Genomic DNA, 57,671 nt, shown 5'->3' with positions numbered 1-57,671 from the left:
GAAATAGTATAAAACATATCTATACTGAATTTTAAATTGAGAATTCAGTATAGGTATAATGTCTTAGAAAGAATTTTATGAAATGATAGCAATAGAAAATTAAAAGCTATCAAAGTGTTCTAAATAGAACATTTTGATAGCTTCTTGTTTATAATGAAATTACTTATAATAAAGTATTTTGATCATTTGTATCATTTGCTGTTGCAGAAATCTCACTGGATACTTCTACATTAGAATTATCTAAGTTATTAATTTCTGTATATGAAGTATTGTTGTTTGTATTGGCAGGTTTCTTTTTAAATATACCTATTATTTTCTTAAAAAGTCCACCTATGCCTAATATGAGTACTATCCATAACTTCTTAAATATAAGTAGTATTTTTGCTAATAATCCTAGCTTTGATGCTGCTGTACCACCTACAATTAGTGCAGCCAAACCAAATTTAGAAACTTTATCTTCACCTTTTACGTAATCTGTATACTTATTACCCTTTTTATAAGAGTAGTTGCTAATTATATTTTGTAAATGAGGTTTAACTTGTTCCATTTTTTCTTTATCTGCAACTAAAGTAACTAAAGTTACTCCTTTTCTACCAAGAATTCTTACATTATAATTTACTATCTTTTCTCCTTGAGAAGTGGCTAAAATAGACCAAACTAAGTTATGTGTTTTAGTATCATAGTGTGGTTTTTCATCCCAACCAATTATATCTAAGGTAGGAGTGCCTTGTGATCTTCTTTTTTTATTATCTTCTTCTGTTCCCTTTTTTATAGATGATAATAATTTATCCGCATCAATTTTTTTGGCATCATTATCATTAACATATCCTATATCGTCAAATTCAAATAAAACATACCAATCTTGTTCTGGATCACTAGAAACAACTATCCCTTGTTCGATTCCACTAATAGAATTGTCCATTTGTTTCATCAAGACTTTAGCATCTTTACCATTAGCGAAAACATATCCATCAGATAAATTTAATTCTGCTAAATTAGTTCCAACATCTACAGTAGTAGGACCTACAATCCAGTTAATATTTATTTCAGAGTTATTATCTGCATATGCAGGCTGAGAGATAAATATAACTGAAAGTAAAACTAGTAATAAATAAGATAATTTCTTATACATAAAGTTACCTCCATTAATATATTAAATATATGAAAAATTTTGCAAAAATAACAATTTGCTTGTACATTTTAGCATAATTATGTATATTGCGTCAATATTTCCTACTAAAATTTTAATTATATTGAATCATTGATTATATATGAGATGATATTTATAAGTATTATATATGTCTTTGGGGTTTGACAAACATATGTTCTGGTGATATTATGTAGAAAAATTACTAAATAATAGGGAAACAAATATTAATTGATGATATACTCAAAAGTATTTCTAATCTTGGAATAAGTGAGCATGTAATTTGTGAAATAAAAAAGCTAGATGAATTAAGATTTTATCCAAGAATTTTAAGATTTTATAAAAATAAGAAAGGTAGTATTATAAGCATATGAAAAACAATTAAAATTACTATGCTTGCTGACCTAAGATATTCTTGGAATTTGATGTATAAAATTAAACATGAGGAGAATCTGTATAATGAATTCTAATAAAAGTATAGAACAGTTAGTACACAGTTTTATGAGCGAAGAATTAGAAAAATGTCATATAATCAAAGATGCTCTAATTGAAGCAGTTGCTTCAAAAGAGATAGCCTCAAAGGTAGTTCTTTTACTAAAAGATTGCCTAATAACTTGTCAATCAGAACAAGAAATTGGAAACAAAGGTTTTTATAAGGAGGTAAGTAATCCTGAACTTGTTGTGATAATTTTAGAAATACTTCATAAGTGTTTTAAAACTGGTGCAGATCTTGCTCCAGTAATTGTACATATAGCACATATTCTTTATATAGATAAAAGAGAAAGTGATAAATCTAAAATTGAATTATATATTCAATTTTGTGCTGCAGCAATTTTAGATTTAGTAATTAGTTCAGAAATTTCTTTCTCACAAGAAGTGATAGGCCTAATCCTTGCAGATGTTTATAGAAGTGACAAGTTAACGGAAGAATACATGTGTGATATTTACTGTAAGCTGGCAGAACAAGGAGTGAATATATCAAGTAAAATTAAATCTCTCCTAACAACATTACACAATGAAGGAACCCTTGTCCTTATGAAAAATTCACTGTTGGCCCTTTGGGCAGCTGTACGAGGTGGGTGTTTTGACACTAAGATACCGAACAGTGACAATACCTACAATTTATGGTTATGGCATTTAGTAACTAAATGTGTATGGAAGTTAAAGCCAAAGTATGAGGAAGTAATTAAATTGGGTGCTGTGGGGTGTCTTATTGAAACAGCAATAAGATATCCTCAAACTAGATTTCTTATTCTAGAATGTATGGAAAAGTGGGGTATACGTGAACCAAAACGTCCTAGAACTGTTTTTAAACGAGATTTAGTTCAGTTATTTTCATACTGTCGAGAAAATCCAGGAATTACATGTTTGCCTAGTAATATACAAATAGGCAAGAGGGGTATTATGTATACATAATAATTTTAATAAATATTTAATTTAATAGAAAGAGAAAAAATACGATTTCAATGAAATTCTTATTAAATACTTTTGACTTGAATGATTATTTTGAAAAACTTAACAAGATAGGTTTTATAAATAAAAGCTCAAGAAATTGTTATGAATTTGAGGTTCTAAAAAAAATTGGACAAGGAAAAATAAAAAGATATTCTTTTAAAAATGGACTAGATGTATCTATGATTAATATGAAATTGAATCAGGAACTAAATTATAATTTTGAATATTTGAGTACTTTTTATGAAGTGCTCTTTTTTTATGACATAATTAAGAATTATATATTGATAAAAAGGGATAAATATGTAATAATTATTATCAATACGAACAAATGTTTGCTAATGTATATTGTAATTGAAAAACATTAACTTAAAATAGTGCGGAGGAAAAAATTGATGTATGATATTTATGAGGTATTAAAGCAGGAGTAGGTGGAGAAAAAAAGATATTAATTATAAAGATGAACTAATTTTAGGAGGAAACAAGATGGCACTAGAAAAGGTTAAAACTAATGAATTTACAGAGATATTAAAGAAATATAATTATGGATATAGAAAAAAAGCTGAGGAAACTGATACAGTAATAGAAGAGATAAAGGCTTATCTTTTAGAAGAAAAGTCCCTAGATGAAGTTTTTGATTTTGTAAGAGATAACTTGAAGGGAGAAAGAATGACTTCTAGTTTAATGGATTATTACTTTTTCCAAGCTGGTAGAGTTGAAAAATTTATAATTAAAATAATAAAGGCATATAAAGAAGATAATTTTCAAAAGAGATTATTTAATCTTTTAATAAAGTTAAATCCCTATAGAACTATAGAGTTAATCACCTATGGCTATGATAGAAGTGGCTGTGATTTAAAATCTATAGAAAATTATGAAAAAATAAGAAGTGATTTAAAGAACAAGTTTAAATTTAATGAAACTCAGATATTGTCTTGGGCTTTAGGATATTCTTATGGACATTATACTTGTGGGCCATTGAGAAAGCAAATTTATGAAAGAGTAATAGAAGAAGTTAATGAGAAAAAGAATTTATTAAAAGAAGCTGTAGAATATATAGAAACCGGGTATAGAATAAGTCTCTATGGAATATGCTATGAGATCACAAAGGATGAGTATTTTAATGATAAGGTAAGAGAGTATTTTTACAATGAATTTAATACCTTTCTAGATAAAAACTTCAAATATGAAAATGAGGAAGCAAAAGTTCTTATAAAAAAATATACTAAGGGAGAAGTACATTTTGAAGAAATTAAGCCTTTATTAAAAGAGGAATATAGAATAGAGCATAGTCTTAGAATAGATGGTGAACTCATATATTTCTGGGCTTTGGAAGAAGAAGAGAGAAAGAAATACTTTAACATATTCTTTGAATTGGATAATGTAGGAATTATAAATAGCATATGGTCTCATCTTAAGAGAAGTAGAAAGAAAAGTGAAAAGAAAACCATGGAAAATTTTTTAGAAGAAGTTGTTGAAGCAGGTATAGAAATATCTAAAATTGTAGAGTTTTTAGGTATTGGTGCAGTTGAGTATTGTACAGAATATTATAATTCGAATGTAGATGAATATAAAACAGGTATAAGATATCTAACTAAGAATGAATACAATGTTTTAGAATATATTAAAGACTTTTCAGCAGATAGTAAGTTATTTATTATTAATTCCCTATTTGAAAGTAAGAAATACAAAGAAGAACATATAAAAATAGCATTAGAATATTTAAAGGATAAGTCAAAAAAAATAAGAGAGGCTTTGGTACGTCATTTATCTAAATTAGAACTTTCACAAATTGTATATTTTATAGAAGATTTTAAAAAGCTTTTAGAAAATAAAAAAGCAGATGTAAGACTTGCTGTCACTGAAATTTTAGTTAATTATAAGGAAGAAAAGTTAGTACAAGATGTATTACAAAACTTATTTAAAAAAGAAACTGATCCTAAGATAAGAAGTCTTTTAATAGAAACTTTAAACATAGAGGTTAGAACACTTTATTTAGATGAAGAAGGAAAATTTGATTTATTAGCCTATATAAAGGGCTTGTCTAAAAACTTAAAGAAAAAGAAATTATCACTTCCATATAAAGAATTTACACAAATAAGATATAAACATAATGAAAAGGTTATGGGAGATGAAATAATAGAATATTTCTTGCTATCTTATATGACAAGTGATGAATTAAAAATAAATAATGATGCATTACTTATTAGTGAGTACATGAATGAAGAGGATTTAAATGGATTTTCAAATAATGTATTAGATTACTTTATAAGCAATGGATTTAATAATAAAGAAAAGTGGATGATATTACTGGCTTCCATTCATGGAGATTATAACATAATTAAAAAATTAAACACACTTATAACAGAGCTTGCATCAAAATCTAAGCAAAAAATAGCTTCTTATATAGTAAAAGCTCTAGCTTTAAATGGAAGTGGAGAAGCTTTAATATTAGTAGATTCTATAGGTAGAAAGTTTAAATATAAAAGTGTAAAAGATAGTGCAAAAGAAGCCTTTAAACTTGTGGCAAGTGAATTAGGCTATTCTTTAGGAGAGCTTCAGGATAAAATAGTACCGGATTTAGGATTTAAAAATATAAGCTGCAAAGAATATGATTATGGCAGCAGAAAATTCAAGGTTTATTTAAATGATAATTTAGCATTAGAGATAGAAAAGGACGATGGAAAGATACTTAAGAATCTTCCTAAAGGTACTAAAGATGACAATGAAGAAATGGTAAAGAAAGCAAAAGATAACCTTAAGATTTTGAAGAAGGAATTAAAGGATATAGTAAAGGCTCAAATCGAAAGAATGGAAGCTTCTTTAAGTGATTTTAGAATTTGGAATGTAGAGTCTTGGAGAGAATTATTTATGAAAAATCCTATAATGCATAGATTAGGAAAAAGGATAATTTGGGGATTATATGAAGATGGTGAATTAAAGACTTCATTTATTTATGATGATGATTTTTATAATGTAAATGACGATGTTATAGAATTAGATGAAAAATACAAAATATCAATAGTTCACCCACTAGAATTAAGTGAAGAGGAAAAGGCCTCATGGAAGGAAATATTTGAAGATAATGAAATAGAAGAATTTTTTCCGCAAATAAATAGAAATGTATTTATTTGTGAAGATGAAAATATAAAATTTATAGAAGACTTTAAAAACACCAAGGTAAACGATGCCACATTAGTCAATAGAATAATGAAAAAAGGTTGGTATAGAGGTTCTGTAACGGATGGTGGTGGATACCATGAGTTTTATAAAGAAAATGAGGAATTAAACATAGGGGTTGAAGTTACACTTGATGAATATATAAATACTTATGATTTAGGGTATGAAGAAGTAGCGATAAAAACAGTGGAGTTCTATAAGGCTGGAACCATTGAAAGAGGTTCTTATGAATATGATGAAATAGATAGCAATAGAAGAATACTTCCTATAAATGTACCAGAGAGATATTATAGTGAAATGATTTATGATATTTATGAGATTTTAAGTAAATAAAAGGATAATAGGAAGAGTGAAAGAGAGGAATAGTAATGAACGCAAAGATAATTAAACCTCCTGCAGAGGAACTATATAAGAAGGAATTACTAGCACTTGAAAAACATGATAAAGGACCTAAGCCTTTAAATTGGAGATTGTCTCCAAAGGCTGTGAGAACATTTATTTTAGGAAGTGATGAGCCTTTAGAAATAGAGGGAGAAGAGATTTATATAAAGAAAAAGTTTTATGGTGATGATGCTCTTATTGAAAGATGTATAGTAACTTTAGCTGGAAACAGAGGATTGATGCTTGTAGGTGAGCCTGGAACAGCAAAAACTATGCTCAGCGAGCTTTTAACTGCAGCTATTTGCGGGATAAGCACTAATACAATTCAAGGAACAGCAGGTACTACAGAGGATATGATTAAGTATTCTTGGAACTATGCTATGCTTTTAGCAAAAGGACCTAGCAAAGAAGCTTTAGTTCCATCACCTTTATACACAGGAATGGAAAATGGAATTATAACAAGACTCGAAGAAATTACTCGTTGTCCTTCAGAAGTTCAAGACAGTTTAATAAGTATGTTAAGTGATAAAGTTTTGAATATTCCAGAGCTTGGTAAAGATGGAGTTGTTTTTGCTTCACCAGGATTTAATGTTATAGCTACAGCTAATATCAGAGATAAAGGTGTAAACGAAATGAGTAGTGCATTAAAAAGAAGATTTAATTTTGAAACGGTTTTTCCAATAAAGGATTTATCTTTAGAGGTTGAAATAATTGAAAATGAATCTAGAAAACTTTTAAAACAAGCAGATATTGATATGGAAATAGATAGAGATGCCGTGAAAATTTTAGCATCTACATTCCATGAACTTAGAGAAGGAATTACAGTGGAAGGACATAGATTAGATAAGCCTGAAGCAGTTATGAGTACAGCAGAGGCTGTTTCTGTTTATTTCCAGAGTGCTATGAGTGCCTATTATTATGATGGTGGAGATATAAGTATGGATAGAGTAGTTCAAAACATACTTGGTGCTGTTATAAAAGAAAGTAGAGAGGATTTAAATAAACTAAAGAATTACTTTACTATTGTAGCAAAACAAAGAAGTACAAAGGAGGGAGGGCTATGGACAAACTATTATTCAGCAAAGAAATGGATAAAATAAATGAATTGTGTAAAAAGACCTTTAATCTACAGGAAAATATAGTTTATTTTCCTGTAAGACATCATAGTCCTGCTTGTTCATTTCATTTAAAAAAGGTTATAGATGAGTATAACCCAGAAATTATATTAATTGAAGGACCAAGTAATGCAAATGATTTAATATCATCACTTGTACATGAAGAAAGTAAAACTCCTTTGAGTATTTATTATACATATTCAGATAGTAAAGAATTATTAGGAGAAAAAGATGATAAATATATGTGTTATTATCCTTTCTTAGATTATTCTCCAGAATTTGTAGCTATTAAAACTGCTAGTGAAAAAGGTATTCCTGCGAAGTTTATAGATCTTCCTTATGAGCAGATTTTAATTAATAGCAGACAAGGAGAAGGTATTAGAGAAAAATTTAAAAAGAAAAATTATAATGATGATTATTTGTTTGCTAGAAGTAAATTTATAAAGAAGTTATGTAAAAAGCAAAATTGCAGAAGTTTTAATGAGTTATGGGAAAAATTATATGAAATAGATGGTATAAATATTAGTAAAGAGGCATTTGTAAAAAATCTTTTAGCATATTGTTATCTTTCAAGAGTGGATTATACAGAGGAAATGCTTGAACAAGAGGGATGCATTGCAAGAGAAAAATATATGAATATGCAAATAGAAAAACATTCTCAAAAATATAGTAGGATTTTAGTTGTTACAGGTGGATTTCATACTTTTGGATTAGTGCAGCTTAAAGGAATGGATACAAAGCTTAGACTTAAAAGAATAAAGAAAGAGGATACAGGAGCTTATGCAATGGCGTATTCTTTTGAAGAATGTGATCAATTGAATGGATATGCAAGTGGAATGCCGTATATAGCTTTTTATAGTGAAATTTGGAATAATATTTATGATAAGAAAAAAAATCCTTATGAAGATACTGTTGTGCATTTTATAGCCAAGTGTGGAAGAGAGCTTAGAAAAAAAGGTGAAGGAATATCTACTGCTGATTCAATTGAAGCATTAAATATGGCAAGAGGACTTGCTGCATTAAGAGATAAAGTAGAGTGTGGTGCCTATGAATTGTTGGATGGTGTTAGAAGTTCATTTATAAAGGGAGAAATGAATATTTCTAATAATGCATCTTTAGATACTTTAAATAAACTTATGACTGGAGATAAAGTTGGAATTTTAAGTGATGTTGCTAATATGCCTCCTATAGTTTTGGATTTTAGAGATAAGTGTAAAAGTCTTAAAATAAATTTAAATACAACAGTAAAACAGCAAAAGATTTTAAATATTTATAAAATCAAGTCTCATAGAGAAATAAGCAGAATTTTTCATATGATGAGATTTTTAGAAACAGAGTTTTGTGTAAGAACTAAGGGGCCTGATTTTGCCGCATCAAAAAATACAAATTTAATAAGAGAAATTTGGGAATATAGATGGAATCCTAATGTGGAAACAAAGTTAATAGAGTATTCTGTTTATGGAGGAAGTTTAAAAGAGGCTGTGCGTGAGATTATAGCAAAAAGAATGAAGGATATAGGAGCTCATAGTGAACAAGCAGCAGAATTAATGATTAATGCGGCAGTTATGGGATTAGAAGAACTTGTAGATAAGCTATTATTACAGATGGAAATAATAATTCAAAAGGATGGAGAATTCTATTCTCTTTCAGAAGCTTGCAGCAAATTATATTTTCTTTATAGAGAAAAATATTTAATGGATATATCAAATACAGAGAAGATTGAGATTCTTTTGAAAAAGTGCTATGAGAAATCAGCTTCTTTAATTTCAGGATTATACAATATACCTAAAGATGATGAAAATGACATAATTCAAAAATTAAAAGAACTTTATAATATTTCTATGGATAATAGTTTAGATTTAAATGATGAAATATACAGTGAGCAGCTTAAACTTTTAATAAGTAGAAAAGAGTGCAATACTGCATTAGAAGGAGCTGCTGTAGGTATTTTAATAGGAGTAAATGAGTTAGAGATTGAAGAGGGAATAAAAAGAGCTAAATCATATCTGTATGCTTCAGGAGAAGAATTATTTAAAGCTGCAGCATATTTAAAAGGATTATTTAGTACTTCAAGAGATTTAATAATGTGCAGTAGTGGATTAATAGATGGAATAGATCATATGCTGAAAGAAATTGATTATGAAGAATTCTTAAAAATAATACCAGAAATGCGTATGGCATTTAGCTTTTTTATTCCTAGTGAAATTAATGAAATAGGTAATAAAGTAGGGCAGTTATATGATAAAGATTTATATGAAATTTTAGAAAAAAAACCTGTAAGTGAAGAAGATATAATTCTTGCTAGGGACTTAGATAAATTTGCAGTAGAGCAGCTTAAAGAATGGGGGATTATTAATAGCTGAGAGTGGGATGTTGAAGGGAAGTGAAGTTTTGGAGAGGGATTTGGAGACTTTAAATCGTTGGAGGCTTGTACTAGGAAAGTTTTCAGAGGATAGTTTTGGTTTTGGTGAAGGTGGATTTAAGTATACAGAAGTTGATGATGTTTTAGATTTCTTGTATGGAAGAGAGTACGGAGAAGAACAGGGAGTTAGAACTGATAGAGGAAAAAATAGAGCAGCAGGAAATGGAAATTCTATTTTAACTGTTCCAAGATGGATTACTAAGATAAGAGAGTTGTTTCCGAGGCAAACTATAGAGATATTAGAAAAGCATGCCCTTGATAAGTATGGTTTGGTTGAGCTTTTAAATGATAAAGAGGTACTTTCAAAATTAGAGCCTAATGTTGATCTTTTGAAAAGTATTATTCAAATGAAACATATGATGAAGGGTGAAGTACTGGAGACAGCAAAGAGTATAGTAAAAAAGGTTGCAAAAGAAATAGAAAAGCAGCTTGAGAGTGATATAAAAACTAGTATAATGGGTAAAATAGACAAAAATAATAGAGGACATATTAAATCAATTAGAAATATAGATTTTAAGAGAACTATTAATAAAAATTTAAAAAACTTTGATATTGAAAGAAATCAGTTGATAGTAGATCAGGTTTACTTTAATAGAAGGGTTAAATCATATAATAAATGGAATGTTATAATAGCTGTGGATGAGAGTGGAAGTATGCTAGATTCTATTATACATAGTGCTGTTATGGCAGGGATTTTTGCTAAGCTGCCCATGCTTAAAACCAACTTAATTATATTTGATACTCAGGTTGTTGATTTGTCAGATCATATAGATGATCCAGTTACAACTCTTATGAGTGTTCAACTTGGAGGTGGAACATATATAGCAAAGGCACTTCAATACTGTGAAAGTTTGATTCAAAATCCTTATAGAACTATGGTTGTAATGGTTACGGATTTATATGAATGTGGAGATATTAGAAATATGTATAGAAGGGCAAAGAATATTATTGATACAGGTGCTAAACTAATAATATTAACTGCATTAGATTCACAGTCAGTACCATCATATGATAAAAATGCAGCAAAAACTCTTAGAAATATGGGGGCAGAGGTTGCAGCATTAACACCGGAGGGATTATCTAAATGGATAGCAAGTGTAATTTCATAGAAAGGTTTAAGAATTTTATAATTTCTTGTGATGAACTTTATCTTATTGATGCTGCTAATAAGGGGCTTTATAAGAGAGCACTAAAGGAAATAGATAAGGGTGCTCAAGTAGAAGTTCAGTTTAAAGATGATAAAGTGATTTGTAAACTGTCAGATGGAACTATATGTGACCTTAAAGATGATATGGTAAATTATAAATGTAGTTGTCCATCTAGAACTGTATGCAAGCATATATTGATAAGTATACTTTATATTAAGAAGAATATTAATATTATGTTTGAAAAACAGGATTTGGTACAAAAATATAGTAATACAGCTAAAAATATAGACAAGCAGTTTAAGTCAGAGAATATTGAAGAGGGATTTAGAGAAGAAAATAATAAAGTTAGAGACTTTTCTTGGGTTATAGATTACAATATTGAAGATATTAAGAAAAAGATTTCTAATAAAGCATTTAAAGATATTGTATTTAGATTGAATTTTGGAATAGAGGTTGAAGTAAAAGAAGAGAATTTTTTAGTAGTTGAATTTAAAGATTTAGGAATTAGGGTTCGCTTTACAGAAAATCCATCTATAGATAAAACTATTTGCACATGTAAAGAAAAAGGTTTTTGTATACATAGAGCAGAAGCAATAATTTATTATAAATTATATAAAAAGACTTTAGATATAAATGCTCTTAATGAAGCTATAGATATAAAAATTTCAAAGGAAGCTTTGAATGAAGTAAAGAATTTGATTGAAGAAATTACTATATTGGGTTTAGCTAAACTTCCTAAAAGTATAGTTGATAGAATTGAAACTACAGCAGTAGTTTGTCATAGTTGTGATTTGCCAAGACTTGAAAAGCTTTTAAGAAGTTTAAGTAATCAGCTTATAATGTATTTTAATAAAAATGCTGCATTTTCTAGACAAACAGTTAGAAGGTTAATTACTCAAATATATATAATTGCACAGGCAATCGAAAAAACTTCTTCTAAAATATTGTGTCAAAACTTAATTGGTGAACATAAGACAGCATATACAGAAATAAATCCTATTGAACTTGTAGGTATGGGAGCAGGTGCGTGGAAATCAGCTTCGGGATATGAAGGGATAACATATTATTTTTTTAATGAAAAAAGAAAGCTTTGGATGACATATACATCAATGAAACCTAATTATTATGAAGGAATGAGTATAAATATAAACGGTATGTATAAAGGAAGATGTCCTTGGAATATAGAAGCTTCAATGGAAAATATATCAAAGGTTAAATGTAAGCTATATAATTGCAAATTAAATAAGAACTTTAGAATCTCATCTTCTGAGGAGATAAGGGGAGACATTATATGCAAAACAGATATAAGTTCAGTAGATTTTGGAGATAAGTTATATGATAATTGGCGGTTGTTAATTGAAAATAATAAAGAGAATTTTAAATATAAGCTTACTGAAGAAAATGAGAATTTTAATATAGTATTACTTAAAATAGATTCATGGGATAAAAGCAGTTTTGATAATGTAAATCAAGTATTTAAATTGCCTATTTATGATATAGAGAATAATGAAATTAATATTGTTTTAAGATTTAATAAAGATACTAAATATTTAATTAGAGGATTGGAAAGAGTTGGAAAAGAAGGCGAACTTGGAGATTTGATTTTAGGCAAGATTTATAGAGTTGAAGGAGAATATGTTATTAATCCTATTACTATATACTATGAAGATGGAAACATAGTTAATTTAACTTTGGATTAATATGTATACTATAAAAGTTAAATATTAATGTAAATAAAATGATAGGAGTCTTTATATGGATTTTGAAAATACTGCTAATGTGAATCTTTTAATAGAAGATTTAGAAAATATTTTAGATGAGATGTTTTTAAGGGGTTTAGGATGTGCTTATAACAATATTATTGAAGATATAAATATTGTGTCAAAAAAATGCAAAGATATAGGTTTATTTTTTGCAACAGAAAAATTGGATAATATAAAAAAAGAGCTTAGTAAAAAGCAACACAGCATGAATTTTAATTATTCTAAAGTAGTTGAGGAATATTATGCTTTGAGTGTGTATGTTAATGTTATTAAATAAAAAGTACCAAAGAGATATCTGTTTATATCCCTTTGGTACTTTTAGTTTTTCAAGCTTAGAATATTATATGAGCCATAAGTGTAATGACTGGTAAGGTGATAAGTGTACGTTGAATAAATATTATTACTAAGTCCTTTAAAGAAACAGGGATTTTTGATCCTAACAATAGTCCACCTACTTCAGACATGTAAATTAGCTGTGTAACAGAAGTACATGCTATTACAAATCTTGTTAATTCACTTTTGATTGTAGCTCCGATAACAGATGGTAGAAACATATCTGCAAATCCAACGATAAGTGTTTGAGAAGCTTCTTTTGCTTCAGGTATATGAAGAAGCTTTAATAAAGGTATAAAAGGTATCCCCATCCATTTAAATATAGGAGTATATTCAGCTAAAATAAGAGCAAGAGTTCCCATAGCCATAACTACAGGTGCTACTCCTAGCCACATATCAAGTATGTTCTGAATTCCTTGTTTTATAAAGCCACTTAAGCTATTATTTTTGCTAGCTTTTTCTACTGCTTTTGTTACTCCCCATGTAAAAGAAGTATAGTTTTCAGGAATTGCTTCAGAATCTTCTCTTTTATTATCATTAAAATATGTGTCAGGCTTTCTTGAAAGCGGTGGAATACGTGGAGTTATTATAGCTGCTGCTAATCCAGCTAGAGTTATAGTTAAGTAAAAAGGAACGAAAAGATGTCCAAGATTTACTTGAGAAATAACTACAAGGCTGAATGTTATTGAAACGGCAGAGAACGTTGTGCCAATAACTGCAGCTTCTCTTTTAGTGTAATAACCTTCTTCATACTGTTTGCTTGTAAGCATTACACCAATTGTTCCATCTCCAAGCCATGACGCTATACAATCTATTGAAGAACGTCCAGGTAAAGAGAAAATAGGACGCATAATTTTTGTAAGTATTGCACCGAAAAATTCTAATAAACCAAAGTCCAGTAATAGAGGTAATAGCATACCTGCGAAAAGAAATACAGAAAATAAAATAGGAAGCAGGTCATTTAATAAAAGACCACCTGTATTTTCTGACCATATCCATTCAGGACCTATCTTGAAAAAAGTAAGAATTGCAAATATGGTTCCAAGAATTCTAGCAGAAAACCATAAGGGAGACACATTAAACAATGTATTTAAAAACTTATTATTCAAAAAGGTTTTAGGCTTGAAAACTTTAGTTGCAATTGTGCCTAAAAAAGTAATACATATGATAATTGTCATAATTCCCGGCAATATATTTGAAAGATGATTTTGTACAAATTTTGAAAGTATTGCAATAGGGATAGTAACTTCTCCATTGTAGAAAATAGGAGTCATAAAAAATAAAATTCCCAACAATGACGGTATTATAAACTGAAATAAGTTTTTTAACGAATAATTAATTTTCATTTGTTTTTCCATATTTATTCTCCTTTATGTTATAAATATTCATGAAGCAATATTCATTATAATGTATAAATATAAGTTTATCAAGAGATTAAAATTTGAAATAAAAGGATTTTTATTGCGATTAAAGAAGCAGTAAATTATAATAGAAGCAGTATGTGTTACATAAAGGAGGACAACAATGGAGTTTAAGAAAGTTTTAGAAAGAATTAATTTTTTATATCATAAGAGCCAGAATGAAGGGCTTACAGAAGAAGAGAAAAAAGAGCAGCAAGAACTTAGAAGATATTACATTGATGTTATAAAAGGTAATTTTAAAATGCATTTAGATAAAATTGAGAAAGTTGATACAAAAACAAGCAAATATAAAAATTAGAAAATGAGCATCTACACAGAAGTAGATGCTCATTAGTTTGTTTTCAAAAAATATAAAGAACATAACAATCTACCTTGCACCACTATAGATAGCTTATTACCTCACCATAATCTTCCGACCATGACAAAGCAGGTCACAACCTATAATGATGGTTCGTTCGACCATACAGAATATCTACCCAACCCTATGCAACCTCTCGGCTACATAGAACCGATTAACTTAAAAAGTCTACCAACACCCTGTATGATCTTCGCTCGACCTTATAGAATAAGTTAGAACCCTATTGCAATCAATAATTCAAAAATTCCGACTGCAATAAAGCTTTTCCTCACCCTATAAAATCTTCCCTCCGACTGCATACGAGCCAGGTTTTAATCTGACCCGTATGCAATCTTTGGCCGACATATATACACCCCGTTTTAAGGAGCATATATATGCCTTGGCTCAACCGTTATGTTCCTTACACTAGTAATGTGTGCAAATATTCTAAAAAAATTCATGATGAAAATATGTAATTTTTTCTATTTCAATTTTGATATTAATGTATTTAAATAAGTATAAATTTAAAAGTGAGAAAAATGTAAGCTTTATAAGCACAATTGTAATATAATCCCAATAAACATTTTGATAAGGCTAAAAAGACAAAAGATTGTACTCGATGCCATGGCTAAAAATGGATTTATAAGTAAAGAGCAACAAGTAAAAATTCAAAAGGAAATGATAATAGAATACATTAAATATTAAATACGTTGGGTAGAAAATGTTTATTTTCGATACAACGTATTTTGTTTTTTTAGATGAAAAAATTAGTGCTTTTTATAATAATTTAAGATTGGTTAGTTTTATTTATATTTAGATTTTCAGAATTTATTGAATGTTACACTAAATTTTGGGCAAAAATTTATATGATTGCAAAAGAAATTTATTAGTTTTAGTATGAGTATCTCAAAATAAGTATTTACTATTTAATTAAAGTTAGTGATTATAAAAAATTGCATGTATATTATGATGGGTTATATTAAAAGCTAAAATAAGATGAACAAAGTAAATAATTTATGAAATATAGAAGTTTAAGGGAGTAATAGAAGAAGGGTTTTTAGTAATTTGTTATGTACTATTGTTGGTGTATATAGATAAAAAAGTAGTGAATAATAGGAGGTAGTTTGCATGGTATTTTTAAGTATTTTTTTAATAGTATTTTCACCATATTTGGCATTTTTACCTATGATGGTTACAGGATTTCAGATGTTACAGAAAAATAATTTTACAAAAAATATTTGGAATATAGGATTGATTTTTCTGTTTATTTGGGCATTATTTGTAGGTATTATAAATGCTAGTGTAGTTTCAATAGCAGCCTCCTTTGCAGTTTTAGTTTATTTTTTTATTAGTGTTTATCTTGAAAATAACTACAACGAAGAGGAGAAAATTGAAAAACTTTTAAAAAATATTATATTAATCTCAATAGGATCTGCTTTTATTGGAATTATAGAAAGATTTACACTAGTTCATTACAATCCTACCTGGTGGAAATACTTATTTGGAATTTATCCACTGCTTCCGTTTAGTGAGACTTATAGAATTTCCGGAACTTTTGGTAACCCTAACGTAGCAGGAACATGGTATGCTGCTATGGTCCTTATATGTTTTTATTTCTACCAAAAGTCTTTTAAAATTAAAAAAATATTTTATGCACTTATGGTTATATTATTTATTGGTGTTTTATTGATGACGGGGTCACGCGGAGCTATAATTGGTTTACTGGTAGGATTGATTACATATGCATATTTTATGAAAGATAAAAAGAAGATGTTATTCCTAATTTTCATTTTACTATCAGGCATAATACTAATGTTTGCTTTTCCACAGTATTTTCCAAGAGGGGAAGGACTACTCATTTCAATAAAGGATCGTAGCCTCATTTGGAAAAATTGTTTAAATATGTTTAAATATAAGCCTATCACTGGATGGGGATTGATGGGGATTTATTTTGCAAATGGAGATGTTTATGATTATGTAAGGACAGTTCATGGACATAATATTTGGATTACCATAATAACTACACTAGGTATTGTTGGGTTTAGTATTTTTACATGCATGATATATTATTTATTTAAGGAAACTAGAGTGCTTAGTAATCATCATTGTCCATTAATTCCTTTACTAACAGGGTTAGAAGCTGTTATTCTAGGTCAGGGATTGGTTGATTTTACAATTATAAGTCCTCAAGCAGGTATCATATTTTTTGGTTGTTCTGCAATTATCAGTGGTCTTGCGTTTCAATATAAAAATGTACCGGTGAAGGATTATTTTCCAATGCCATTGTTATCAAGGATTAAAAATAAGTAAAGTTATTTTATATAGTAAAAAATTCAAATCAATATATATAAAAGGAATCTGTCTTTTAAGATAGATTCCTATTCCAATAGCATTGCAATCTGAAATTACACTTTGAACAACTTTTTTAATACCTGTTGAACTTTGATTGTTCTTCAAAAAACGAAGATAGTTGATATAAAATATTCGCTCTGTTTTAAATAAATTTTTATTTATTTAAAACTTTTTATCAATTAATAAATCTACTAAATTTGATATTGATTTTTTACAGTCTGGTCCTAATCTATTATCCCCCATATTTCCAGAACAATGTAATAATCCATAGGCAGAATTGCTCTTATCAGGAACAAGATTTGATGGTATTGGAATATTAATCATTCCTAAATGTTGTGCAAATGTATTTATAGCTTTAAGGCAATTTTCTCCTCCAGCTTCAGCAGTTCCGCATGTTGTAAATGAAATTACTCTTTTCCCAAATAATTTAGCATCAGCCCATAAAGGAGAAAAAGAATCCATAAAACTCTTCATTTCAGCAGACACATTCCCAAAATAAGTTGGAGAACCTAAAAATATATAGTCGCTTTCTAAAATTTTATCTAAATTTATAATAGGTACTTTTAAAATTTCACTTAAATGCTCATTAGCTACTGGAATATTCTTTGCAATTTCTTTTAAATCATCATCTTTTACTCTATAGATGCAAACATCTACTTCTTTGTCAGAAAAATTTTTATATATTTGTTTTGCCATAAGATAAGTATTACCACAAACGCTATGAAAAACAATTGATACTTTCATCTAAATCTCTCCTTTAATAAAGTTTTTTCATATTTTCAGACTACAGTGAAACACTTGCTTCTTGTATAATTATACCATATAATATATACCAAATATAAACAATTAATTAAAATATATCTAATGTAAAAATACTAAGCTAAAGTAGCAATTGTAAATTAAATATTATTTAACGTTATATATTAATTAAAAATAAAAAGTATGAATTGATGTATAAAATGAATAAAAAAGCCAAAAAAGAACAAACTATATTTTACTTATGAGAATAACATAGTGCTAGATTAAAGATAGTTAATGAATTTTCAGAAATGTGAAGGTGGGCAAAATGAAAAAAATAAAAATTGTAATTGTTGATGACTCTCCTTTTTCAATAAGTATACTTAAAGATATATTAGTGGAAAAAGGTTTTGATGTAGTTGGAGATGCAAGTTCTTTAGAAGAGACTATTGAGGTAGTTAAAGCCCAAAAACCAGATTTAGTAACTATGGATATGACGATTCCTGGAACAGATGGTTTAGAATGTACAAGAGCGATTCACTCAATAGATAAAAATATAAAGGTAGTAGTTGTTAGTTCAATGATGGATGAGGAAATAGTAAAAAAGGCTAAAGAAAACAAGGTGGCAGGATATATTCAAAAACCAGTAGATTCAGATGAACTTATTACTGTAATAGAAAGAATAATGGCTACTGAAGAGTTGTTTTATGAATTAGAACAAATATATTTTAAGGTGTTTAAAGAAGCTCTTTCAGATAATATTAATAGATTAACCAAAACAATACCTTGTTATGCTAATGAAATTAAATACAATCATACAGAAAGTTCAAGGGGAATTTCAGCTGTAGTAGGAATTATAGGAAAATATTCAGGTACAATGATTATTGATTTATCTTATGAAGCTGCTAAAGATATGGCAGAAGTAGCTTTGAAAAGAGAAGTTGAAAATATGGAAGAATGTTTAGCTATGATTGGGGAATTTGCAAATATTGTAGCTGGAAATGCTTGTTCTATATTAAACCACAAAAATAAAATTTTGGGATTACGTGTAGCGCCACCTACATTATTTCATGGGACTTCATTAAATATATCAAAGACTATGCTAAAAACAATATCAGTAGTAGCAAATACAGAGTTTGGAGAGATGTATTTAAATGTAGGATTTAAAAGAGGTGAAGAAGAGTGGATGTAAAATTAGTAAATCCTTTTATTGAGTCTTTTTTAACTGTAATGCCTCAACTTGGATTTAGTGATATAAAGAAACATGGAGTTAGTATAAAAGATAAAAAACTTAAAAGTATTGGTGTAATGATAATTTTAGGTATTGTGGGAAATATAAAGGGTAATGTGGTATATGGGATGAATATAGAAAGTGCAAAAAAAATTGCTTCTAAAATGATGATGGGGATGCCTGTTAATGAATTAGATGATATGGCACAAAGTGCTATTTCGGAACTTTCAAATATGGTAACAGCAAATGCTAGTATGAATTTTTCTAATATTGGAATAAATACTAATATATCAACACCTACATTAATGTATGGTAAAGATTTTGAAGTGAAAATGAATGCTGATAAAGTTTTGTGTGTTGGAATTCTTGTTGATAATATTCCAATAGAAATAAATATTGCTTTTGATAAAATAATTCAATGATATATTTAATTGAATCTTTTAAGGCATCTACTGATGAAGTAGGTGTCTGTTTTATTTCCCCTTTTTCGAGATTTCATACAAAATATGTAAATTTTTAAATGCAGTTTTTGCTGAGTATTAAAAAATAAATTAATTGTTTAATATAGTGTATAATAAGTTTGAAGGGGAAACTATTAAAATATAGGTTTATATTTTTGGGAGGTTATAACAAATGAAACAATTGTACAGATGGGATGACAAAAATAATAGATAGAAGTTAAACTATCTAATAGTACTTTAAAATCTGAACTTGATACTTTAAATGAGAAAAAAGGTTTTACAAGATATGAGAAATTACAATTTATGAATAAAAGTTTAATAGAACTTTCAAAGGAATTAGAAGAGAAAAATAAATTACTTGAAAAATTAGCATCTACAGATAGCTTAACAGGAATTTATAATAGGCGTTTTTTTGTTGAACTTGCAAAAAAGGAATTATATGAAATAAAAAGATATAATAAGACAGATACATTATTAATTCTAGATGTAGATAATTTTAAGCAAATTAATGATGAATATGGGCATATGTATGGAGATAAAGCGCTAAAGGCTTTTTCAAAGGTTTGTAGTAGTGAAATTAGGGGGGGAGACATATTTGGAAGAATAGGTGGAGAAGAATTTGCTATTATATTGACTAATACATCAATAAATAATGCCGTGACTTTTGCAGAAAGATTAAGAAATTTAGTTTCTAAGATAGAAATTGAAGTCCAAAATAAAAAATTTTCACTTACTATTAGTATTGGTATTACAAATATTTTGCCTGATGAAAGTATATATAAAGTAATGTCTATGGCAGATAAGGCTTTATACGAAGCAAAAGGAAAAGGAAGAAATAGAGTAGAAATACTTGAAAGATAAATGTGAATTAGAATAATAAAGCAGAAACTGAGAGAAGTTTCTGCTTTATTTATTTATTCCAGCGGAAATTTTTATTTTATCTTGATGGTTATAATCTATTTCCCCATCCTTATGTCGTGTACTATTAAGAAAATGTATATCAAAATGCCCATCGAAATTATTATCAGTTATATACTGAATGCTATGAGGCATAAAAGACATAGAGGCTGCAATTTTATGTCCATTAACTTCTATTAAAACAGGTCTGCTATTCCATGAAAAACCTGCCCAAATTTCTTTTGCTATAGCTGTATCTGAAGCTGTTAGTGGTTCACAATCAGCGTGATTTGCACCTATAGTTCTTTTAACCATAAAGGTTTTACCTGTATGAAAATCTGTAACTTTAGCAACAGCATCTATAGTAAAAACATATTGAGCTTCTTTCCACCAATCTAAATATTCTCCGTATTGAGGAGCTATTGTAGGTTTTACAGGTATATTGTGAACTGGGATTGTAAGTTCTTGACCTATGCTAAGTACACTATCAGAAGATAGTCCATTAGCTGTTAGTAGTTCTGGCATTGGTATTCCATAATCAACGCTAATTGTCCAAAGATTTTCACCAGATTTAACACTGTGAGTTGCATAAGTTATAGTAGGTTCAGTACCTTCTACATCGCCAATCAATTTTAGTATTTGACCTACATAAAGAGCATCAGTAGTTAAATTATTTATTCGCTTTAGCTCATCTACAGATATATCATATTTTTGAGATATTCTCCAAAGAGTATCACCAGATTTTACTTCATAAGTTGAAGTATCAGAAGTTTTTTCAGTTTCGGGTATAGTTAATTTTTGACCCACATAAATCATATCACTTGATAAGTTATTGGCTTCCTTTATTGCAGCAACAGTTATACCAAAGGTTTGTGCAATTTTACTTAAAGTATCTCCAGAGTTAACCTCATAAATATTAGTATCAACGGTTTTGGTAGGAATTTTTAAAACTTGATTAATGTATAAATCATTAGTAATAAGATTGTTTGTTGATTTAATTTCATCTATAGGAATATCAAATTTTTGGGAAATTAACCACAAGCTATCACCTTTAAGTATGGTGTAATTTGTATATGACGCTTCAGATGTGGTTGCTGGGCTAGTTGCTGCAAAAGCAGTTCCACTAGTAAATGGTACAGCAGCTACTAAAATTGAACCTAACATTACTTTACATACAGAAATTTTGAGATTAGGAAATTTCTTTTTTACATAATTTACTACATAGTTATAGAGTTGTTTTTCTTTATCTTTATTTATATGCCCCAATTCATCTGAGAATTCTGTATTGTGAGGATTTAAATATAATACAACAGTATAATTTCCATTATTATTTTCTAATTTAAAACTACTAATTAAGTCCACTTAAGTTTCTCTCCTTTTTAGAATTATAATCAATAATATAGTTTGCAAAATAAGATAGATTTATAATAAAAGGAAAATGAAAAGTATTACTAGTAATGAGATTAATTATTTCAAGCTAGAATAAATAAAAGAAGCTTAAGGCAAAATATTTTTATGCAATAATTTATTATATGATATAATATCTTTACTTTTAAATAGATTAAAGGAGGAATAAGAAATGAGTGTACATATAGCAGCAAAAGAAGGAGAAATAGCGGAAACAATTTTACTACCTGGAGATCCCTTAAGGGCAAAATTTATTGCAGAAAATTTTTTGGAAGATGCAGTTTGTTACAATGAAGTTCGTGGAATGTATGGTTTTACAGGTACATATAAGGGTAAAAGAGTGTCAGTTCAAGGAACAGGTATGGGTATACCGTCTATATCTATATATGCTAATGAACTTATAGAAAGCTATGGAGTTAAAAATCTAATAAGAATAGGTACTTGTGGTTCTATACAAAAAGATGTGAAAATAAGAGATGTCGTCTTAGCTATGAGTGCATCAACTACTTCTGGTATTAATAAAGTACGTTTTAAAGGAATGGATTTTGCTCCTACAGCTAGCTTTAACTTATTAAAAAAAGCTTATGACATTGCTGAAAGCAAAGGTGTCAATGTTAAAGCTGGAAATGTATTAACTAGTGATTTATTCTATGATGATGACCCTAACTCATGGAAGCAATGGGCAAAATTTGGCGCACTAGCTATAGAAATGGAAACAGCTGGTTTGTATACTCTTGGAGCAAAATATGGTGTAAATACTCTTTCAATTTTAACTGTTAGTGATAGTTTAGTAACTGGGGAAGCAACAACTTCTGAAGAACGTCAGAATACTTTTACAAAGATGATGGAAATTGCTCTTGAATTAGCAGAATAAAAAATGTAATATACAGAAGGCATATAGTTTTAAAACATTCTATGTGCCTTTTTTATTATCCTTTGTGGTGTCTTTTTAAAGTATAGATGAAAAAAGAGATTAGAAAATTAAGGATTTATTGTATATTAAAAGACTAAGTATTATGTTATACTTAAAAATAATATTATTATGAAACTTTATCTAGAAAGGTAACATAAAATGAGCAGTAATCAATATATGATTAATAATTATAAAAATATGGCAAAAAAATTCAAAGAAGAAAAACACTTATTAAAAGCACTGAAATTTTATAAGAAAGCATATAACTGTAAAAACGGCAGTACAGATATGGAGTTGTTGTTAGATATTGCACTACTTTATGATGAACTAGGACATTATACATTAGCAGAAGAGAAGTATCAAGAAATTTTAGCAATAAATCCTAGAGATTGTAGAGCTTATTATGGTCTAGCTGTTTTACATGATAATCAAAAGGAGTATTTAAAAGCTATACATTACTACAAAAAAGCAATTCATATTAATCCGAATTATGATAGAGCATATTTTTATCTGGCTAATGTTTATGATCAAATTGGTAAAAAAGATAAAGCAATTATGTATTATAAGAAAGTAATTGAGTTTAAACCCGAAGATTGTTGGGCTTACATGAATTTAGGTTCAATTTATGAAGAACTAAATCAAAATGATTTAGCTTTAAAAATGATGAAAAGAAGTTTAGAAATTAATCCTAATCATTATATGAATTTGTATAATATGGGGGTAATTCTAAAAAAATCAGGATATAAGGATGAGACTGTATACTACTATAAAAAATCAATTGAAGAAAATCCATATTATCCATCCAGTTTTTTGAATCTAGCTGTTTTTTATAAAGAACAGTTAGATTATAAGAAAGCCATTGATGTCATAAGTGAAGGCATCTATTATAATTCAGAAACAGAGTTTTTGTATTATAATAGAGCTTGTTTTTATGTTCATGAAAATTTATTAGCAGAAGCAATAGATGATCTTATTAGAGCAGTTGAATTATATCCTAATTTTATTGATTATATAAAAAAAGATGAGGAATTAGAACCAATAAAAAAATTTAAGGAATATGAGAGCATATTTAATAGTGATTGAGAATAGTATCAGTTGTTTATTTAAAGTGTATTTGATATTATATAGTAGGGTTATTTTATGAAAATCAAGATAAATTGATATAAATATGAAGGATTTGACAAAAACTATTGCAGTTTTTGAGTATAAAGTATTATAATTAAGTTTATTATTATAAATACATATAAATTATAAAATTGCTTGAAATAACATATATTTATGATACCATAATATAAGAATATATTGTTTTTATGCAATTAGGCTTTATATAAATTTTCAGATTGGAGGAAAAGTAAGACATGAAAAATAATAATGAAAAAACTGAAATGAATAAAAATATATCAGAAGAGTCAAATGTAACATCTAACTTTATACATAATATTATAGATGAATACGTAGAAGCTAATCCTGATAATAAAATTCACACTCGTTTTCCACCAGAACCAAATGGGTATTTACATATAGGCCATGCAAAAGCTATATGCATAGATTTTGGTACGGCTGAAAAATATAATGGTTTATGTAATTTAAGATTTGATGACACCAATCCTACCAAGGAAGATGAGGAATATGTAAATTCTATAAAAGAAGATGTTAAATGGCTTGGATTTGATTGGGAAGATAGATTATTCTATGCATCAGATTACTTTGAGAAGTTCTATGAATATGCTATTAAATTGATTAAAAAGGGTAAAGCATATGTAGATGATTTAACTCCAGATGAAATTAGAGGATATCGTGGTACATTAACTGAACCAGGTAAAAATAGTCCATATCGTGACCGTTCAGTAGAAGAAAATCTTGATTTATTTGAAAGAATGAAAAAGGGAGAATTTGAAGATGGTTCACGTGTATTAAGAGCAAAAATAGATATGGCATCACCAAATCTTAATATGAGAGATCCAGTTATATATAGAATTTTCCATGCTACCCATCATAATACAGGAGATAAATGGTGTATTTATCCTATGTATGATTATGCACATCCGCTTGAAGATGCTATTGAGGGAATTACACATTCTCTTTGTACGTTAGAATTTGAAGCACACAGACCACTTTATGATTGGGTTTTAAAAGAGTGTGAAATAGAAAATCCACCAAGACAAATTGAGTTTGCAAGATTAAATATTACAAATATGATAACAAGTAAGCGTAAACTTAAAGCATTTGTTGATGAAGAAATAGTTGATGGTTGGGATGATCCTCGTATGCCAACTATTTCAGGATTAAGAAGAAGAGGATATACTCCAGAAGCTATTAAAGATTTCTGTGAAAGAATAGGTGTTGCTAAATCTGAGTCTATAGTTGATATAGCATTACTTGAACACTGTTTAAGAGATGATTTGAAATTAAAAGCATCTCGTGTTATGGGAGTATTAAATCCATTAAAAGTTGTTATTACAAACTACCCAGAAGGTGAAGTTGAATACTTAGATGTAGATAACAATCAAGAAAATCCAGAAATGGGTTCAAGAAAAGTTCCATTCTCAAGAGTTATATATATTGAAAAAGAAGATTTTATGGAAAATCCACCTAAGAAATACTTTAGATTATTTCCTGGAAACGAAGTAAGATTAAAAAATGCTTATTTTGTAAAATGTAATGAAGTTATAAAAGATGAAAATGGGGAAGTAGTTGAATTACATTGTACGTATGATCCAGAAACTAAGAGTGGAAGTGGATTTACAGGAAGAAAAGTTAAAGGTACACTTCACTGGGTAAGTGCAGAACATGCAATTGATACTGAAGTTAGATTATATGATTATATAATGATAGAAGATGAAGAGAATGAAGGAGAAATGAAACAAAATCTAAATTCTCTTGAAGTTTTAACTAACTGTAAGTTAGAGCCATCTCTTTCTGAAGCAAAACCAGGAGATAAATTCCAATTCTTAAGACATGGATATTTCTGTGTAGATACTAAGAATGCAACTGAAGATAAATGTGTATTCAACAGAATAGTTTCAATGAAAAGTTCATGGAAAAAGAAAAAATAAAATTATAAATGATAAGCATCACATTTTCTATGTGATGCTTTAATTTTTTTATTTTTCAAAATATAAAGAGGAATAAAGTTAAAAATGTCGAATATAGTAGACAAAATATGAAATATTTCATATAAATAAAAAGAAAAATTTCTTAATTTCAAGCGGAGGAGGACTTTAAAATGAGGAATAAGCTTTCGAAGGAAAGCAAAAAAAGATCATTGAAAAATAAGCTTGCATTTATTTCAATTTTATTATTTGGAGTAATGGTATTTACCAGTATAATTATTACTACTATATTGATTAAAAACAATATGATTGATGTTATCACACAAAAAGGTGTTGAACAAGCTCATGAAATAGCAGCTCAGGCTGAATATGTTTTTAACTTAAAGGGAAATGAAATTGATAATTTACAAAAATTTGTAGAGAAGAAAGCTAAACAAGATAATATAGCTTATGCAGTTATTATTGACACTAATGTTGCAGCTGTAGCACATAGTGATAGACCTAAAATAGGAAAAAGATATGAAAATGATGAGTATACAGCAGATGGAGCTAAAAATGGAAATGTAAAAACTTCAAGATTTTATGCAGATGTTCAAAAAATTCAGACCTATGATATTATGGTTCCAATACATAAAAATGGACAACTGTACGGAGCTTTAGATATTGGTATACCAGAGAGTGGAATTAAAGAGGTTACAAATGGTTTAGTAATGATTCAAGTAATAGTAGCAATTGTTAGCTTTATTTTAATAGGGGGACTTCTTATTATTATATATGGCAGAGTACTAAAGCCTGTAGATAAGTTAGTGAATCTTATACATAAGACAAGTCAGTTAAAACTTAAGCAAGATGAAGAGATTGATAAATTGCTTAATAGAAATGACGAACTAGGAAGAATGGCTACTGCTATAATAAATATGCGTAATACTTTAAAAAGTATAATTGTATCAATAAAAGAGTCATCTGATGTTGTTAATGGTGCATCAGATGATTTAGCAAAAATATCAGATCAAACTTTAGGAGCTACCAATGAAATGGCAGCATCTATTTCAGAAATTGCAAAAGGAACAGAAGTGGAAGCTGTTGATACACAAAGAGGATCAGAGCAAGTAAATGAATTAGCCTTAGAGATAGACAATGTATTGATAAGTACCAAGGCAATAGCAGACCAAACAGTAAAAACAAATAATTTAAGTAATAATGGCTTGGAGATTATTAAAGATTTATCTTATTGGACAGAAAAAAATATAGAAACTTCAAATGAAGTAGAAAGTATAGTTGTTGATATGGATAAAAGTTCATCAGAAATTACAAGTATAGTTGATACTATAAATCAAATTGCTGATCAAACTAAGCTTCTTGCTTTAAATGCTTCTATTGAATCTGCAAGAGCGGGAGAAGCTGGAAAAGGATTTGCAGTGGTAGCTGACGAAATAAGAAAACTTGCAGAGCAAACTGCTGTATCTACTGAGGAAATAAGAGAAAAGATAAGTAATATTCAAGAAAGATCGAGTACAGCTGTTACGGTTATGAAAAATAGTATGGAGATAGTTGATGAAAATACTAAAGCTGTAAATAGAACAGAAGATATATTTAACAAAATATCAAATACATTAGAAGATTTGAAAAATAAAATTGGTGAGGTTATGGCTTATAGTGAAAATATGGAGGATAAGAAAAATAGTATTGTAGATATAATTCAAAATATCTCTGCATTAGCTGAAGAAACTTCTGCTAGTACTGAGGAAATGAATTCAATATCACAAGAACAGCTGACAAATATGGAAGCTTTATCACGTCATGCTGGAGATTTACAGGGATTATCCAATAGTTTACAGGACGAGATAAATAAATTTATATTATAGTATTCGATCAATTAGTATATTCAAAGGGCATATAGTGCGTATAGTGTGGTTCAATAACACTGCACTATATGCTTTTATTTTTTAGAATATAAGTTTATAAAAAGTAAAAAGCAAAAAGAATATGGATAATCTTCTGAAGATAGATAGTAAGAGATTGGAAAAGCTATACTAACTATGATACTATATTTATGGGTATTAAGTGAAAGTTTAAAAATTAATTCATTGAAAGTATAAATTTAACTTGTATACTAAATTTATTAATAAAAACGATTTGAAGATGACAAGTGGAGGTACAAAAATGAAGATAAAAAAGAAAGGAATTGTGTCAATTGTTGTAGCTGTTATTATTGCAGGAACAATAGGAATATTAAATATAAGTAAAAGTAAATATTTATCTGTACAGGCTACTAGGATTTCACAAGGAAATTTAAAGGCATATTTATCTACAACAGGTGTAATTAAATCTCAGGATATGAAAAAATATTATGGTCCTCAAGCAAAGGTTAGCAAAGTAAATATAAAGGTTGGAGATAAAGTTAAAAAAGGTGATATTTTAATTACTTATGCAGTAGAAAATTTAAATACTTTAGTAAAACAAGCTGAACTTCAATATAATAATTCTATACTTCAAAAACGGGATTTGGAGAACCAAAATGCTGAAATTAATAACAAATTAAAGGACAAAAACAATCAAATAGAAGATATAGAGAAGAAAATAGAAGATATAAACAATCAAATTGAAACTTTGAAAAATAGTATTCTACCTTCAGCTTCTATACAGGTTCAAGGATTTGAGTGGCAAAAATCTACTTTGGAACAACAAAAAACTATTTTAGTTCAGCAAAAAAATGCTGTACAACCTATTTCAAATGAAAAATTAAAACAAGCAGATAATGCAGTGAATTTAGCTAAATTAAATTTAAAAGTTGCAAAAGAAAATCTTTCTAAAAGTATAGATAAGATTGTTGCAACAAATGATGGAGTTGTTACAACATTAAATGCTGTAGAAGGATCTGTGGAAAATATGACTCAGCCAGTTGCAGTTGTTCAAAATACTGAAAATTTAAAAGTAGTGCTTTCTGTAGGTAAATATGATGCTAACAATGTAAAACTAAATCAAACAGCTATCATTAAAAGTTCAAAAAAACAATATAAAGGTAAAGTTACTTATATTGCTCCAGCAGCTGAAAAATCAAAAGATCCAACTAGTGGTGATACAACTCTTACAGTAGAGGTAAGTATAATAGATAAAAATCCCGATTTAAAAATAGATTTTGATGTTGATACAGAGATTTTATTGGCTGAAGCGCAAAATGTAATAAAGGTACCTACAGAATGTATTAAAACAGATAAAAGGGGGAAAAATTTTATTTATGTTATAAAAGACAATAAGGTTATTGGAAAAGAAATTCAATTAGGTATCGAATCAGATAATGAAGCTGAAATAATTAAAGGTGCGGCAGTAGGAGAACAAGTCATACTTAATCCAACAGATAAAATTAAAAATGAAACTTTAGTAAATGTTTCATCTGATATAAATAGTATTAAAACAAAAAGATTGTTCTTTTTTAAATAGTTATTATCAATATAGTATTGAACTTAAAATAATATAAAAACTATTTAAAACAATTATGAAAATTATCATTTTATAGGTAATATGGAGGAAAGTAAATATGGATATTACAAATATAATAGAAGTAAAAAACATAATTAAAACCTATACAAATGGTTCTATTAACTTTAAAGCTCTTAATGGGATAGATTTCAAAGCTAATAAAGGAGAATTTACCTCTATAATGGGAGCGTCTGGTTCAGGTAAATCTACTTTTATGAATATATTGGGCTGTCTTGATCGTATGAATGAGGGAGAATATATATTAAACGGCAAAAATGTTTCTGAGCTTACAGATAATGAACTGGCTTTTGTGAGAAATAAAGAAATTGGTTTTGTATTTCAAGCATTTAATCTTTTGCCAAGAATGACTATACTTGAAAATGTGGAACTTCCATTAATTTATGCTGGATTTTCCTCAAAAGTAAGAAGGGAAAAAGCCATAAAAGCTTTAGAAAAAGTAGGACTTGGTGATAGACTACATCATAAGGCTAATGAAATATCAGGAGGTCAAAAGCAAAGGGTTGCTATAGCAAGAGCTATAGTTAATGAACCTACAATTATAATGGCAGATGAGCCTACTGGTAATTTAGATACAAAATCTACTTTTGAAATTATGAGAATATTTCAGAAGTTAAATGATGAAGGGGCTACTATTATTATGGTTACTCATGAGAATGAAGTGGCACAATATACAAAAAGAATTATTAGATTTAAAGATGGAGAAATAATAGAAGACAAAGAAGTACAAAATAGGATTAGACTTTAGTGAAGGAGAGGACTGATGAATTTTTTAGAAAATTTTAAAATGGCATTAGAGAGTATAAAAGCAAATAAAATGCGTTCCTTCCTTACCATGCTTGGAATAATTATAGGCATAAGCTCGGTAATAGCAGTTATCTCCCTCGGAAAAGGAGGACAAACTAGTGTTATTAGTGAGTTCGAAAAAATGGGAGCCAATAATGTAGATATAGATGTAGATAGGGCTAATGCTGAAATAAGTGACTATATAAATCTTAAAGATGTACAAGCTGTAAAAACTAAGGTTAATAGAGTAAAGCACATAAGTCCTTCGATATTACAGAGGGGGATAGCATCTTCAGAAACAAAAAGAAAAACAGCTTATATGACTGGAAGTAATGAAGAATTCGATGAAATTAATAATTATGTTATGTTGTACGGAAGATTTTTTAATGAAAATGAGGTTTTAAAGGGAAAAGCTGTAGCGGTTTTAGATGAAAATTCAGCTAAACAATTATTTGGTAATTCGGATGTGGTAGGAAAAACTATTAAAATAGGATCTGTGGAATCCAGTAAAAAAGTAACTATAGTAGGGGTGAGAGAATCTATTGTAAGACTTAGAAATAGCAATACCATTTCTATAAATATCCCTATAAGCTTTTTTCAAAAACTTTATCCTAAAGCAAATAAAATACCTTCTTTGACTTTAACAGCTATTTCAAAAGAAGAAGTGGAAGAGGTTGGAAATGATGTTTTGAACATTTTAGAGAGCAGACATCATAATAAAGGCAAAGAGATTTATCAAGCTAATAATATGATTGATAAACTTTCCCAAATTAATAGTATTTTAGATATTTTTACAGGCTTTATTGTGTCAGTTGCAGCTATATCTATTTTTGTTGGTGGTATAGGAGTTATGAACATAATGCTTGTATCTGTTACTGAAAGAACAAGAGAAATAGGAATAAGAAAAGCTTTAGGAGCGACAACTAAAACTATACTTATTCAATTTTTAACTGAGGCTATAATAATATCCTTAATTGGAGGTATTATAGGTATAATATTTGGTGTATTAGCTTCACAAATAATAGGAATGATAATGGATATAATTCCAGTAATCTCTCCAATAGTTGTTATAGGTGTAATCATGTTTTCTTCTGCAATAGGAATATTTTTTGGAATTTATCCAGCAAAAAAAGCTGCAAATTTGAATCCTATTGATGCATTAAGGTATGAATAAATATAAAAAAGTAGAAATTGTAGTCTGAAGAGCTATAATTTCTATTTTTTTATACATTATTAATAATTTTAAGAATCAAATAAACATTTTACTAAATTTCCATTAATAACTGGATGGTTTTAATGTAAAATGTTATTAAGAAAAAATAAAATATGTAAAAATATGCTGAAATGTTTAAAAACATGAAATAATTTGATATAATTAGCATAAATTGAATATATAATAAATATTTTAAATTGATTAAAAAATTTGTATAATTTTTGTTAGGGGGAGAGGAAGTGAAAAAAATTAAGCTGACGAGTAAAGGTATTAAAGCCAAAAGTATAAAAACAACAATGATGATCAGTTTTGGCTTGTTATTAATTGCTGTGTGTATTGGGCAAGCAGTTATATCTTATATGAATGCAAAAAAAGCATTAGTCAATACTGTTAATTTAATTTTACCGCAAGTAGCTGTTCAGGCTAGAGATTCAGTGGAAGGTGATATTATTGGACAGCTTAATGCTTTAGAAGCTATAGCTGATAATGATAAAATAAAAGATAAAAACGTTCCAATTACTGAAAAAATGTTACGTTTAGATAATGAAGTTAAAAGAAGTGGTCATATTGCTATGGGAATTGCAGATATAAATGGAAATGAGAAATTTACAAATGGAAAAACAACTAATATTAAGGACCGAGAATATTTTAAAAGGGCAATTGAAGGTAATATAAGTGTGTCAGATCCTATAGTTAGCCAAATAGATAACAGCATAATTGTGGCTTATGCAGTTCCTATTAAAAATAATAATGAAGTTATTGGTGTATTAACTGCTTTGACAGATGGAAATGTTTTAAGTGAATTTATTAAAGAAATTAAATTTGGAACAACAGGGCAAGCATTTATGATAAAAAATGATGGTACAATCATTGCTCATAGAAATAAAGATTTAGTAATTAATATGGATAATAGTTTTGAAAATATAAAGAAGGATCCTTCACTTAAAGGATTAGTAGAAATAGAGAAGAAAATGGTACAAGGAGAATCAGGAGTTGGGGAATATGTATATAATAACCAACATAAATTTGTAGCCTATGCTCCAATAGAAAGCACTGGTTGGTCTATTGCTATAGCAGTAGAAAAGGATGAAGTTTTATCAGAACTTAGTGGTATGGGAATATATGCATTAATAAGTAGCTTAGTATTTGTAGTTGGAGGTATGATTTTAGTGTTTGTTATTTCTGCTTCTATTTCAAAAAGTATTAAGGCTTCAGTAAAACATTTAAAACTGATAGCAAAAGGTGATTTTACTCTACATCCTCCAAAAAAATACATGCAAAGACAGGATGAGATTGGTGAGATGGCAAAGGCTGTAGATACGATGCAAGGTTCTATTGTGGGCATGATAAAAACTATAAAAGATAGTTCTAGTAGTATAGATGAACAATCTATGAATTTATCTTCCGTAGCACAAGAAATGTCAGCATCATCAGAAAATGTTTCAACAGCTATACAAGAAGTAGCTCAAGGTGCAGGTACTCAGGCTGAAGAGTTGGTTAACAGTACAACTATATTAAATGATTTTGGTTTAGAGTTAGAAGAAATGGTAAAATCTATAGAACAGATAGCTTGTAATACTAAAGAAATTCAAAATATGGCGGATGGAAGCAACGATGACATGAATAATGTTATAAATTCTGTAGAAAGAGTTACTAGTACCTTCAATGAGCTAACTTCTCAGATTGGGAATGTTGGAGAAAATGTAAATAGAATATATGAAATAACTGATCTTATAAATAGTATAGCAGAACAGACTAATTTGCTTGCATTAAATGCAGCTATTGAAGCTGCACGAGCAGGAGAAGCAGGAAAAGGATTTTCAGTTGTAGCTGAAGAAATTAGAAAGCTTTCAGAACAGAGTAAAGATTCATCACAAAATATAGCCGAATTAATTAGTAAAATATCAAAGAATACAGATATTATGATTGAAAATACTGATACTGTGAAAAATGAATTAGTAAGTCAGAAAAATGATATTGATACTGCAATAAAATCTTTTGGAGAAATAACAAAAGCAGTTGATGAAATAAATCCTAAAATAGAAGGAACTAATACATCAGCTGTAAACATAGAGAATAAAAAGAATGTTATTTTAGAAAAGATAGAGGCAGTTTCATCTATTGCAGAAGAAGTTTCCGCTTCCTCAGAAGAAGTTTCAGCATCTTCTGAAGAAATGAATTCTTCTACTGAAGAAGTAGCATTAACTGCACAATCTTTAAGCGAAATGACCAAAGAAATGATGGATCAGATTAATAAATTTAAAATATAAGTTTAGCTTTGTTAAAAGAGAATTTAAAATATTTAATGGGTTGATAGATAAGATATAAGTAATCTTATCTATCAACCCATTTTGTTTTTAGTTATATTATTCATTTATAAAGCATTTAAACTCATCAGTATATTTTGTAGGCAGAAATTCAATTATTTCATATTCAGCAATTTTTTTTTGGTAAAATGGGTCTTCTTTAATTATATCTTCAACCTCTTTTAAATCCTTTGCATTACATAGGATTACGCCTCCTATTCTTGGATTACGTCTTCCAGAACAAATAAACTTTTGTAATGAATAGTATTTTTCCAAATAATCTACATGTGAATTTAATTCTTTATCAACCTCTTCAAGTGGTTTAACATATTTTAAAAGTAAGATAAACATAATTACTTCCCCCTTGTATTTTATTATTTGTACTATATGGTACAATTTGAGTGTAGAACATAATTGTTCTTATAGCAATAACTAAAAAAGAATATTGTACCAGTACAAGTATAAAGAGGTGGCAGTAATGACTAAATATAATGAAATTGTAAAGTATATTGAGAATGAAATTTCAAATAGTAATATAAAATTCGGACAGAAGATGCCAACTATAAGAGAATTATCAGAGAAATTTCAGTGCAGCAAAGTAACAGTAGTAAGGGCTTATAGTGAATTACAAAAAAATCATATAGTTTATTCTATACCTCAAAGTGGATATTACTTAGTTGAAAAGAACAATACAGCATGTGAAGATTTAAACACAAATATAATTAATTTTTCTTCAGTAGCTCCTGATGAAAGTGTTTTACCATATCAGGAATTTCAGCATTGTTTAAATCAAGCAATAGATATATACAAACAAAGTCTTTTTAATTATTCAGATTCTAAGGGACTTTCAAATTTAATAAAGGTATTAACAAAACATTTTCAAGAGTATCAGGTGTTTTGTAATACTGATAATATTTTTATAACAACGGGTTCACAGCAGGCAATTAATATTTTATGTGCAATGCCTTTCCCAAATGGTAAGAATAATGTACTTGTTGAGCAGCCTACGTATAATGGCGCTTTGAAATCACTTGAACTTAATAATATTTCTGTTATAGGAATTGAGAGAAATTTTCAAGGCTTAGATTTTGACGAATTGGAAAGAAAATTTGCAAATGGAAACATAAAGTGTTTTTATACTATTCCGAGGTTTCACAATCCATTAGGAACAAGCTATTCTAATGAGGATAAAAAACGTATTTTAAAGCTAGCTGAAAAGTATGATGTATATATAATTGAGGATGATTATATTGGAGATTTAAATATTAAGAATAATTCATATCCCATATATTATCATGATGTGTCCTCAAGGGTTATATATGTAAAAAGTTTTTCAAAAATATTGCTTCCAGGTCTTAGAGTTGCTGCTGTAGTATTACCTAAAATTTTGATAAATACATTTACTGAGTATAAAAAATGGTCAGATTTGAGTACACCAGTACTTTCACAAGGAGCTTTAGAAATTTATATAAAAAGTGGAATGTTTAAGGCACATGGAAAAAAGATTAGAAATATTTATTCACAGAGAATGGAGGCTCTAAAAAGAAGTTCATTGTCATCTAATATACCATATATTAAGTGGCATATACCTGATACGGGTTTTTTTGCTTGTATTGAATTTACAAATAATGTAAATAGCGCTCATATTATTAGTAGCATTAAGGAAAGAAATATATATGTTTCAGATATGAAAAAAAATCACTTGAAAGATTATTTGAATGATAAAATTTTAAAAATAAGCATAAGCAGAGCTAATGTAGATAATATAAAGTATGGAATTCCAATTATTTTAGATGAAATATCAAAAATTAAAAGTCACAAGAAACTCATATTTAAAAATATATTTGATCTTTAAGAAAGGCATATTTGCAAAAATAGTAAGGTTAGTTTTGAGAAACAAGAGTAATTTTAAATACCATATTATTTCTAACATAAAATTTTTTAGTATTACTTTGAAATATAAAGTGATCAGTTAAAGAGTCAATGTAGGTTACTTTTAAAAGATCTTCTTTTAGTGATTTTTGGGGTAGTTTAATGCTGCATCCAGTAATGTGATTATCTTGTACTGCTTTTAAGAAGAGGTTTAAAATAGTAGTTTCGTAATTAGTGGGAATTTTATTTCTTTTAAGTTTATTACACTGTTTGCAGCATAATACTAAATTAAAAACATCTTTGGTACCCTTTTTACTTTTAGGAATATAGTGGTCAAGAGTAATTTGATGACATTTGAGTGTTTTTCCGCAAAAGAAACATTGTCTGTTTTCACGATTGTAAATATAAAGTTTATCTGAATTTTTTATATTCATAAGTAGTTTACCTTTCAAATTTAATATTATTATAGTGATTATAACACAAGTGAAATTTTGAACCCATTATAGCTTAATATATTATTTAGATATAAAAATCAGACCACCTTAATTTGTGGTCTGATTTTTATTTAAAATTTTTAGAGTAGAACGTTTAAACTGCCCAGTTTCCATTTTTAAATATTTGAATCTTTTCTCCATCTTTTGTTTCCCCAGTTATGTCAAGGTTAGCAGAACCTATCATAAAGTCTTCATGAGTTAAAGAACTGTTAGCACCAGCTTTTTCAAGTTCTTCTTCAGTCATATCACTGCCGCTTTCAACGCAAGTAGGATAAGCCATTCCTAAAGCTAAATGGCAGGAAGCATTTTCATCAAATAATGTATTGTAAAAAATTATATTTGAATTTGAAATTGGTGAGTCATCAGGTACTAAAGCAACTTCTCCAAGGTAGTGTGAGCCTTCATCTGTTTCTATTAGTTTTTTTAATGTTTCATAACCTTGTTCAGCTGAAAAGTCAACAATTTTACCATCTTTAAAATTTAAGGTGAAATTATCTATTAAGTTACCACCATAGTTAAGAGGCTTTGTACTTTTAACTTTACCATTTACTCCTGTTTTTAATGGTAGAGTAAATACTTCTTCAGTTGGCATGTTGGCAACAAAATAAGTTTTTTTTGTATTGTATTCTCCACCGCCAGCCCATAAGTGTTTTTTAGGTAGTTCTATTGTTAAATCAGTATCATTTGAAACAAAGTGAAGTGTTTTAAATTTCTTATTATTTAAAAATTCAACTTTTTCATTTATAGTGTTTAGGTGTTCATTCCATGCCTCTACTGGATTATCTTTATCGACTCTAACTATTTTAAAAATGCTTTCCCAAAGTTTTTCTACAGCTTTTTCTTCAGAAATATTAGGGAATACTTTTTTCGCCCAACCTTTTGTAGGAATTGAAACTACGGACCAAGCAACTGTACTATTCATTATATATTCTCTATAATTTTTTAGTGCAATTGATCTTGTTTTATTTGCTGCTGCAATTCTTTTAGGATCTGCATCTTTTAAAAGTTCAGGATTTGATGCAGAAATTGAAAGAAATGCTGCTCCGTTTTTAGCAAGCTCTTCATATCCTTCTGCCTTCCATTTAGGAAATTCTTTAAAAGCTTCTTCTGGTGCATTTATATATTTTATAAGAGCTAATTCTTCATCATTCCATTCAACGTGAACATTTTTAGCACCTGCTTTGTAAGCAAACTTTGCTACAAGTCTTACAAATTCTGCACATTCAATTGGTGAATTTATAACAAGAGTCTGATCTTTTTGAATGTTAACACCTGTTTTAACTGCAAGTTCTGCGTATTTTTGAAGAAACTGACTAAACTTCTCCATTTTATCACTCCTTTAACTATTTTACATATTATTAGTTTATACTAAATTGATTATAAGTCAAATTTCTATTCTTAATAAGGAGGAGGTATTGTAAAAATAGAAATTTCAATTTTGAAGTTTGGTAAATGTGACAAAAATGTAAGAAAAGAATAATAAAATGTAAGGTTAATAAATGGATGGTGCTATACTGATTTCTTATAATTAAATTATAATATGACATAGGAGAAACTTAAAATGAAAAGAAAGAGAACCAAAATAAGAGGACGAGGTATGATAAAAAACGTATTTAAAATAATTAGTTTATTGTTTATTATAGTATTAAGTTTAAATATAGTAAATTATTTTAAAGTTAAAAATAATCATATTAATGTAAAAAAACTAAATATAAGTTTTTATATTAATGCTGCAGATGAATCTAGTAAGGGCAAGCTACAGATTAATTGGAAGCATTTAGCCGCTATTGATGGTGTTAGCTATAAAAATGATTTTTCAAAAACAAATAGTAAAAGTTTAAAAGAATTAGCTGATATGTTTGTTGTAAAAAACAGTACAAACTATAAAGTTAGGGATAGTAAATATAGATTAAGAAGTTTAGAGGAAGTTTTAGATGAACTATCTTTTGAAAAAGAAGAAAGGGAAAAAGTTTATACTTACTTAGAAGATTTAAAGTATATAGGATTAGTTAAGAAAAATTTAAAGGAAAATTCATCACAGAGAAAATTTATTAATGAAATTTCTCCTGGGGCTATTGAAATATATAAGCAATATGGAATTTTCCCTTCTATAACTATAGCTCAAGCTATTTTAGAAACAAGATGGGGGAAGTCCGAATTAGTTATTAAAGCAAATAACTTATTTGGAATAAAAGCTGATAGAAGTTGGAAGGGCAAGTGTATAACTATGAAAACCACAGAATATTACGATAAAGTTATAACTGATGATTTCAGAGTATATGAAAATGCAAGCGAATCTTTAAAGGACTATGCAAAATTTCTCAGTAAAAATAAGAGATATAGAGAACATGGAGTTTTTTCCACTTCTCATTATATAGAACAAGCGGAAGCTATAGAAAATGCAGGATATAGTACTAAAGAAGATAAAAAAGGGAAAAAAGTCTATGCAGATTTATTAATAAAGTTGATAAGACAAAATAATCTTCAGCTAATAGATCATGAGGTACAAATGAAATATTCTAAAAGAGCAATTTAATGATGGAGTCATATTATAGACGATGTAATTGTTAAGTTTAAATTGTTACAAAAAAGTATAAAGAACATAACGATCTACCTTACACCATTATAGATAGCTTATTACCCTATCATAATCTTTCGACCATGATAAAGCAGGTCACAACCTATAATGATGGTTCGTTCGACCATACAAGATATTTACCCAGCCCTATGCAACCTTTCGGCTGCATAGAACCAGTACAACACCCTGTACAGTCTTCGCTCGACCCTATAGGATAAGTTGGAACCCTATTACAATCAATAGTTTGTAATAAAATTACAAATTTTCGACTGCAATAAAGCTTTTCCTCACCCTATAGAATTTTCCCGCCGATCACATATGAGCCAGATTTTAAGCTGACCCATATGTGATCTTTGGCCGACCTATATACACTCCGAGTTAAGAAGCATATATAAGTCTCGGCTCAACCGTTATGTTCCTTACAATATTAATATGTGTAGTTTAAAGAAATATATTCAAAGTTAAATATGTAATTTTTACTAATAGAACTTTGAGTTACAAAACACAGTTTATAATTTATTGAAAGTAGTATCACCATATAGTAAAATATAATGTGTAAATTTGAAACTAAGGAGTTATTAACATGATAAGACCAATTTGATACACAATAAAATTTTGCGAAATTTTTCAAACCTTTAAATAAAGGTTTTTTGACATGCAATTTTTGGAGGTGTATCAAAATTGAATAAAAAGGTAAATGTATACTTGATGTATTTGATTGTGTTTTTACAAGGCTTTGTTTTTTATGGACCAATCGCTACTTTATATAGACAGGCTAGAGGCCTTTCTATGTATGAAATATTTTTGATAGAGTCCATATTTGGTATATTAATGATTGCTTTTGAAATTCCATGGGGATGGTTTGCAGATAGAATTGGATATAAGAGGACGTTAATATTTTCTAATTTAATGTTTTTCATATCAAAAATTATTTTCTATAAGGCTAGTTCATTTAGAGTGTTTTTAATAGAAAGAGTATTACTTGCATTAGTTTTATCAGGTATTTCTGGATGTGATATTGCATTACTTTATTCTTCAGCTGATGAAAGTGAATCAGAAAAAATATTTGGAAGGTATAGTGCATTTTCAATTGGTGGATTTTTAATTGCATCATTTATATCTTCGATAATTGTAAAACAATCAATGGATAAAACTGCATTCTGGACTATTATACCTTATGGTATTGCAGCGGTAGTGACTTTGTTTATAAAGGATGTAGATGCTCATTTGAAAGAAAAACCGAAGCTTAAAGAGAGTTTGAAAACAGTCTTTAGCAATAAAGAAATTGTAATATTTATATTTTCTATTGCTTTGATTCGTGAGGTAGTTCAAGCTGTAAATGTATTTTTGAACCAATTGCAGTACTTGAGAAGTGGAATTGACATAAAATATTTTGGCATAGTGATGGCTATTATTCAAATTGTTCGTTTGAGTTCAGCCAAGGCGTATAAATTAAGCAGTAAATTAGGGAAAAATAGAAGTATTGAAGTTTTATATATAATAATTGTTATTAGTTGTTCTCTTCTGATAGTCACAACAAATCCGATTTTCAGCATATTATTTATAACTTTTATAGCTGGAAGTATGGCTTTGATTAATCCTATTGTTTTAGAGATACAGAACAAATCAATAAATACAGGAGATAGGGCCACTATTTTATCTATATATGCTATAATTGGAGATATAGTAGCAGTATCTATAAATCCACTTATTGGGAAAGCAGCGGATGTTTCTGTAGAAACTGCATTCAAAATATGTGTAATAATATGTATTTGTGCCTATGCTTTGCTCTTCTTTTACAAGAGAAAAAGTAAGAAAGTAGAATAGTTAATTTAAGAATGTAATAAAAACTTTCTAAGAATTTTGGAATTTAGGAATAAAGCTTCTTCTGTGTTTTAGAAATTAAGAAGTTTTATTCTTTATTTTATGACCTATTATAGAAAAATGCAAAATTACAAATTAAGGTAGTGCAAAAAATTGACAAAAATATAAAAAATTTTGACAAAAATATAAAAAATAAAATTTATCTAGGTATTTTAGCATGATGGTAATACTTATGAAAAGTATAAAAATTAAATTTATGAACTTAGGTATTTAAATGATTTTAGAATTTTTAAATTATGGGGGGGAAGCTTTATGTTTGAGTTTTTATTTAATCTTACAATTGAACAAGTTGTAATGATAAACGTAATTTTAATTGCTATTAATTTATTATCTTCAGTATTTATTAAGAAAAGGGTTAAGACAAAATACAATAAAACACAATCTGTAGAAGAAGCGTTATATCTGCAGCAGAAGCTTAGTAAATATATTCAAATTTTATTACTTGTAATTACATCATTTATAAGTGCATTAACAATTACTCCACACACTGATAGTATGGGTAAACTTGGAATATTTGTTGTTATGGGTGTTTGTTTTATTAATATGATTGTAATTTTGATTGGAAGTCAATTAATTCTCTATAAAACAAATCAGTTTCTTAGAAAAACAACAGCAACACGTAAAGAACAGATAGGAATGTTAATACGATTTTTAATTTTTTCAATAATTCCTATGATGATTATGTTTACAGTTATTATTATGAAACCAGATAATTTTAATATAGATGAAAGATTTGAGAAATATATACATATATTAATTCCAGCAGCAGTATATTTATTGATTACATTTATTATGCCGTTTTTTTACAAATATATGTTCAAAGCTGAGCATTTAAATGATTTAGAACTTCATGATAATTTACTTTCCTTTGTAAGAATGGCAGGGATAAATCGTGTTAAAATGTTTTTATGGCCAACTAAAAATAATCGCCATGCTAATGCACTTGTAGCAGGTTTAATAAGAAAAGATATCTATGTATCTGATTATCTTTTAGAAAATTTTACATTGGAGGAAACCCAATCTATTCTTGCTCATGAAATAGGTCATATTAAAAAACATCATTTATGGATAAGAACAGGACTTATACTAGGATTCATTATTATATTTCCGTTACTTGGAGAAGCTATGGAGATGTATGAAGAACAATTCTCAGAAATATCAATATGGGTTGGCTTATTGATATTTTTAAGTATATTTGTGCTATATTTTATAGTTTTAAGACATTATATTAGTCGTGTACAGGAAAGACAGGCAGATACTTTTGTATTGGATATAGGGGTAGAGCCTTTAGTGTACATCTCAGCACTTTACAAGCTGGCAAAATTAAATAATGTAGTTTTTAAATTCGGTAAACTAGATGAAAAATTCCAAACTCATCCATCTATTGTTAAAAGAATAAGATGGATGATGGAACAAGGAAATATATCAGAAGATGAGATTGAGTTTATTTTAACAGTTGAGTAAAAAATTTTCATAAAAATAGTTATTGCATTTTGTATATATTTTGATATAATAGATATCAGAAAGAGGGATTTTAATAAATCCCAAAACTAATAGATAAATAATTAAGTTAATATTTCTGAAGTATTTGTGAAGCTTTTATTTTGAACCTACAGTACTTGAACGGGAGTTCAATATTTAGATGCTGATAAGATCTATAAGACCAGTATAAGGCAAGAACTATGAAACATCTGTGAGAACACCCACCTATCTTAGAGATAGGTGTCAAAATCAAAGCAGCGGTATTTTGGATTTATAATTAGAGATTATTAAAGGAGAGGTAGAGATACCTCTCCTTTTGATTTATTACAAAACAAATTAATATAGTATGTTTGAGATTTAGTATTTTGAAGAGTGAATATAAAAATAAGTATTACAAATAATAAAACATAAGCAAGTTTAGAAGGGGGCTTATGATGAATACAAGATTATTTGTAATAGCAGTAATTCCAGGAATAGCTTTAGCACTTTCTGTATATTTAACCGATAGATATGATAAAGAACCAATTGGTTTATTAATGAAAGTGTTTATTTTAGGAGCACTTTCTGTAATACCAGCAGCTGCTGTAGAGACAGTATTAACATTGTTTAATGTATTTCCAGGAGTGCTGGGAAGTGCTTTTACAGCTTTTATAGTAGCAGGGTTAACAGAAGAGTTTTTAAAAAGAGAAGTTATTTTAAGAACTTCATTTAAAAATAAAGCCTTTAATGAGAAATTGGATGGTATAATATATGCAGTATTTTCAGCTTTAGGCTTTGCAACTGTAGAAAATATAATGTATGTGGTTTTTAGGTTTGCTACTAATCCATATGTTGGAATTTATAGAGGGGTATTTTCTGTACCTGCCCATATGTTATTTGCGGTAACTATGGGGTATTATTTATCTCTAGCAAAATTTTCATATACTGGTGATGAATATAGAATTTTTTTGAGGAGGTCATTGACAGTTCCAGTCATATTACATGGAATTTTTGATTTTATATTAATGTCTAAGATTCCAATATTATTAGCTATTTTCATTCCTTATATCATTTATCTATGGATAGTAAACTTGAGAAAACTTAATGAATATTATTTGGAATCAAAGAGAGGCTTTGAAGGAGAAATATATGGAAATAAAAGATAAATATTATGTATATTTAATATTAGTGTTTTATTTTAATTTTTGTAATAGAACTGGAGAAAATATGAACTATTTACATAAAAATAATTATTGCATTTTGTATATAATTTGATATAATAGGTATCAGAAAGCGGGATTTTAATAAATTCCAAAACTAATATATAAATAATTAAGTTAATATTTCTGAAATATTTGTTAAGCTCTTATTTTGAACCTACAGTACTTAAACGGGAGTTCAATATTTAGATGCCGATTAGACCTATAAGACCAATATAATGGCAAGGACAGTGAAGTATCTGTGAGAACACCCACCTATCGAAGAGATAGGTGTCAAAATCAGGGCAGCGGTATTTTGGATTATAAATTAGATATTATAATGAATATTCTATTAAGGAGAGGTAGAGATACCTCTCCTTTTGATTTTATAGATTATAATTTAGATTTTTTTGTTACAATTTGGCAACAAGTTTATTATATAATGTGAGAATAGTAAGTTTAAAGATGTACTTATCTCAAAGAAAGGATGGAAGTTAATGCAAAATTCAATACTTATAATCGAAGATGATGATTCTATTAGAGATATACTTTTGTATTCTTTGAAAAACGAAGGGTATACAGTAAGTGAGGCATCTAATGGAACTGATGGTTTGGAATTAGTAAAATATAATAAATTTGATTTAATTATACTTGATTTAATGCTTCCTGACATAAGTGGCTTTGATATATGTAAAAAGATATCTATTGAATATAAAATTCCTATAATAATGCTTACTGCAAGAAATGATATAGTAGACAAAGTATTAGGACTAGAACTTGGTGCTGATGATTATATTACTAAGCCTTTTGATATTAGAGAGGTACTTGCTAGGGTTAAAGTAAGTTTAAGAAGAATAGAAAAGATGAAAGAAATAACTGATAAGGATGAAAATACTATTAGATTAAAAAATAATATAATAATATTTAAAGATAGACATGAAGTTTTTAAAGATAATGAAATGATAAAATTAAAACCAAAGGAATATGATTTACTTTTAATTTTATCAGAAAATAGAAACATAGTATTTTCAAGAGATAAACTTTTGGAAAAGGTATGGGGATTTGATTTTGAAGGTGAAAGTCGCACCGTGGATGTACACGTTCAAAGAGTGAGAAAAAAGTTAGATGACCATAAAGAAAACTCAATAATAGAAACAGTTTTTGGAGTTGGATATAAAATGTTATAACGAGAGGAATGATAATTTAAATGAAGCTAACTATAAGGTATAAATTTGTTGTAGGCTTCTTAGTTATTTTTTGTATAGGTTTTACTACTATGAGTTTCTTTTTAAACAAAATAATCATTAAAAATAATGAAAAGATAATAAAAAAAGAGCTTTTAAGTTTTCAAAAGGATTTAACAATATATTTAAGACAGTATTTAAAATTAAAGCAAATAAAATTAGAAGAGAATAATTTCAAGAAAAATGCAGGGGAGATTGGAACAGTATTAGCAGTAAAGTTTGATGATAGAGCAATTATTTATTCTAGAAAAGGTGAGTTTTTATATGATTCTGCCTATGAAAATGGGGAAATATTAATTTATGAAGATATAAAGAATTGGGACAAGGATAAACAATTACATAATAAGGATTTAAAATTAGCTGTTAATAATAAATCAGGTTATACAATAGTTACTGTTAATAATAAATACATAGCAGTTTTTTCATGTCCAATTTTTATTGATAATATGCAATTAGGAATAGTTAGATGTACAAAAGACTATTCAGAATTATTTAATTCTAGTAAAGAGCTGCTGAGAGTAATCAATATATCTATATCATTGGTATTTGGAGTTATTTTTTTATTTTCGGTATTGTTATGCACTAAAATAACAATACCAATAATAAGGTTAAGCAAAGTTTCTAAAGAAGTTGCTAAAGGAAATTTTGATGTTAGTGTGAATACAAATTCAAAAGATGAATTAGGTGAGTTAGCAGATAATTTTAATAAAATGAGAATGCAAATAAAAGAGCAAATTGGAACTATAAAAAAAGATAGAGACAATCTGAAAAAAATAGAAAAACACAGAAAAGCTTTTTTTGATAATGTAACTCATGAAATGAAAACACCTCTTACAATCATATCGGGGTATTCTCAAATTCTACTACAACAGAATTTTCACGATAAAGAATTTTTTAAAAAAGCTGTTACAGGAATGAACAATGAAAGTAATAGAATGCATAATATGGTATTGGATTTATTAGAAATGTCAAAAGTTGAGTCTAATTTAGATTTAGATGAGATACAAGAAATTAGTATATCTGAAATTGTGACTTCAACCTGTGAAGATATGAAGATAAGGGCAGATAAATATGACATTTTCATAGAGAAAAGTATAGAGAAAAATGTGTTTGTTTTAGGAAAGCAATATGAATTGAGGCAGATGATGATTAATTTGATAGATAATTCTATTAAATATGGAGATATAAAGTCTGTTATTAAAATTAAACTTTTTAAGGAGAAGGATTATTGTAATATAATTGTTGAAGACAAAGGACAAGGTATACCTGCCGATAAAATAGATAAGATATTTGAGCCTTTTTATAGAGTTGATAAGGTAAGTTCAAGAGAAAAGGGAAGTAATGGATTGGGATTATCCATAGTTAAAAGTATTGTTGAAAAACATAAAGGAGAAATAAAACTAAGCAGTAAAGAAAATAAAGGTACAAAAATTTATATAAAAATTCCTCTTATTGTTTACAAAATGGCAATATCTGTTTAAATTATAGCAATAACTGTTTTGTACAATAACACCATAAAATAGAGAATGATTTGTCAGGAGGATTTGATTATGAAAAAAAGTACTAAATTAACAGCATTGAAAATTTCTATTCCAGCAGTATTAATAGGAGGATGTATTGGTATAAACTACTTGTTTAATACTAAGGTTTCAGCAACAGCAGATAAATCGGTAATTGTTTGTGAAGATGCATCTCAACTTCAAATATCAGATGATAAGCCACTGCAAATAGTTCAAAGGCAAAAGAACGGAAATATAGATGGATTACATGAGATTTTTGGATTTAATGAGAATCAAGCTATTGTGGGAATAGGGCTTAATAAAAAACAATTTGAGCAAAAATATAAAGATAAAAAGCGTACTGAAATGAGTGATGAGGAACATGATGAAGCTTATAATGATATAAATGGTGAATTATACAAGTTGAATTTATCTACTTTGGAAAAAACTCCTTTAAAAAATGGAAAATATATTGTAGATGCTGAAGCGGTTTCAGCAGGATTTTCACCAGATAAAATGAAATTTGAATATACGTTTAATAACAAACAATATATTTATGATGTTAAAAAAGGTACAAGTAGAAAATATCATGATAAGTCAATGTGCGGTAACTGGTCAGAAGATGGAGATTTTATTATAAATGGCAGAGCTTTTGGATCAAATGAATCATCTAATAATTTATATATATATGATGTAAAAAATAATATGACAAAGAAGATATGTATAGACGATAAGGTTTTTTTATATGCCACACCAAGTTTTTATAGTAAAGATGGAAAGGAAATATATTTTTTAGGTGAGCAATCAAAAGAAGATAACTTGAGTATTAGAATAAAGGGTGTATTTAAAATAAATATTGATACTAAAAAAGTAGAACCAGTAATGCTTTTACCATATCTGAATAATAAAAAAGGTTCTAGAAGAAACAAAAATCGTATATATGATGATTATAATTTAATTGATGGAGAAAAAAAGATAATATTTGAAGGTAGGTTAAATGAAGAAGATGGAGTATTTATTTACGATATACAAAACAAAAAAAATTACAAGGTAATTTCTGCTACAGAAAAAGGATTTGGTGTTTCATATTGGCTTTCACCAGATAAGAGTAAGTTGATTTATGCAACTCCAGAAGATAAAGGGAATAAGAGATTTTGGAATTTATATGCTGCAAAAATTAGTGAGAATAAATTAATAAATAGAATATGTTTAGGTAAATGTATAGATTTAGGTGGCTCAATTCCTAATATGGTACACTGGAGTAGTGACAGCAAAAAGATAGTATTTTTTGAAGAAAATGATGAATATAATAAAAATGGATTTAATGTTTCTGATAGAAACATCATTAATGTGATTACTTTTAAGTAAAGGATTAAATTTCTAATGATTTAAATGATTACATTAATCAATTTCTTAGGAAAACCCACTAATTAATGTAAATGTAATAAATCTCATAGGAAACAATTGGCATATAAATTTATATTATATATAATACAAAACAAATAAAATAAACTTGTTTATTTTTAGAGAGTGTACCTAGGGTTCCGGTTGTATAGCAATGTCTGGTCCGAGCGGTGCAAGCTAAGTATTTAGCTACACTTTTAGGATAAAAGCCTGAAGGACGAGTCTCATTTGAGATTTGTCTTTCAGGCTTTTTTATATTTGCAACTGCAGAGATTTTATTTTCTATTGGAGCAACTTTCAAATCAGGAGCAGATATAGCACTTAGTTATGATTCATTAAAAGCATTAGGAATGGAGAAGGAATTTGAAAGGATTGAAGAGAGAGCCAAATCATTTAGTTTTTATGCACAAGCTATTGGTTCAATAGCAGCAGGATTCTTATATGCTGAAAATATAGAACTACCAATGATAGTTTCAGCAGTATTTATGGTTTTTACTATGGTTATAAGTTTAAAATTTATTGAACCTTCAATTGAAAATAAGAAAGAGAAATATGGAGAAATATATTTAAATCAGATTGCAGATAGTGGAAAATATATTCTAAATAATGAAAAACCTAAAGCTATAATTTTATATTCTATGGTTTTCTTTATATTTTATAGAGGTGCATTTTTCTTATATCAACCATATTTTGAAGGTGTAAATATTCCTTATAAATTTTTTGGAGTTATTTTTGCTGCTTTTAATATAGTTGCAGGAATAACTTCAAAATACAGCTATAAGATTATGAAGATTACTAATAGAAGAACACTTATGTTTCTATCAGCTTTATTAATAGTTTCTTTTTTTATTTTAGGAATAACTAAGACATGGATAGGAATTATAGCTATACTTTTACAGCAGGTAGCATGAGGATTATATGGTCCAGTTACAAGAAAATATTTAAATAAAAATATACCTTCTGATAAACGAACTACTATATTATCATTCTTTAGTTTATTAACATGTTTAGCGGAAGCAGCAGCATCACCGTTCATTGGAGTATTAAGAGATTCTACTACTATTTTTAATACTCATTTAGTAATTGCGATAGTTATGTTAGGATTAACATTTTTAACTTCTATCTATATGAATAAAAGATTAGGAGTTAGACATATTAAAAGTTTATCAGCTTGAATTATAGACCATTTTAAGTAATACCACAAGAGAAATGAGTTCTAGAGTAAGTAAATTTAAGCTTTAATATTTCAAAGTATCTTTTTAATTAAGAAAAATATATATTGAAAACACTGGGAATTGAATTACCTAGTGTTTTTTATTTTATACAAAAATCAATTTGATTTGAGAGATATAATATCATGCTTATTAACGTATAAATTTACTACGAAACAGATTGATAAAAAAATAACACTTATATATATGACATACTAAGCATATTGTTAAAAAATAAACTTAAATATATTAAACCTAGAGGGAAGGTTTAAGACGAGAAATGTTGGTAAAACGCTTATATAACAAGAAAAGAGTGGCTGCAAAGATAATGCGAAATAATAAAGAAAGAAAAAGATTGTTAAAAAAATATCTAAAATTATAAGAAAACTGTTTACTTATACCAAAAGTTTGTGATATAATTAACACAAGCCGAGAGGTGATAAGATGTTTTCTTGATTTTAATACTAAATTTTCTAAAAATTTAAAGTTTATAATTTATTTAAATAGTATAAAAGTATTTAATTATACAAGTATAACTCATGATAAAGCAATTTTAAGAAAGAGGTGCAAATGATGAAAGTAACAAATGTAAAAGAATTAATGAAAAGAATGGAAAGTATGAGAGAAGCGCAAAGGGAATTTGCAACTTATACTCAAGAACAAGTAGATGAAATTTTTAGAAGTGCTGCTATGGCTGCAAATAATGCAAGGATTAAGCTGGCAAAGATGGCGGCAGAAGAAACTGGTATGGGTATTATAGAAGACAAGGTAATAAAGAATCATTTTGCTTCAGAATATATTTATAACAAATATAAGGATGAAAAAACTTGTGGAGTTATTGAAAAAGATAATTCTTTTGGTATTACAAAAGTGGCAGAACCAATAGGTGTTGTGGCTGCGATTGTTCCAACTACAAATCCAACATCTACTGCAATATTTAAGGCGCTTATAGCATTAAAGACTAGAAATGCCATAATATTTTCACCACATCCAAGAGCAAAAAAATCAACTGTTGCTGCTGCTAAAATAGTTCTTGATGCTGCAGTTAGAGCTGGAGCACCAGAAGGAATAGTAGGATGGATAGATGAACCTTCTGTAGAACTTTCACAAGTAGTAATGAGAGAGGCTGATATAATTCTTGCTACTGGTGGACCAGGAATGGTTAAGGCAGCATATTCTTCTGGTAAACCAGCTATAGGAGTTGGTGCAGGTAATACACCAGCTATTATAGATGAAACTGCTCATATTAAAATGGCAGTAAACTCAATACTTCTTTCAAAAAGTTTTGATAATGGAGTTATATGTGCTTCAGAACAGTCAGTATTAGTTATGGAAGAAATTTATAATGAGGTTAAGAAAGAATTTGCAGAAAGAGGAGCTTATATACTTAAAAAAGCTGAAATAGATAAAGTAAGAAAAGTAATATTGGTTAACGGAGGATTAAATGCAAATATAGTTGGACAATCAGCTTATAAAATAGCAGAAATGGCAGGGGTTAAGGTTCCAGAAAGCACTAAGGTTCTTATAGGAGAAGTTGAATCAGTAGAGCTTGAAGAACCATTCTCACATGAAAAATTATCTCCAGTTCTTGCTATGTATAAGGTGAAAAATTTTGATGAGGCTTTAACAAAAGCAGTAAGACTTGTTGAACTTGGCGGTTTTGGTCATACTTCAGTTTTATATACTGATCAAATTAAATCAAAAGATAGATTAGCTAAATTTAGTGCGGCTATGAAGACAGGAAGAACTATAATAAATATGCCTGCAGCTCAAGGTGCTATAGGAGATGTATACAACTTTAAGCTAGCTCCTTCATTAACTTTAGGGTGTGGTTCATGGGGTGGAAACTCTGTATCAGAGAACGTTGGAGTTAAACATTTATTAAACGTGAAGAGTGTAGCCGAGAGGAGAGAAAACATGCTTTGGTTTAGAGTTCCGGAAAAAGTTTACTTCAAGTATGGTAGCTTAGGAGTAGCATTAAAAGAATTAAATGATATGAATAAAAAGAAAGCATTTATTGTAACTGATAAGGTTCTTTATGATTTAGGATATGTAGATAAGGTTACAAATATTTTAGATGAAATTGGAGTTGACTTTAAGGTATTCTTTGATGTAGAACCAGATCCAACTCTTGCTATAGCTAAAAAAGGTGCTAAGGAAATGGAAAGCTTTAAGCCAGATACAATTATAGCGCTAGGTGGAGGATCACCAATGGATGCTGCCAAAATTATGTGGGTAATGTATGAGCACCCAGAAGTAAAATTTGAAGATCTTGCTATGAGATTTATGGATATAAGAAAGAGAGTATGTCCATTCCCTAAAATGGGTGAAAAAGCTATGATGGTTGCAATACCAACTTCAGCAGGTACAGGTTCTGAGGTTACGCCATTTGCAGTTATTACAGATGAAAAAACAGGAATGAAATATCCGCTAGCAGACTATGAGTTAACACCTGATATGGCTATAGTAGATGCTGAATTAATGCTAAATATGCCAAAGGGATTAACGGCAGCTTCAGGTATAGATGCTTTAACTCATGCTATAGAAGCTTATGTATCAGTACTTGCTTCAGAGTATACTAATGGAATGGCTTTAGAAGCAATAAGATTAATATTTAAATATTTACCACAAGCTTATAATGATGGTATAAATAACATAAAATCAAGAGAGAAAATGGCTCATGCTTCAACTATGGCAGGTATGGCTTTTGCCAACGCTTTCTTAGGAGTATGTCATTCAATGGCACATAAATTAGGAGCTATGCATCACGTAGCACATGGTGTAGCAAATGGATTGCTAATTAATGAAGTTATCAGATTCAATGCAGTAGATAATCCAAGAAAACAAGCAGCATTTCCACAATACAAATATCCAAATGCAAAGTGGAGATATGCAAGAATTGCTGACTACCTACAATTAGGTGGTAATACAGAAGAAGAAAAAATAGAGCTTTTAATTAAGGCTATTGATGAATTAAAAGCTAAGATTGATTTGCCAATGACTATAAGTGAAGCTGGTGTTTCTAAAGAGAAGTTCTATGCTACTTTAGATGAAATGAGTGAGCAAGCTTTTGACGATCAATGTACAGGTGCTAACCCAAGATATCCATTAATCAGTGAAATAAAGCAAATGTATATAAAAGTTTTTCAAGGAAAAGCTGAACAAGGATTAGATAAAAAATAAATGATTAAAAAGCAAGAGAATTTTAGAATTCTCTTGCTTTTACTTTAATTATTTTAATTCCTGCATCATTTGATTAGCTTCAGTTTTAAGTTGTTGTACATCTGCATCTGCAGCATCTTTTGTAGGATACCATCCTTTTTGTCTCATAGCATCAAATACTTGATATTGAACACTTTGAACTTTAACAAAATTATCTACTAATGTATTTCTTAAATTTGGACAAGAACTTTCAGTTATTCCAGTGCTGTAAGCAGATATTACTTGCTTTTCAGTAGTAAGTAAATCCTGCATCATTTCTTTTTCTGTAAAAGTCATATTTGCATCCATAAATTTTCCTCCTTTTATATCCATATAATAAACTATTAGTTTTTTAGAAATGGTATTTTATCATGTTTGTATTATTGATGAGAATCTAAATAATTTTTTAGGTTATCAAAGTTACTTCTGTGTACACCGCTTAATTCTTGGCATAAAGATTTTAATTGTTGATCAGTACAACTATTTGAATATTGACTGAATTTCTTATTCATTAAAGCTTCATACTCGATTTGATCTTTAATAACTTTTAAGTTTTTGTCTTCTAATTGTTTGGTTTGTGTAGCCATCATAAATATTCCTCCTTTAAATTTAATTATTACAAAATTATTATTTGCTTTTATGCTAGAATTATATATGGAAAAAGAATGAAGTTTTAAATTTGGTATTGATAAAAAATTAAGTTTTAGAAAATAGTTAAAATTGTACAAATATAAAATTTCGTATATAATTATGATAATAAGTGTATCAATGATAAATTTTATGTGAAATAAATAATAAACAAATATAAATTTAATTAATTTTAATAAAATAATTTATTTATATGGTTAAAAGTTTGAAAATAAATGCAATTTAGAAAATAGAAAGGTGGATAAAAATGGAAAAGAAAAAATTGTAATTGTTGATGATTCTCCTTTTTCAATAAGTATTCTTAAAGATATATTAGATGAAAAGGGATTTGACGTGGTTGGAGATGCCAGTTCTTTAGAAGAAACTATCAAAGTTGTTAAAGAAAAAAAACCTGATTTGGTAACTATGGATATGACTATGCCAGGCACTGATGGATTAGAATGTACAAGAGCTATTCATCGTATAGATGAAGATATAAAGGTAGTGATTGTTAGTTCGATGATGGATGATGAAATAGTTAAAAAAGCTAAAGAAAATAGGGTGTCAGGATATGTTCAAAAACCAGTAGATCCCGATGAAATTACTACTGTAATAAAAAGAGCGATGGTGGGAGAAGATTTACTTCATGAACTAGAAAAAATATATTTTGATGTATTTAAAGAAAGTCTTTCTGATAATCTTAACAGATTGACTAAGACAATACCTTCTTATGGTAATGAAACTAAATCAAATGATGCGGAAAGTTCTAGAGGTATTTCAGCAGTAGTAGGGGTTATAGGAAAATGCTCTGGCAGAATGATTATTGATTTATCTTATGAAACTGCTAAAAATATGGCAGAGGTTGTGTTAAGAAGAGAAGTTGAAAATATAGATGCATGCCTGGCTATGATTGGAGAATTTGCCAATATTGTTGCAGGGAATGCATGCTCTACATTAAATCGTAAAAATAAAATTTTTGGACTACGTGTAGCACCACCTACAATATTCCATGGAAAGTCTTTAAATATATCCAAAACCAGCTTAAAAACCACTTCCATAATAGCAAAGACAGATTTTGGAGAAATATACTTAAATATAGGATTTAAAAGAGGTGAAGACGAATGGATGCAAAATTAGTAAATCCTTTTATTGAAGCTTTTTTTTCTGTGATGCCTCAAGTAGGATTTAGTGAGATAAAGAAAAAAGCTGTTAGTGTAAAAGATAAAAATATTAAAAGTATTGGTGTAATGATAAATTTAGGGATTGTAGGAGATATAAGAGGTAATGTTATATATGGTATGGATATAGAAAGTGCAAAACAAGTTGCTTCAAAAATGATGATGGGAATGCCTGTTGATGAGCTGAATGATATGGCGCAAAGTGCTATTTCAGAACTTACAAATATGCTCACAGCAAATGCTAGTACAAATTTCTCAAATGTTGGAACAAATATAAATATATCAACACCAGCGTTAATGTATGGGGAGGAATTTCAAGTAAAAATGAATACTGATAAAGTTTTGTGTATTGAAATTCTTGCGGATAATATTCCTATTGAAATCAATATTGCTTTTAACAAAATTTGATGTGGATTGGAAGCACTAGACTAGAATCTAGTGCTTTTTTTATAAAATTACATAATAATGTATTTTGTTTATTTTATAGTGAATAGTGTTATCATAGTCATTATTACACCCATAGCAATAAAAGCTACTCCTACAATTTTCTTTAATAAATTTTCATTGATTTTATTTGCATAGCGAGAACCTAGTGCACCACCTATAATTGAACCTATGCCTATAAGAAGTGATAGTGTCAAATTTATATTACCTCTAATAGCATAGCCAGCTGCACCTGAAAGAGCAGTTATGGCCATAATTAGGGTAGAAGTACCTATGGCTTTGTGAAGAGGGAATGAAAGTAGGACTATCAAAGCTATAAGTATCATTACTCCACCACCAGCACCAAATATACCACTTAGTATACCTATGGCAAATCCAATTAATAAAGACGCTACTATTCTTTGCCATTCATATTTAAAATTTATACGTTTATGCATTTTGTTTGATGTAGTTTTATTATCGTTGGATTTTTTGAAAAACATGAATAAACCTGCCAAAAGTAATATAACTCCAAAACTAGAGCTAAGATTACTTTCGCCCATAGAATCTGCAAGTAGTGCGCCTAATTGAGAACCAGCTATAGACCCTATTGCTATCCATATACCTGATTTAAGATCTATATTACCGTTTTTATAGTATGCATAAGAGACTGTTAAAGAAGCTATAACATCTACCAAAAGACTTGTCCCTATTGCAGCATGAACGCTGACAGAAAAAAGCATAGTTAACAGGGGAACTATAATCATTACGCCGCTAGCACCAATAAGACTGGTAATAGCACCTGTACCAATTCCAATTAATATCATTAATAAATACATATAAGGTTGCATCATTTATTACACCTCCAATCTTTTGTTTCTATATTATAGAAATCTTATTTTAAACTTCAATATGAACTTGGATTCATATTGAATAAAAACAAATTCATTATAGTTTCTGGGGTTTAAACTGTCAAGTGCCAAATTGTAATTTTTTCAAATAAATAACAATAAAAAGAATGTTTTGCAAAAAGTAAAGTTACAGAGTGTAACAGTAAACTATTGTTGACAAGATAATAATATAATATTATAATGAATCCATGTTCATTTAATATGAATCGATATTCATAAAAGAAAGAAGTGTAAATATGCCAAAGATTATAAAAGGCATTGAAGAAAAAATTTTTAATGCTGGTATGAACTTATTTGGTGAAAAAGGTTACTCAAATGTTGATATGAAAATGATTGCTAAAGAGGCTGATATTGCTGTAGGTACTTTGTACAATTATTATTCTAATAAAAAACAATTATATATCAAAGTCTTTGAGGTTAGTTGGAAATATACATTTAGTAAACTTGATACGATAATAGAGTCATCTATTCCTCTTGAGGAAAAAATTGAGGGAGTTGTAATAACATTATATGAAGAAATTGAGAGAAAAAAAGGTATAGGGCAAGAATTAACAAAAGAAAATGTCTTTGATAAGAATAAAGGAGATGGAATGTCATGGATAAAAAATGAGTTAATTAGAAAAATGGAATTTTTGATAATGAAGCTTAAGATAAAATATGGAATTAAACTTGAAGAGGGTATGGAAGGAAGATTCGTTGAGACTATGTTAATTTTAATAAATGAAATGTCTAAAGAACATCCTGATGAAAAGGAGAAAAATATTAAATATATAAATCAAATTTTACAACTAATTTATGTGAAATAGCAACAGTTTCAATATAAATATATACTATTTTAAAAAAAATTATAGTAAAAAGGAGGAAATAAAATGGAAGCTAGAGATCAAAGAGCAAATATGCTTGGAGAAGAAAAAATATCTAAAGTTTTAATAAAGCTATCTGTACCAGCTATTATAGCAATGCTGGTTAATGCAATATACAATATTGTGGATACTATGTTTGTAGGAAGGTTAGGAGAAACTAGTGCTATAGGCGCTGTTTCAGTAGTTTTTCCATTATTTATGCTTATAGGAGCTGTAGGTCAGACTTTTGGAGTAGGAGCAGGATCATATATATCAAGACTATTAGGTGAAAAGAAGAAGAAGGAGGCAGATAAAACTGCGGCAACAGCTTTTTTTAGCAGTTTAGCTTGTGGGATTATTTTTACCATATTTGGTTTAATATTTATTGAACCCTTACTTAAGGCTTTTGGTGCTACTAGTACAATATTACCTTATGCAAAGGGGTATGCTTCTATATTAGTTGCAGGTTCTATTTTTACAATGCTTAATATGACTATGAATAATATGATTAGAGCTGAAGGAAATGCTAAGTATAGTATGTATGCTATAAGTTTAGGTGCTGTAATAAATATAATTCTTGATCCAATTTTCATATTTACATTAAATATGGGGATAAAAGGAGCAGCGTGGGCAACAGTAATAGCTCAAATTATATCTTTCATTTTCCTAATTAAATATTATCTTTTAGGAAAAAGTTATATTGTATTATCAAGAAAAAATTATAGATTTTCTAAATTTATCTATTCTGAAATAATGAAAGCTGGAATGCCTTCATTGGCAAGACAAGCTCTTTCTAGTATATCCTTAGCATTAATTAATGTAGCAGCTAATCCTTATGGTGATTCAGCAGTAGCTGCAATGGGAGTCTCACTTAGAATACTTTCTATAGGGTATTTTGTGGTATTTGGATTTACACAAGGATTTCAACCTATAGCAGGATATAACTATGGGGCTAAAAAATTCAAGCGATTATTTGAGGCGATAAAGTTATCTGTTATTTGGTCTTCAATTTTCACATTAGGCCTTTCAATATTACTTATGATTTTTGCAGAGTCTACTGTAAGTATGTTTAGTAAGGATTTAGAAGTAATTAAAGTGGGAGCAAGGACACTTAGAGCTACATGTTTATTATTTCCAGTATGCGGTTTTATGAATGTTTTTGTTTCATTATTTCAAGCATTAGGTAAGGGTGGAGAAGCATTTATTTTAGCAACTTCTAGACAGGGGATATTTTTCATACCAACTATAATAATACTTCCTAAAATATTTAACTTAGATGGAGTGATTTTTAGTCAGCCTATAGCAGATATCTTTACTTTGATAGTTACTATAATTTTGGGAGCGAGATTATTAAAAAAATTAAAAGAAGAGGAAAAACACCTTAGTTTTAAAGAAAATGATATAACAAAGTCAGTATTTGAATAAAGCTTTAAATAATAAAAACCTCCTACTACAGATTATTGTAAATAGGAGGTTTTTATTAAAGTATATTGACAGAAAATTTAAAAAAATATGTCGAAAAAAATAAAAAAACGTTGAAAAAGAATATAGGATATGTTATCATTAATTCAAAGACAGGTGAAGTGATGCGACAGATGTAAAAGTTTACACTCACCCCATTTAAATTACAGTTAAATATTTTGCGTGTTACTGATTCGATCAGGCATGAGCAAAGGTAATTAAATAAATAGGTTTATGTCTATTTGTATTGTTCAAATAGGTGTATATTTATTGTTATTAACCTTGTTCATGCCTGATCGTATTTTATTTAGCGCAAAAAAATTTTTAAAGGAGGAATTCAGAATGTTCAAAAAATCATTTGGCGTTTTGCAACAAGTAGGTAAAGCATTAATGTTACCAGTTGCATTACTACCAGCAGCAGGTTTATTACTTGCATTTGGTAACATGTTTCAAAATCCACAATTTTTATCTGCAGTTCCAGCATTAGATGTACATTGGTTCCAAGCATTTGCTAAAGTTATGGAACAATCAGGAGGAATTATTTTTGGTAATCTTTCATTATTATTCGCAGTAGGAGTTGCAGTAGGTTTAGCAGGAGGAGAAGGTGTTGCAGGACTTGCAGCAATAG

The 57,671-nt window shown here is 28.4% G+C and carries 48 protein-coding genes and 2 other RNA genes (1 of these 50 running past the window's edge); 39 read left to right on the top strand and 11 right to left on the bottom strand.

Annotation, left to right across the window (positions count from 1 at the left end; genetic code table 11):
- Window positions 1-12, top strand: partial view of a DUF4132 domain-containing protein gene (locus OXH55_RS13705; protein WP_268050565.1) — the 3' portion only. The gene continues 915 nt to the left of window position 1, outside the view; 12 of the gene's 927 nt are visible here — the last part of the coding sequence; the start codon falls outside the window, past its left edge; it ends in the stop codon at window positions 10-12.
- Window positions 13-163: 151 nt separating this feature from the next.
- Here OXH55_RS13705 and OXH55_RS13700 read toward each other — a convergent pair whose 3' ends face one another.
- Window positions 164-1,132 carry a DUF2167 domain-containing protein gene (locus tag OXH55_RS13700; RefSeq protein ID WP_268050564.1) on the bottom strand — a complete coding sequence of 323 codons (969 nt, stop codon included), beginning with the start codon at window positions 1,130-1,132 and terminating at the stop codon, window positions 164-166.
- 474 nt (window positions 1,133-1,606) lie between these two features.
- On the opposite strand from OXH55_RS13700, the gene OXH55_RS13695 reads away from it, so the two are divergent.
- The 8 genes from OXH55_RS13695 (at window position 1,607) to OXH55_RS13660 (ending at window position 12,885) form a co-directional block, all read left to right on the top strand.
- Window positions 1,607-2,563 carry a hypothetical protein gene (locus tag OXH55_RS13695; protein WP_268050563.1) on the top strand — a complete coding sequence of 319 codons (957 nt, stop codon included), beginning with the start codon at window positions 1,607-1,609 and terminating at the stop codon, window positions 2,561-2,563.
- A gap of 50 nt (window positions 2,564-2,613) precedes the next feature.
- The gene (locus tag OXH55_RS13690; protein ID WP_268050562.1) at window positions 2,614-2,967 is read left to right on the top strand and encodes a hypothetical protein; all 354 of its coding nucleotides are present in this window, start codon (window positions 2,614-2,616) and stop codon (window positions 2,965-2,967) included.
- A gap of 118 nt (window positions 2,968-3,085) precedes the next feature.
- A complete protein-coding gene (locus tag OXH55_RS13685) occupies window positions 3,086-6,112 on the top strand; it encodes a DUF4132 domain-containing protein (RefSeq protein ID WP_268050561.1) in 3,027 nt (1,008 codons plus the stop codon).
- A 35-nt stretch (window positions 6,113-6,147) separates the two neighbouring features.
- Window positions 6,148-7,260 (top strand): ATP-binding protein, encoded by a 1,113-nt coding sequence (locus OXH55_RS13680; RefSeq protein WP_268050559.1) that lies wholly within the window; start codon window positions 6,148-6,150, stop codon window positions 7,258-7,260.
- A complete protein-coding gene (locus OXH55_RS13675) occupies window positions 7,221-9,638 on the top strand; it encodes a DUF5682 family protein (protein ID WP_268050558.1) in 2,418 nt (805 codons plus the stop codon). Before OXH55_RS13680 ends, OXH55_RS13675 begins: the two co-directional genes overlap by 40 nt.
- 40 nt (window positions 9,639-9,678) lie before the next feature.
- Window positions 9,679-10,806, top strand: coding sequence for a VWA domain-containing protein (locus OXH55_RS13670; RefSeq protein ID WP_336296781.1), 1,128 nt, complete (start codon window positions 9,679-9,681; stop codon window positions 10,804-10,806).
- Window positions 10,782-12,545, top strand: coding sequence for an SWIM zinc finger family protein (locus tag OXH55_RS13665; protein WP_268050556.1), 1,764 nt, complete (start codon window positions 10,782-10,784; stop codon window positions 12,543-12,545). Before OXH55_RS13670 ends, OXH55_RS13665 begins: the two co-directional genes overlap by 25 nt.
- 55 nt (window positions 12,546-12,600) lie before the next feature.
- On the top strand, window positions 12,601-12,885 hold the full coding sequence (locus OXH55_RS13660) for a hypothetical protein (RefSeq protein ID WP_268050554.1): 285 nt from the start codon (window positions 12,601-12,603) through the stop codon (window positions 12,883-12,885).
- Window positions 12,886-12,940: 55 nt separating this feature from the next.
- Here the strand turns inward: OXH55_RS13660 and OXH55_RS13655 are convergent, their stop codons facing one another.
- Entirely contained in the window at window positions 12,941-14,299 is a 1,359-nt protein-coding gene (locus tag OXH55_RS13655; RefSeq protein WP_268050553.1) for a YjiH family protein, read from the bottom strand.
- A 166-nt stretch (window positions 14,300-14,465) separates the two neighbouring features.
- On the opposite strand from OXH55_RS13655, the gene OXH55_RS13650 reads away from it, so the two are divergent.
- Window positions 14,466-14,660, top strand: coding sequence for a DUF896 domain-containing protein (locus OXH55_RS13650; protein WP_268050552.1), 195 nt, complete (start codon window positions 14,466-14,468; stop codon window positions 14,658-14,660).
- A 1,167-nt stretch (window positions 14,661-15,827) separates the two neighbouring features.
- Window positions 15,828-17,009, top strand: a complete 1,182-nt coding sequence (locus OXH55_RS13645) for an O-antigen ligase family protein (protein ID WP_268050551.1) — start codon at window positions 15,828-15,830, stop codon at window positions 17,007-17,009.
- On the opposite strand, the gene OXH55_RS13640 is transcribed toward OXH55_RS13645, so the two are convergent.
- Window positions 16,989-17,156: a hypothetical protein gene (locus OXH55_RS13640; RefSeq protein ID WP_268050550.1), complete on the bottom strand. Its 168-nt coding sequence runs from the start codon at window positions 17,154-17,156 to the stop codon at window positions 16,989-16,991. The two genes, OXH55_RS13645 and OXH55_RS13640, sit on opposite strands and share 21 nt — an antisense overlap.
- A gap of 57 nt (window positions 17,157-17,213) precedes the next feature.
- The gene (locus OXH55_RS13635; protein WP_268050549.1) at window positions 17,214-17,795 is read right to left on the bottom strand and encodes a flavodoxin family protein; all 582 of its coding nucleotides are present in this window, start codon (window positions 17,793-17,795) and stop codon (window positions 17,214-17,216) included.
- A 322-nt stretch (window positions 17,796-18,117) separates the two neighbouring features.
- Here OXH55_RS13635 and OXH55_RS13630 point away from each other — a divergent pair, with 322 nt between their 5' ends.
- From OXH55_RS13630 to OXH55_RS13620, 3 genes are all read left to right on the top strand, one after another.
- A complete protein-coding gene (locus OXH55_RS13630) occupies window positions 18,118-18,981 on the top strand; it encodes a response regulator (RefSeq protein ID WP_268050547.1) in 864 nt (287 codons plus the stop codon).
- A complete protein-coding gene (locus OXH55_RS13625) occupies window positions 18,972-19,442 on the top strand; it encodes a chemotaxis protein CheX (protein ID WP_268050546.1) in 471 nt (156 codons plus the stop codon). The genes OXH55_RS13630 and OXH55_RS13625 overlap by 10 nt, the downstream gene beginning before the upstream one ends.
- A 342-nt stretch (window positions 19,443-19,784) precedes the next feature.
- Window positions 19,785-20,342, top strand: coding sequence for a GGDEF domain-containing protein (locus tag OXH55_RS13620; protein WP_268050545.1), 558 nt, complete (start codon window positions 19,785-19,787; stop codon window positions 20,340-20,342).
- Between the two features lie 45 nt (window positions 20,343-20,387).
- Here OXH55_RS13620 and OXH55_RS13615 read toward each other — a convergent pair whose 3' ends face one another.
- Window positions 20,388-21,740, bottom strand: a complete 1,353-nt coding sequence (locus tag OXH55_RS13615) for a LysM peptidoglycan-binding domain-containing protein (RefSeq protein WP_268050544.1) — start codon at window positions 21,738-21,740, stop codon at window positions 20,388-20,390.
- A gap of 217 nt (window positions 21,741-21,957) precedes the next feature.
- Here OXH55_RS13615 and deoD point away from each other — a divergent pair, with 217 nt between their 5' ends.
- From deoD to OXH55_RS13575, 8 genes are all read left to right on the top strand, one after another.
- On the top strand, window positions 21,958-22,659 hold the full coding sequence (gene deoD / locus OXH55_RS13610; RefSeq protein WP_268050543.1) for a purine-nucleoside phosphorylase: 702 nt from the start codon (window positions 21,958-21,960) through the stop codon (window positions 22,657-22,659).
- A 198-nt stretch (window positions 22,660-22,857) separates the two neighbouring features.
- On the top strand, window positions 22,858-23,781 hold the full coding sequence (locus OXH55_RS13605) for a tetratricopeptide repeat protein (protein ID WP_268050542.1): 924 nt from the start codon (window positions 22,858-22,860) through the stop codon (window positions 23,779-23,781).
- 275 nt (window positions 23,782-24,056) lie between these two features.
- On the top strand, window positions 24,057-25,754 hold the full coding sequence (locus OXH55_RS13600; RefSeq protein WP_268050541.1) for a glutamine--tRNA ligase/YqeY domain fusion protein: 1,698 nt from the start codon (window positions 24,057-24,059) through the stop codon (window positions 25,752-25,754).
- 170 nt (window positions 25,755-25,924) lie between these two features.
- Window positions 25,925-27,616, top strand: a complete 1,692-nt coding sequence (locus OXH55_RS13595; protein WP_268050540.1) for a methyl-accepting chemotaxis protein — start codon at window positions 25,925-25,927, stop codon at window positions 27,614-27,616.
- Between the two features lie 298 nt (window positions 27,617-27,914).
- A complete protein-coding gene (locus tag OXH55_RS13590; protein WP_268050538.1) occupies window positions 27,915-29,192 on the top strand; it encodes an efflux RND transporter periplasmic adaptor subunit in 1,278 nt (425 codons plus the stop codon).
- A gap of 112 nt (window positions 29,193-29,304) precedes the next feature.
- Window positions 29,305-29,997: an ABC transporter ATP-binding protein gene (locus OXH55_RS13585; RefSeq protein ID WP_268050848.1), complete on the top strand. Its 693-nt coding sequence runs from the start codon at window positions 29,305-29,307 to the stop codon at window positions 29,995-29,997.
- Window positions 29,998-30,012: 15 nt separating this feature from the next.
- Window positions 30,013-31,209 carry an ABC transporter permease gene (locus OXH55_RS13580; protein WP_268050537.1) on the top strand — a complete coding sequence of 399 codons (1,197 nt, stop codon included), beginning with the start codon at window positions 30,013-30,015 and terminating at the stop codon, window positions 31,207-31,209.
- A 278-nt stretch (window positions 31,210-31,487) separates the two neighbouring features.
- Window positions 31,488-33,518, top strand: a complete 2,031-nt coding sequence (locus OXH55_RS13575) for a methyl-accepting chemotaxis protein (protein WP_268050536.1) — start codon at window positions 31,488-31,490, stop codon at window positions 33,516-33,518.
- 96 nt (window positions 33,519-33,614) lie between these two features.
- Here OXH55_RS13575 and OXH55_RS13570 read toward each other — a convergent pair whose 3' ends face one another.
- Window positions 33,615-33,905: a YciI family protein gene (locus tag OXH55_RS13570; protein WP_268050535.1), complete on the bottom strand. Its 291-nt coding sequence runs from the start codon at window positions 33,903-33,905 to the stop codon at window positions 33,615-33,617.
- A gap of 127 nt (window positions 33,906-34,032) precedes the next feature.
- On the opposite strand from OXH55_RS13570, the gene OXH55_RS13565 reads away from it, so the two are divergent.
- Window positions 34,033-35,409: an aminotransferase-like domain-containing protein gene (locus tag OXH55_RS13565; protein WP_268050533.1), complete on the top strand. Its 1,377-nt coding sequence runs from the start codon at window positions 34,033-34,035 to the stop codon at window positions 35,407-35,409.
- 28 nt (window positions 35,410-35,437) lie between these two features.
- Here the strand turns inward: OXH55_RS13565 and OXH55_RS13560 are convergent, their stop codons facing one another.
- Together OXH55_RS13560 and OXH55_RS13555 are read right to left on the bottom strand one after the other, a co-directional pair.
- Window positions 35,438-35,860 (bottom strand): HNH endonuclease, encoded by a 423-nt coding sequence (locus OXH55_RS13560; protein WP_268050532.1) that lies wholly within the window; start codon window positions 35,858-35,860, stop codon window positions 35,438-35,440.
- 154 nt (window positions 35,861-36,014) lie between these two features.
- A complete protein-coding gene (locus OXH55_RS13555; protein ID WP_268050531.1) occupies window positions 36,015-37,247 on the bottom strand; it encodes an aminopeptidase in 1,233 nt (410 codons plus the stop codon).
- Window positions 37,248-37,481: 234 nt separating this feature from the next.
- Here OXH55_RS13555 and OXH55_RS13550 point away from each other — a divergent pair, with 234 nt between their 5' ends.
- From OXH55_RS13550 to adhE, 11 genes are all read left to right on the top strand, one after another.
- Window positions 37,482-38,456 carry a glycoside hydrolase family 73 protein gene (locus tag OXH55_RS13550; RefSeq protein ID WP_268050530.1) on the top strand — a complete coding sequence of 325 codons (975 nt, stop codon included), beginning with the start codon at window positions 37,482-37,484 and terminating at the stop codon, window positions 38,454-38,456.
- Window positions 38,457-39,179: 723 nt separating this feature from the next.
- Entirely contained in the window at window positions 39,180-40,325 is a 1,146-nt protein-coding gene (locus OXH55_RS13545; protein ID WP_268050529.1) for an MFS transporter, read from the top strand.
- A gap of 309 nt (window positions 40,326-40,634) precedes the next feature.
- Window positions 40,635-41,846, top strand: coding sequence for a M48 family metalloprotease (locus tag OXH55_RS13540; protein ID WP_268050528.1), 1,212 nt, complete (start codon window positions 40,635-40,637; stop codon window positions 41,844-41,846).
- A gap of 109 nt (window positions 41,847-41,955) precedes the next feature.
- Window positions 41,956-42,140, top strand: a non-coding RNA gene (gene ssrS, locus OXH55_RS13535) — 6S RNA.
- Between the two features lie 158 nt (window positions 42,141-42,298).
- A complete protein-coding gene (locus OXH55_RS13530) occupies window positions 42,299-43,009 on the top strand; it encodes a PrsW family intramembrane metalloprotease (protein WP_268050527.1) in 711 nt (236 codons plus the stop codon).
- A 174-nt stretch (window positions 43,010-43,183) separates the two neighbouring features.
- A non-coding RNA gene (gene ssrS / locus OXH55_RS13525) (6S RNA) lies at window positions 43,184-43,369 on the top strand.
- 170 nt (window positions 43,370-43,539) lie between these two features.
- On the top strand, window positions 43,540-44,229 hold the full coding sequence (locus tag OXH55_RS13520) for a response regulator transcription factor (RefSeq protein ID WP_268050526.1): 690 nt from the start codon (window positions 43,540-43,542) through the stop codon (window positions 44,227-44,229).
- Between the two features lie 20 nt (window positions 44,230-44,249).
- Window positions 44,250-45,767 (top strand): sensor histidine kinase, encoded by a 1,518-nt coding sequence (locus tag OXH55_RS13515; RefSeq protein WP_268050525.1) that lies wholly within the window; start codon window positions 44,250-44,252, stop codon window positions 45,765-45,767.
- A gap of 69 nt (window positions 45,768-45,836) precedes the next feature.
- Window positions 45,837-47,153 (top strand): hypothetical protein, encoded by a 1,317-nt coding sequence (locus OXH55_RS13510; protein ID WP_268050524.1) that lies wholly within the window; start codon window positions 45,837-45,839, stop codon window positions 47,151-47,153.
- Window positions 47,154-47,539: 386 nt separating this feature from the next.
- Window positions 47,540-48,100: an MFS transporter gene (locus OXH55_RS13505; RefSeq protein ID WP_268050523.1), complete on the top strand. Its 561-nt coding sequence runs from the start codon at window positions 47,540-47,542 to the stop codon at window positions 48,098-48,100.
- A gap of 870 nt (window positions 48,101-48,970) precedes the next feature.
- The gene (adhE, locus tag OXH55_RS13500) at window positions 48,971-51,583 is read left to right on the top strand and encodes a bifunctional acetaldehyde-CoA/alcohol dehydrogenase (RefSeq protein WP_268050522.1); all 2,613 of its coding nucleotides are present in this window, start codon (window positions 48,971-48,973) and stop codon (window positions 51,581-51,583) included.
- Between the two features lie 48 nt (window positions 51,584-51,631).
- Here adhE and OXH55_RS13495 read toward each other — a convergent pair whose 3' ends face one another.
- Window positions 51,632-51,910 (bottom strand): spore coat protein, encoded by a 279-nt coding sequence (locus OXH55_RS13495; RefSeq protein ID WP_268050521.1) that lies wholly within the window; start codon window positions 51,908-51,910, stop codon window positions 51,632-51,634.
- Window positions 51,911-51,981: 71 nt separating this feature from the next.
- A complete protein-coding gene (locus OXH55_RS13490) occupies window positions 51,982-52,191 on the bottom strand; it encodes a hypothetical protein (RefSeq protein ID WP_268050520.1) in 210 nt (69 codons plus the stop codon).
- A 295-nt stretch (window positions 52,192-52,486) separates the two neighbouring features.
- On the opposite strand from OXH55_RS13490, the gene OXH55_RS13485 reads away from it, so the two are divergent.
- Window positions 52,487-53,365, top strand: coding sequence for a response regulator (locus OXH55_RS13485; RefSeq protein WP_268050519.1), 879 nt, complete (start codon window positions 52,487-52,489; stop codon window positions 53,363-53,365).
- The gene (locus OXH55_RS13480) at window positions 53,350-53,814 is read left to right on the top strand and encodes a chemotaxis protein CheX (RefSeq protein WP_268050518.1); all 465 of its coding nucleotides are present in this window, start codon (window positions 53,350-53,352) and stop codon (window positions 53,812-53,814) included. Before OXH55_RS13485 ends, OXH55_RS13480 begins: the two co-directional genes overlap by 16 nt.
- A gap of 68 nt (window positions 53,815-53,882) precedes the next feature.
- Here OXH55_RS13480 and OXH55_RS13475 read toward each other — a convergent pair whose 3' ends face one another.
- The gene (locus tag OXH55_RS13475; RefSeq protein ID WP_268050517.1) at window positions 53,883-54,683 is read right to left on the bottom strand and encodes a sulfite exporter TauE/SafE family protein; all 801 of its coding nucleotides are present in this window, start codon (window positions 54,681-54,683) and stop codon (window positions 53,883-53,885) included.
- Between the two features lie 293 nt (window positions 54,684-54,976).
- On the opposite strand from OXH55_RS13475, the gene OXH55_RS13470 reads away from it, so the two are divergent.
- The 3 genes from OXH55_RS13470 to OXH55_RS13460 form a co-directional block, all read left to right on the top strand.
- Window positions 54,977-55,546: a TetR/AcrR family transcriptional regulator gene (locus OXH55_RS13470; RefSeq protein ID WP_268050516.1), complete on the top strand. Its 570-nt coding sequence runs from the start codon at window positions 54,977-54,979 to the stop codon at window positions 55,544-55,546.
- A 63-nt stretch (window positions 55,547-55,609) separates the two neighbouring features.
- Window positions 55,610-57,007, top strand: a complete 1,398-nt coding sequence (locus tag OXH55_RS13465) for an MATE family efflux transporter (RefSeq protein WP_268050515.1) — start codon at window positions 55,610-55,612, stop codon at window positions 57,005-57,007.
- 378 nt (window positions 57,008-57,385) lie between these two features.
- Window positions 57,386-57,671 (top strand): PTS transporter subunit EIIC (locus tag OXH55_RS13460; protein ID WP_268050514.1); only part of this gene is annotated, 286 nt, incomplete at its 3' end.

The organism is Clostridium ganghwense (genome assembly GCF_026735165.1).
Taxonomy (GTDB): domain Bacteria; phylum Bacillota; class Clostridia; order Clostridiales; family Clostridiaceae; genus Clostridium_H; species Clostridium_H ganghwense.
Note: the sequence above shows the minus strand (reverse complement) of the source record. Positions and strands in the feature narration are given on the sequence as shown.

What these genes read in the sequence shown, in the direction of transcription:
- OXH55_RS13620 (WP_268050545.1), top strand. Translation starts at nt 19,785, where the DNA reads ATGAATAAAAGTTTAATAGAACTTTCAAAGGAATTAGAAGAGAAAAAT.
- OXH55_RS13490 (WP_268050520.1), bottom strand. Translation starts at nt 52,191, where the DNA reads ATGATGGCTACACAAACCAAACAATTAGAAGACAAAAACTTAAAAGTT.
- OXH55_RS13480 (WP_268050518.1), top strand. Translation starts at nt 53,350, where the DNA reads ATGGATGCAAAATTAGTAAATCCTTTTATTGAAGCTTTTTTTTCTGTG.
- OXH55_RS13605 (WP_268050542.1), top strand. Translation starts at nt 22,858, where the DNA reads ATGAGCAGTAATCAATATATGATTAATAATTATAAAAATATGGCAAAA.
- OXH55_RS13540 (WP_268050528.1), top strand. Translation starts at nt 40,635, where the DNA reads ATGTTTGAGTTTTTATTTAATCTTACAATTGAACAAGTTGTAATGATA.
- OXH55_RS13645 (WP_268050551.1), top strand. Translation starts at nt 15,828, where the DNA reads ATGGTATTTTTAAGTATTTTTTTAATAGTATTTTCACCATATTTGGCA.
- OXH55_RS13635 (WP_268050549.1), bottom strand. Translation starts at nt 17,795, where the DNA reads ATGAAAGTATCAATTGTTTTTCATAGCGTTTGTGGTAATACTTATCTT.
- OXH55_RS13475 (WP_268050517.1), bottom strand. Translation starts at nt 54,683, where the DNA reads ATGATGCAACCTTATATGTATTTATTAATGATATTAATTGGAATTGGT.
- OXH55_RS13565 (WP_268050533.1), top strand. Translation starts at nt 34,033, where the DNA reads ATGACTAAATATAATGAAATTGTAAAGTATATTGAGAATGAAATTTCA.
- OXH55_RS13495 (WP_268050521.1), bottom strand. Translation starts at nt 51,910, where the DNA reads ATGGATGCAAATATGACTTTTACAGAAAAAGAAATGATGCAGGATTTA.
- OXH55_RS13700 (WP_268050564.1), bottom strand. Translation starts at nt 1,132, where the DNA reads ATGTATAAGAAATTATCTTATTTATTACTAGTTTTACTTTCAGTTATA.
- OXH55_RS13695 (WP_268050563.1), top strand. Translation starts at nt 1,607, where the DNA reads ATGAATTCTAATAAAAGTATAGAACAGTTAGTACACAGTTTTATGAGC.
- OXH55_RS13665 (WP_268050556.1), top strand. Translation starts at nt 10,782, where the DNA reads ATGGATAGCAAGTGTAATTTCATAGAAAGGTTTAAGAATTTTATAATT.
- OXH55_RS13515 (WP_268050525.1), top strand. Translation starts at nt 44,250, where the DNA reads ATGAAGCTAACTATAAGGTATAAATTTGTTGTAGGCTTCTTAGTTATT.
- OXH55_RS13680 (WP_268050559.1), top strand. Translation starts at nt 6,148, where the DNA reads ATGAACGCAAAGATAATTAAACCTCCTGCAGAGGAACTATATAAGAAG.
- OXH55_RS13520 (WP_268050526.1), top strand. Translation starts at nt 43,540, where the DNA reads ATGCAAAATTCAATACTTATAATCGAAGATGATGATTCTATTAGAGAT.
- OXH55_RS13470 (WP_268050516.1), top strand. Translation starts at nt 54,977, where the DNA reads ATGCCAAAGATTATAAAAGGCATTGAAGAAAAAATTTTTAATGCTGGT.
- adhE (WP_268050522.1), top strand. Translation starts at nt 48,971, where the DNA reads ATGATGAAAGTAACAAATGTAAAAGAATTAATGAAAAGAATGGAAAGT.
- OXH55_RS13685 (WP_268050561.1), top strand. Translation starts at nt 3,086, where the DNA reads ATGGCACTAGAAAAGGTTAAAACTAATGAATTTACAGAGATATTAAAG.
- OXH55_RS13570 (WP_268050535.1), bottom strand. Translation starts at nt 33,905, where the DNA reads ATGTTTATCTTACTTTTAAAATATGTTAAACCACTTGAAGAGGTTGAT.
- OXH55_RS13690 (WP_268050562.1), top strand. Translation starts at nt 2,614, where the DNA reads ATGAAATTCTTATTAAATACTTTTGACTTGAATGATTATTTTGAAAAA.
- OXH55_RS13655 (WP_268050553.1), bottom strand. Translation starts at nt 14,299, where the DNA reads ATGGAAAAACAAATGAAAATTAATTATTCGTTAAAAAACTTATTTCAG.
- OXH55_RS13595 (WP_268050540.1), top strand. Translation starts at nt 25,925, where the DNA reads ATGAGGAATAAGCTTTCGAAGGAAAGCAAAAAAAGATCATTGAAAAAT.
- OXH55_RS13560 (WP_268050532.1), bottom strand. Translation starts at nt 35,860, where the DNA reads ATGAATATAAAAAATTCAGATAAACTTTATATTTACAATCGTGAAAAC.
- OXH55_RS13510 (WP_268050524.1), top strand. Translation starts at nt 45,837, where the DNA reads ATGAAAAAAAGTACTAAATTAACAGCATTGAAAATTTCTATTCCAGCA.
- OXH55_RS13660 (WP_268050554.1), top strand. Translation starts at nt 12,601, where the DNA reads ATGGATTTTGAAAATACTGCTAATGTGAATCTTTTAATAGAAGATTTA.
- OXH55_RS13650 (WP_268050552.1), top strand. Translation starts at nt 14,466, where the DNA reads ATGGAGTTTAAGAAAGTTTTAGAAAGAATTAATTTTTTATATCATAAG.
- OXH55_RS13590 (WP_268050538.1), top strand. Translation starts at nt 27,915, where the DNA reads ATGAAGATAAAAAAGAAAGGAATTGTGTCAATTGTTGTAGCTGTTATT.
- OXH55_RS13630 (WP_268050547.1), top strand. Translation starts at nt 18,118, where the DNA reads ATGAAAAAAATAAAAATTGTAATTGTTGATGACTCTCCTTTTTCAATA.
- OXH55_RS13600 (WP_268050541.1), top strand. Translation starts at nt 24,057, where the DNA reads ATGAAAAATAATAATGAAAAAACTGAAATGAATAAAAATATATCAGAA.
- OXH55_RS13465 (WP_268050515.1), top strand. Translation starts at nt 55,610, where the DNA reads ATGGAAGCTAGAGATCAAAGAGCAAATATGCTTGGAGAAGAAAAAATA.
- OXH55_RS13675 (WP_268050558.1), top strand. Translation starts at nt 7,221, where the DNA reads ATGGACAAACTATTATTCAGCAAAGAAATGGATAAAATAAATGAATTG.
- OXH55_RS13505 (WP_268050523.1), top strand. Translation starts at nt 47,540, where the DNA reads ATGGAGAAGGAATTTGAAAGGATTGAAGAGAGAGCCAAATCATTTAGT.
- OXH55_RS13530 (WP_268050527.1), top strand. Translation starts at nt 42,299, where the DNA reads ATGAATACAAGATTATTTGTAATAGCAGTAATTCCAGGAATAGCTTTA.
- OXH55_RS13550 (WP_268050530.1), top strand. Translation starts at nt 37,482, where the DNA reads ATGAAAAGAAAGAGAACCAAAATAAGAGGACGAGGTATGATAAAAAAC.
- deoD (WP_268050543.1), top strand. Translation starts at nt 21,958, where the DNA reads ATGAGTGTACATATAGCAGCAAAAGAAGGAGAAATAGCGGAAACAATT.
- OXH55_RS13555 (WP_268050531.1), bottom strand. Translation starts at nt 37,247, where the DNA reads ATGGAGAAGTTTAGTCAGTTTCTTCAAAAATACGCAGAACTTGCAGTT.
- OXH55_RS13580 (WP_268050537.1), top strand. Translation starts at nt 30,013, where the DNA reads ATGAATTTTTTAGAAAATTTTAAAATGGCATTAGAGAGTATAAAAGCA.